The organism is Kocuria marina (assembly GCF_000786655.1).
GTDB classification, from domain to species: domain Bacteria; phylum Actinomycetota; class Actinomycetes; order Actinomycetales; family Micrococcaceae; genus Kocuria; species Kocuria marina_A.
In genome coordinates, this window is record NZ_JROM01000011.1 from 1 (window position 1) to 57,671 (window position 57,671).

General features: G+C 68.5%; 49 protein-coding genes, 1 tRNA gene, 1 other RNA gene, 3 pseudogenes and 3 riboswitches (1 of these 57 running past the window's edge). Of the genes and pseudogenes, 34 read left to right on the plus strand and 20 right to left on the minus strand.

Annotated elements, in window-relative coordinates:
- Together AS25_RS15470 and AS25_RS15140 are read left to right on the plus strand one after the other, a co-directional pair.
- Positions 1-245 (plus strand): annotated as a pseudogene (locus AS25_RS15470) (integrase core domain-containing protein); the annotation flags it as partial.
- Between the two features lie 87 nt (positions 246-332).
- A complete protein-coding gene (locus AS25_RS15140; RefSeq protein ID WP_052160954.1) occupies positions 333-539 on the plus strand; it encodes a hypothetical protein in 207 nt (68 codons plus the stop codon).
- A gap of 110 nt (positions 540-649) precedes the next feature.
- Here AS25_RS15140 and AS25_RS01710 read toward each other — a convergent pair.
- The 5 genes from AS25_RS01710 to AS25_RS01730 all read right to left on the minus strand — a co-directional run bounded on the left by AS25_RS01710 (position 650) and on the right by AS25_RS01730 (position 5,870).
- Positions 650-734, minus strand: a tRNA-Ser gene (locus AS25_RS01710).
- A 130-nt stretch (positions 735-864) separates the two neighbouring features.
- Positions 865-1,779 (minus strand): sugar ABC transporter permease, encoded by a 915-nt coding sequence (locus tag AS25_RS01715; protein WP_035960779.1) that lies wholly within the window; start codon positions 1,777-1,779, stop codon positions 865-867.
- 1 nt (position 1,780) lies between these two features.
- Positions 1,781-3,298, minus strand: coding sequence for an ABC transporter permease subunit (locus AS25_RS01720; RefSeq protein ID WP_253270433.1), 1,518 nt, complete (start codon positions 3,296-3,298; stop codon positions 1,781-1,783).
- 110 nt (positions 3,299-3,408) lie between these two features.
- Positions 3,409-4,641 (minus strand): sugar ABC transporter substrate-binding protein, encoded by a 1,233-nt coding sequence (locus AS25_RS01725; RefSeq protein WP_035960781.1) that lies wholly within the window; start codon positions 4,639-4,641, stop codon positions 3,409-3,411.
- 62 nt (positions 4,642-4,703) lie between these two features.
- The gene (locus tag AS25_RS01730; RefSeq protein ID WP_035960783.1) at positions 4,704-5,870 is read right to left on the minus strand and encodes an ABC transporter ATP-binding protein; all 1,167 of its coding nucleotides are present in this window, start codon (positions 5,868-5,870) and stop codon (positions 4,704-4,706) included.
- A 374-nt stretch (positions 5,871-6,244) separates the two neighbouring features.
- Between AS25_RS01730 and AS25_RS15145 the strand changes: the two genes are divergently transcribed.
- From AS25_RS15145 to AS25_RS01765, 10 genes and pseudogenes are all read left to right on the plus strand, one after another.
- A complete protein-coding gene (locus tag AS25_RS15145; RefSeq protein ID WP_052160621.1) occupies positions 6,245-6,661 on the plus strand; it encodes a LacI family DNA-binding transcriptional regulator in 417 nt (138 codons plus the stop codon).
- A gap of 90 nt (positions 6,662-6,751) precedes the next feature.
- A pseudogene (locus AS25_RS15150) lies at positions 6,752-6,868 on the plus strand (LacI family DNA-binding transcriptional regulator); the annotation flags it as partial.
- 89 nt (positions 6,869-6,957) lie between these two features.
- Entirely contained in the window at positions 6,958-7,314 is a 357-nt protein-coding gene (locus AS25_RS15155) for a substrate-binding domain-containing protein (protein WP_172644396.1), read from the plus strand.
- 12 nt (positions 7,315-7,326) lie between these two features.
- Positions 7,327-7,423: signal recognition particle sRNA small type (ffs, locus tag AS25_RS14050), an RNA gene on the plus strand.
- 64 nt (positions 7,424-7,487) lie between these two features.
- Positions 7,488-11,156, plus strand: coding sequence for a DNA polymerase III subunit gamma and tau (locus AS25_RS01740; protein ID WP_035960784.1), 3,669 nt, complete (start codon positions 7,488-7,490; stop codon positions 11,154-11,156).
- 48 nt (positions 11,157-11,204) lie between these two features.
- A complete protein-coding gene (gene recR, locus AS25_RS01745; RefSeq protein ID WP_035960785.1) occupies positions 11,205-11,810 on the plus strand; it encodes a recombination mediator RecR in 606 nt (201 codons plus the stop codon).
- Between the two features lie 143 nt (positions 11,811-11,953).
- Entirely contained in the window at positions 11,954-13,240 is a 1,287-nt protein-coding gene (locus tag AS25_RS01750) for an aspartate kinase (RefSeq protein WP_035960787.1), read from the plus strand.
- A gap of 14 nt (positions 13,241-13,254) precedes the next feature.
- On the plus strand, positions 13,255-13,776 hold the full coding sequence (locus AS25_RS01755; RefSeq protein WP_084117946.1) for a MarR family winged helix-turn-helix transcriptional regulator: 522 nt from the start codon (positions 13,255-13,257) through the stop codon (positions 13,774-13,776).
- Positions 13,769-14,665 (plus strand): annotated as a pseudogene (locus tag AS25_RS01760) (3-methyladenine DNA glycosylase); the annotation flags it as partial. The gene AS25_RS01755 and the pseudogene AS25_RS01760, both read left to right, overlap by 8 nt.
- Positions 14,666-14,898: 233 nt before the next feature.
- A complete protein-coding gene (locus tag AS25_RS01765) occupies positions 14,899-15,270 on the plus strand; it encodes a Rieske 2Fe-2S domain-containing protein (protein WP_035960789.1) in 372 nt (123 codons plus the stop codon).
- Positions 15,271-15,309: 39 nt separating this feature from the next.
- On the opposite strand, the gene AS25_RS01770 is transcribed toward AS25_RS01765, so the two are convergent.
- Both AS25_RS01770 and AS25_RS01775 read right to left on the minus strand, forming a co-directional pair.
- Entirely contained in the window at positions 15,310-17,127 is a 1,818-nt protein-coding gene (locus AS25_RS01770) for a glycoside hydrolase family 15 protein (protein WP_253270435.1), read from the minus strand.
- 104 nt (positions 17,128-17,231) lie between these two features.
- Positions 17,232-18,074: an SDR family oxidoreductase gene (locus AS25_RS01775; protein ID WP_035960790.1), complete on the minus strand. Its 843-nt coding sequence runs from the start codon at positions 18,072-18,074 to the stop codon at positions 17,232-17,234.
- 188 nt (positions 18,075-18,262) lie between these two features.
- Here AS25_RS01775 and purS point away from each other — a divergent pair, with 188 nt between their 5' ends.
- The 5 genes from purS (at position 18,263) to cls (ending at position 23,831) form a co-directional block, all read left to right on the plus strand.
- A complete protein-coding gene (gene purS, locus AS25_RS01780) occupies positions 18,263-18,520 on the plus strand; it encodes a phosphoribosylformylglycinamidine synthase subunit PurS (RefSeq protein ID WP_035960791.1) in 258 nt (85 codons plus the stop codon).
- 2 nt (positions 18,521-18,522) lie between these two features.
- Positions 18,523-19,314 carry a phosphoribosylformylglycinamidine synthase subunit PurQ gene (gene purQ / locus AS25_RS01785; RefSeq protein ID WP_035960793.1) on the plus strand — a complete coding sequence of 264 codons (792 nt, stop codon included), beginning with the start codon at positions 18,523-18,525 and terminating at the stop codon, positions 19,312-19,314.
- Between the two features lie 160 nt (positions 19,315-19,474).
- Positions 19,475-21,772: a phosphoribosylformylglycinamidine synthase subunit PurL gene (gene purL / locus AS25_RS01790; RefSeq protein WP_035960794.1), complete on the plus strand. Its 2,298-nt coding sequence runs from the start codon at positions 19,475-19,477 to the stop codon at positions 21,770-21,772.
- Positions 21,773-21,811: 39 nt separating this feature from the next.
- Positions 21,812-22,327 (plus strand): GNAT family N-acetyltransferase, encoded by a 516-nt coding sequence (locus AS25_RS01795; RefSeq protein WP_035960795.1) that lies wholly within the window; start codon positions 21,812-21,814, stop codon positions 22,325-22,327.
- A gap of 13 nt (positions 22,328-22,340) precedes the next feature.
- Complete coding sequence (gene cls, locus AS25_RS01800; protein ID WP_035960796.1) at positions 22,341-23,831, plus strand: cardiolipin synthase; 1,491 nt, start codon at positions 22,341-22,343, stop codon at positions 23,829-23,831.
- 181 nt (positions 23,832-24,012) lie between these two features.
- On the opposite strand, the gene AS25_RS01805 is transcribed toward cls, so the two are convergent.
- A complete protein-coding gene (locus tag AS25_RS01805) occupies positions 24,013-25,077 on the minus strand; it encodes an alcohol dehydrogenase (protein WP_035960797.1) in 1,065 nt (354 codons plus the stop codon).
- A gap of 200 nt (positions 25,078-25,277) precedes the next feature.
- Here AS25_RS01805 and AS25_RS01810 point away from each other — a divergent pair, with 200 nt between their 5' ends.
- A complete protein-coding gene (locus tag AS25_RS01810; RefSeq protein WP_367379146.1) occupies positions 25,278-25,523 on the plus strand; it encodes a DMT family transporter in 246 nt (81 codons plus the stop codon).
- Between the two features lie 123 nt (positions 25,524-25,646).
- Here AS25_RS01810 and AS25_RS01815 read toward each other — a convergent pair whose 3' ends face one another.
- Complete coding sequence (locus tag AS25_RS01815; RefSeq protein WP_035960800.1) at positions 25,647-26,039, minus strand: SdpI family protein; 393 nt, start codon at positions 26,037-26,039, stop codon at positions 25,647-25,649.
- Between the two features lie 77 nt (positions 26,040-26,116).
- Here AS25_RS01815 and AS25_RS01820 point away from each other — a divergent pair, with 77 nt between their 5' ends.
- Positions 26,117-26,689, plus strand: a complete 573-nt coding sequence (locus AS25_RS01820; protein ID WP_035960801.1) for a DinB family protein — start codon at positions 26,117-26,119, stop codon at positions 26,687-26,689.
- A gap of 12 nt (positions 26,690-26,701) precedes the next feature.
- Here AS25_RS01820 and AS25_RS01825 read toward each other — a convergent pair whose 3' ends face one another.
- Positions 26,702-27,325, minus strand: a complete 624-nt coding sequence (locus tag AS25_RS01825; protein ID WP_035960962.1) for a class I SAM-dependent methyltransferase — start codon at positions 27,323-27,325, stop codon at positions 26,702-26,704.
- A gap of 117 nt (positions 27,326-27,442) precedes the next feature.
- Entirely contained in the window at positions 27,443-28,870 is a 1,428-nt protein-coding gene (locus tag AS25_RS01830; protein WP_035960802.1) for an LLM class flavin-dependent oxidoreductase, read from the minus strand.
- Between the two features lie 77 nt (positions 28,871-28,947).
- Positions 28,948-29,062, minus strand: a riboswitch (SAM riboswitch).
- Positions 29,063-29,190: 128 nt separating this feature from the next.
- Positions 29,191-29,282, plus strand: a riboswitch (SAM riboswitch).
- A gap of 7 nt (positions 29,283-29,289) precedes the next feature.
- Here AS25_RS01830 and AS25_RS01835 point away from each other — a divergent pair.
- The 9 genes from AS25_RS01835 (at position 29,290) to AS25_RS01875 (ending at position 39,148) form a co-directional block, all read left to right on the plus strand.
- Positions 29,290-30,093 carry an ABC transporter ATP-binding protein gene (locus tag AS25_RS01835; protein WP_035960803.1) on the plus strand — a complete coding sequence of 268 codons (804 nt, stop codon included), beginning with the start codon at positions 29,290-29,292 and terminating at the stop codon, positions 30,091-30,093.
- A 4-nt stretch (positions 30,094-30,097) separates the two neighbouring features.
- Positions 30,098-31,147 (plus strand): aliphatic sulfonate ABC transporter substrate-binding protein, encoded by a 1,050-nt coding sequence (locus AS25_RS01840; protein WP_035960804.1) that lies wholly within the window; start codon positions 30,098-30,100, stop codon positions 31,145-31,147.
- Entirely contained in the window at positions 31,144-32,118 is a 975-nt protein-coding gene (locus AS25_RS01845) for an ABC transporter permease (RefSeq protein ID WP_084117949.1), read from the plus strand. The genes AS25_RS01840 and AS25_RS01845 overlap by 4 nt, the downstream gene beginning before the upstream one ends.
- 112 nt (positions 32,119-32,230) lie before the next feature.
- Entirely contained in the window at positions 32,231-34,363 is a 2,133-nt protein-coding gene (locus tag AS25_RS01850; protein ID WP_172644392.1) for an AMP-binding protein, read from the plus strand.
- Between the two features lie 9 nt (positions 34,364-34,372).
- The gene (locus tag AS25_RS01855; protein WP_052160622.1) at positions 34,373-34,891 is read left to right on the plus strand and encodes a DUF3995 domain-containing protein; all 519 of its coding nucleotides are present in this window, start codon (positions 34,373-34,375) and stop codon (positions 34,889-34,891) included.
- 145 nt (positions 34,892-35,036) lie between these two features.
- Positions 35,037-36,011 carry a succinate dehydrogenase cytochrome b subunit gene (locus AS25_RS01860; RefSeq protein WP_052160623.1) on the plus strand — a complete coding sequence of 325 codons (975 nt, stop codon included), beginning with the start codon at positions 35,037-35,039 and terminating at the stop codon, positions 36,009-36,011.
- Positions 36,011-36,706, plus strand: coding sequence for a succinate dehydrogenase/fumarate reductase iron-sulfur subunit (locus AS25_RS01865; RefSeq protein ID WP_035960806.1), 696 nt, complete (start codon positions 36,011-36,013; stop codon positions 36,704-36,706). Before AS25_RS01860 ends, AS25_RS01865 begins: the two co-directional genes overlap by 1 nt.
- Positions 36,707-37,076: 370 nt before the next feature.
- Positions 37,077-37,174, plus strand: a riboswitch (SAM riboswitch).
- Positions 37,175-37,235: 61 nt separating this feature from the next.
- Positions 37,236-38,660 carry an O-acetylhomoserine aminocarboxypropyltransferase/cysteine synthase family protein gene (locus AS25_RS01870; protein ID WP_035960808.1) on the plus strand — a complete coding sequence of 475 codons (1,425 nt, stop codon included), beginning with the start codon at positions 37,236-37,238 and terminating at the stop codon, positions 38,658-38,660.
- Positions 38,657-39,148, plus strand: coding sequence for a CoA-binding protein (locus tag AS25_RS01875; protein WP_035960809.1), 492 nt, complete (start codon positions 38,657-38,659; stop codon positions 39,146-39,148). Before AS25_RS01870 ends, AS25_RS01875 begins: the two co-directional genes overlap by 4 nt.
- Before the next feature lie 59 nt (positions 39,149-39,207).
- Here AS25_RS01875 and AS25_RS01880 read toward each other — a convergent pair whose 3' ends face one another.
- A complete protein-coding gene (locus AS25_RS01880; RefSeq protein ID WP_035960810.1) occupies positions 39,208-39,771 on the minus strand; it encodes a hypothetical protein in 564 nt (187 codons plus the stop codon).
- Between the two features lie 200 nt (positions 39,772-39,971).
- Here AS25_RS01880 and AS25_RS01885 point away from each other — a divergent pair, with 200 nt between their 5' ends.
- Positions 39,972-41,246 carry a YkvI family membrane protein gene (locus AS25_RS01885; RefSeq protein WP_035960811.1) on the plus strand — a complete coding sequence of 425 codons (1,275 nt, stop codon included), beginning with the start codon at positions 39,972-39,974 and terminating at the stop codon, positions 41,244-41,246.
- A gap of 138 nt (positions 41,247-41,384) precedes the next feature.
- Here AS25_RS01885 and AS25_RS01890 read toward each other — a convergent pair whose 3' ends face one another.
- The 3 genes from AS25_RS01890 to ilvD form a co-directional block, all read right to left on the minus strand.
- Positions 41,385-42,872 (minus strand): alanine/glycine:cation symporter family protein, encoded by a 1,488-nt coding sequence (locus AS25_RS01890; protein ID WP_035960813.1) that lies wholly within the window; start codon positions 42,870-42,872, stop codon positions 41,385-41,387.
- A 130-nt stretch (positions 42,873-43,002) separates the two neighbouring features.
- Positions 43,003-44,682, minus strand: a complete 1,680-nt coding sequence (locus AS25_RS01895; protein ID WP_084117950.1) for an amino acid permease — start codon at positions 44,680-44,682, stop codon at positions 43,003-43,005.
- A 40-nt stretch (positions 44,683-44,722) separates the two neighbouring features.
- Positions 44,723-46,561 (minus strand): dihydroxy-acid dehydratase, encoded by a 1,839-nt coding sequence (ilvD, locus tag AS25_RS01900; RefSeq protein ID WP_035960815.1) that lies wholly within the window; start codon positions 46,559-46,561, stop codon positions 44,723-44,725.
- Positions 46,562-46,825: 264 nt separating this feature from the next.
- Here ilvD and AS25_RS01905 point away from each other — a divergent pair, with 264 nt between their 5' ends.
- Positions 46,826-48,352 (plus strand): gluconokinase, encoded by a 1,527-nt coding sequence (locus AS25_RS01905; protein WP_035960816.1) that lies wholly within the window; start codon positions 46,826-46,828, stop codon positions 48,350-48,352.
- 123 nt (positions 48,353-48,475) lie between these two features.
- Here AS25_RS01905 and bioD read toward each other — a convergent pair whose 3' ends face one another.
- Genes bioD through bioB form a run of 4 tightly spaced genes read right to left on the minus strand, consistent with a single transcriptional unit; the run spans position 48,476 to position 53,097 of the window.
- Entirely contained in the window at positions 48,476-49,192 is a 717-nt protein-coding gene (gene bioD, locus AS25_RS01910) for a dethiobiotin synthase (protein WP_035960817.1), read from the minus strand.
- Positions 49,189-50,463 (minus strand): 8-amino-7-oxononanoate synthase, encoded by a 1,275-nt coding sequence (locus AS25_RS01915; protein WP_084117951.1) that lies wholly within the window; start codon positions 50,461-50,463, stop codon positions 49,189-49,191. The genes bioD and AS25_RS01915 overlap by 4 nt, the downstream gene beginning before the upstream one ends.
- Positions 50,460-51,821, minus strand: a complete 1,362-nt coding sequence (gene bioA / locus AS25_RS01920; RefSeq protein WP_035960818.1) for an adenosylmethionine--8-amino-7-oxononanoate transaminase — start codon at positions 51,819-51,821, stop codon at positions 50,460-50,462. The genes AS25_RS01915 and bioA overlap by 4 nt, the downstream gene beginning before the upstream one ends.
- Positions 51,814-53,097, minus strand: a complete 1,284-nt coding sequence (gene bioB / locus AS25_RS01925; protein WP_035960819.1) for a biotin synthase BioB — start codon at positions 53,095-53,097, stop codon at positions 51,814-51,816. The genes bioA and bioB overlap by 8 nt, the downstream gene beginning before the upstream one ends.
- A 117-nt stretch (positions 53,098-53,214) precedes the next feature.
- On the opposite strand from bioB, the gene AS25_RS01930 reads away from it, so the two are divergent.
- Both AS25_RS01930 and AS25_RS01935 read left to right on the plus strand, forming a co-directional pair.
- Positions 53,215-53,844 carry a TetR family transcriptional regulator gene (locus AS25_RS01930; protein WP_035960820.1) on the plus strand — a complete coding sequence of 210 codons (630 nt, stop codon included), beginning with the start codon at positions 53,215-53,217 and terminating at the stop codon, positions 53,842-53,844.
- On the plus strand, positions 53,841-54,335 hold the full coding sequence (locus AS25_RS01935) for a GNAT family N-acetyltransferase (protein WP_035960822.1): 495 nt from the start codon (positions 53,841-53,843) through the stop codon (positions 54,333-54,335). Before AS25_RS01930 ends, AS25_RS01935 begins: the two co-directional genes overlap by 4 nt.
- On the opposite strand, the gene AS25_RS01940 is transcribed toward AS25_RS01935, so the two are convergent.
- The gene (locus AS25_RS01940) at positions 54,332-55,294 is read right to left on the minus strand and encodes a LysR family transcriptional regulator (RefSeq protein WP_084117952.1); all 963 of its coding nucleotides are present in this window, start codon (positions 55,292-55,294) and stop codon (positions 54,332-54,334) included. The genes AS25_RS01935 and AS25_RS01940 overlap by 4 nt on opposite strands.
- A gap of 158 nt (positions 55,295-55,452) precedes the next feature.
- Between AS25_RS01940 and AS25_RS01945 the strand changes: the two genes are divergently transcribed.
- The gene (locus AS25_RS01945) at positions 55,453-56,853 is read left to right on the plus strand and encodes an MFS transporter (protein WP_035960823.1); all 1,401 of its coding nucleotides are present in this window, start codon (positions 55,453-55,455) and stop codon (positions 56,851-56,853) included.
- Between the two features lie 78 nt (positions 56,854-56,931).
- Positions 56,932-57,671, plus strand: partial view of a 3-hydroxyisobutyrate dehydrogenase gene (gene mmsB / locus AS25_RS01950; RefSeq protein WP_035960824.1) — the 5' portion only. The gene runs 181 nt beyond the window's last position; the window shows 740 of its 921 coding nt (coding positions 1-740); its start codon is at positions 56,932-56,934; its stop codon lies beyond the right edge, outside the window.

The window sequence follows — 57,671 nt, forward strand, 5'->3', positions numbered from 1 at the left end:
CCACGGGGTGGACGGGCTCACCCCACGCTCGAAAGCCCCACACACCACCCCGGGGGCCTTACGTCAAGCCCTGGTGGACCAGATCATCAACCTGCGCCGAGAACTTACCGCTGAGGGCACTTCACCAAACCCTCAAGCGCTGGCTCACCGCCCGACCCCTCCCGGCTACCACCACCGAACTCCAAGACCTGCTGGATCGTTTCCGCACCTGGTACAACACCGCCCGACCCCACCGGGCCCTCGCACGCGCCACCCCGGCTACCGCCTACACGGCCACCCCCAAAGCCACCCCGACCACGACCACCACCACCGAATGGCGTACCCGCACCGATGTGATCGACCCCTGGGGAAAAATCAGCCTGCGCTACGCCGGGAAACTACGCCACCTCGGGGTAGGACGCGCCCACATCGGTGAACCCGTGTTGATGCTCATCCACGACAACCACGTCATCACCAGCAACGCCACCACCGGACAGATCATCGCTGAACACACCATCAACCCCACCACCAACTATCAACGCCCCCACCCCCGCACCTGAACCCACACCCCCAGACACGACAAAAGGGCCCCGGAACCATGAAGTTCCAGGACCCTTCTGTCATCCATCTACCGACTCATCTGTCAACGATGACCCGACTCAGGACAGCGCGGAGGATGGGGGATTTGAACCCCCGAGGGCGTTAACCCAACACGCGTTCCAGGCGTGCGCCATAGGCCGCTAGGCGAATCCTCCAAGCAAGCACGAGCACCACATACGTGGGTAACGTGCGGCCATCAGCATAACGGAACTGGGCGGGCGGACGCGAATCGAGGAAGTAAGTGAGCCGCCCGCGGCGGGCACAGCGACGTCGTGAGCCCCCGAACTACCCCTTCACGGCCCCTCCGGTGAGACCGGAGACGATGTAGCGCTGCAGGAAAAGGAACAGCAGCACCACGGGGATCGCCGACAGGATGGCGCCGGCGGTGAACACTCCCCAATTCTCACCGAACTGTACGGAGACGAATTGGTACAAGCCCACGGCCAAGGTGTACTTCTGCGGGTCCTGCAACACGATTTGAGCCAACAGGAAGTCCGAGAAGGACGCGATGAACGACAGCATGCCCACGACCACGAGGATGGGTGTGACCAGGGGAAGGATGATCGTCCAGTAGATCTGGGAGTGTGACGCGCCGTCCAGTGTCGCAGCTTCGTCCAGGTCATGCGGAATGGTGTTGAAGAAGCCGTACATCAAGAAGGTGTTCGCCCCCAACGCGCCCCCCAGGTAGACCGCGACCAGACCCATGCGGGAATTGAGCCCCAGGAACGGATACACCTCGGAAATACTGAAGAGCAACAAGAAGATTGCCACGAAGGCCAGCAACTGCGGGAACATCTGAATGATCAACAGGGACATCAGACCGCCCCTGCGGAACCTAAACCTGAACCGGGAGAAGGCGTATGCAGCTGCCGCGCCCATGAGAACCGTGCCCACAGCCGTGATGGACGAGATCAACATGGAGTTTCCGAACCATGTCAAGAACGGGTTCTGTGGATCGTTAAGAAGGTTTCGGTAGTTGGCGCCGGTGATCTCCGCAAACAGGTCGTTGGATCCCAGCAAGGACCCCGTGGGCGACAACGAGGCCGAGAGCGCGTAGACCAGGGGGAACAGGGCGAAGATACACGCGAGGATTGCGGCTACATGCTTCCATCCCCCGCGGGCGAACCGCTGCCCGGCGCTGAGCCGTGACCGGGACCCTGTGCTCCCGCGTGTGACATTCGAGGCTCGTGATGTGGACATGTCAGTTGATCTCCTCGAGTGCCCTGCTGCGGCGGAAGGTCAGTGCGGAGACCACCGCCACCATGATGAAGATGAGGATCGACAGCGCGGAGGCCACTCCGTAGTCGTTGGTGCCACCAGCGAAGGCGATCTTGTAGACGAACGAGATAAGGATGTCCGTGGCCCCCACACCCGTGGTGGATTCCAGGTCTTGGGGTCCACCACCGGTGAGCAGATAGATGACGTTGAAGTTGTTGAAGTTCATGGCGAAAGAGGCGATCAGAAGGGGCCCCACGGCCACCATGAGCATCGGCAGCGTGATGGAACGGAACTTCTGGACGACTCCCGCGCCATCCATGTCCGCGGATTCATAGAGTTCTGACGGGATGGACTGGAGTGCGCCGGTGGTCACCAGGAACATGTAGGGGAACCCCAACCACAGGTTCACGAGCAACAGGGAGACCTTGGCCAGCCACGGGTTGTCCAACCACGGGATGTCCGCCCCGCCCAGCAGCACCTGGTTGATGTAACCGAAGTCAGCGTTGAGCAATCCCGCCCAGATCAGAATGGAGAGGAACGCCGGGAACGCATAGGGAAGGAAGATGATGGCCCGGTAGACGTTACGGAACTTGAGGTTCTTGTCGTTGAACAGCATGGCCAGGAGCAGACCGAGGAAGAACGTCAGGGCCACCGAGAGGATCGCGAAGGCGAAGGTCCAGAGGGTGACGGAGACGAACGGCCCACCGAGGATCCCTGGATCGAAAATGGCCGCGAAGTTGTCGAGCCCCACGAAAACCCGCCACCCGGGACGCAGCTCCTCTCCCGCCGGGCTGACGAAGGCCCCCTGCCCGTTGTCCGCGTACACGGTCCCGTCGTCCGAGACCATGGCATTGGCCTGCTCGTCGTAGACCAGCGTGGGAGTGTAGGGATAGGCGGTGCGGCCGTCATCGGTGCGCAGCGCGCCGTCGGCCGGATCATCGGAGACCGGGACCCGCAGGTCCATGACCGCTTCGTGCGCCGCGGTGACCTGCCCGTAATCGAGGATGTCGTAGCCGGGGACCGCTTCGATGGCACCGTTCGTCACACTCGCACCCTCGACCGGGCGGAGCGCCTGGTGTGCGGAGCCGACGAGAACCCGGCCGTCCTGCACGGTCGCCAAAGCCAGGTCACCGTCCGCATTGAGCACCGAGACCGGATATTCCTGACCACCCGCCACCCGCTGTTCGTACGTACGGGTCAGCTGATTGACGGCCGCTTGTTTCGTGGAATTGTGACCATCACCGTAATTGGTGAACGCGGTGGCCGCGGTATAGAGGACCACGAAGATCTGGAAGATCAGCAGGAAGATCAGCCCGGGATAGAGGTACTTAGCCGGGAGCATCCTGCGGGTCGGTAGGAAGTACACGAGGTCCGCCGCGATCAGGGCCAGGAGCAGGAACACCAGGATGCCCCAGCTCTCGGCCGCCCATGCGGACAGGATGCCGAACAGCCCGAAGGCGTTGATCAGGGCCATGAGCACGAGCTTGATCACGAACCCCATGCCGAAGCCGCGCGAGTGGGAATGCCGGATGCTCGGAGGTGACTCCGGCCGGCCGTCACCTGCTGAGTCCCTCTCCGTCGGAGAGATCACTGGACGGGCGGGGGTCGTGCTCATTGGATCTGTCCTTCGATATTGGCGATCATGCGATCCCACAGCTCGATCGGGTCCCCGTTGCCGTTGACGATTCCGTTCTCGGTGGTTCCCCAGAAGGACCACACTGCGCCCATCGCGGGGATGGCGGGCATGGGCAGTGCCTTGGTGGCGTTCTCTGCGTAGGCGGAACGCAGCGGGTCACCCTGCATACCGTCAATGGCCACTTTGCTGGCCGGTGGCCGCCCCGTGCTCTTGTAGAGCGCAGTCTGTGATTCCGAGCGTGTCAGGTAGTTGGTCGCGAAGTCCTGCGCGGCCACGGGATTCGCCGCGTTCGCATTGACGAAGAACGCCTGGACTCCGGCGAACGGGCGTGCTTCCTTCCCACCCGCGGACGGGACGGGAAGAACGGTCACGTCCATACCCGCGGCTTCGATGTCGCCGAGCTCCCACGGGCCCGCGATGTGGAAGGCGGATTGCCCGGAGATGAAGGATTCTTTTGCGATGTCCGGTGTCATGGACGTCCTGAGGTCACCGCTGCGCCCCAGCTCCGCCAGGTAGCGGGCGAACTCGTGACCATTTTGTCCACCCATGGCCAGCTCGTTCGAGTACTCACCGTCCGCGCCCCGCTGGAACACTTCCACACCGAACGAGGTCTGAAGGGGGTAGAGGTGATAGGGATCCCCGGCATCGGGTGACTGGCTCACCGTGAAGGGGTATTTGATGCCGCGTTCGTCCATGAGCCGATGGCCCTCGGCGCGCAGTTCGTCGAAGGTCGCGGGATCATCAGTGGTCAAGGCATTGTTGCGCACCAGGGCCACGCTTTCCACGGCGTAGGGCACCCCGTAGCTGACTCCGTTGTAGACGACGGCGTCCCGCGCGTTCTTCGTGAATTCCTCACCCCGGTCCCCCAGCTCCACGGGGGCGACCACCCCGTTGGCCGCCAACTGTCCGAGGTTGTCGTGCGGTGACACGATGATGTCCGGAGCTTGACCCGTGGGGCTCTGGGAGATGAAGTTCGAGATGGCCTGGGCGTTGATCTCGCGCTCGATGAACCGGACGTTCACACCCGTGTCGGCCGTGTATTCCTGCGCGATCTCACGCAGCGCGGGGATCTCGTCGTCACCGGCCTGGATGGTGACCTCCCCCGGCCCTCCGCCCAGCCCCGCCACCCCTGTTGTGGGTACGCTCGAACACCCGGCCAGTAGCAGAGCGCAACCAGCCAGAGCGGCTGCCCACCGCGTGCGTCTCATGGGCTTGTCCTCATCTCTCGTTCGGGTTCGTCTTCCCGCGTGCCCACCGGGTCGCACGGGGCTCACGAGGGCAACCGGTTTCCGGTCGCGGCATCGAAAAGGTGGATGCGCTCGGGATCGGGAGCGACCCACAGGGTGCTCCCGGCGCTCGGCGGCGTGCGGCCGTCCGTCCGAACCACGATGGGGCTGGCGCCCCCATCGGCCCCTTCCTCCTCGGAATCGATGGAGTGGTCCGCGGCGTGTGCGGACGGATCCACCCGTACCACCGACGTGGCGGCTGTCAGCGGGGCGAGTTGGCCGTACACGTATGCATCGGCGCCGAGTTCCTCAACGACCTCCACCGTGATCGGGACCCCCGTCCCTTCCGCTGCGGGTGACAGGTCCTCCGGGCGGATTCCGACGGTGACCTGATGATCGGTCACCGCCTCCTGCTGGGCGGAGGACAACTGCAGAGAAAGCGTGCCCAACTCCACATGATCGGCGGAAACCGGGGCTCGGAACAGGTTCATGGCCGGGGACCCGATGAAGCCCGCCACGAATTCGCTGTTCGGTCGGTCGTACAGGTTGCGAGGGGTGTCCACTTGCATGAGCACCCCGTCCTTGAGCACAGCCACCCGGTCACCCATGGTCATGGCCTCCACCTGATCGTGGGTCACGTACACCGTGGTCACACCCAGCCGACGGGTCAGGGACGCGATCTGGGTCCGCGTCTGGACACGCAGCTTGGCATCCAAGTTGGACAGTGGCTCGTCCATGAGAAACACCTGCGGTGAACGGACGATCGCGCGTCCCATGGCGACGCGCTGCCGCTGGCCACCGGAGAGCGCTTTCGGTTTGCGATCGAGATACTGCGTCAGGTCCAGGATCTTCGCGGCCTCTTCGACCCGACGATGCCGTTCCTCGGGACTCACCTTGGCGATCTTGAGCGCGAAGCCCATGTTCTCCGCCACCGTCATGTGCGGATAGAGGGCGTAGTTCTGGAAGACCATGGCGATGTCTCGATCACGGGACGGGACATCCGTAACATCACGGTCACCGATCAGGATCGTGCCGTCCGTGACCTCCTCGAGTCCGGCCAGCATGCGCAGAGTCGTCGATTTGCCGCATCCGGAGGGACCGACCAGGACCAGGAACTCCCCGTCCGCGACATCGAGGTTCAGATCGGTCACGGAGGGGCGCGCGGCGCCCGGGTACTGACACGTGATGTGGTCGAAGGTTACGGCGGCCATGGGCTGAGATTCCTTTCAGAGTCCCCGTCTCGGGGAGTTCCGACATGTCACGAGGAGACTGTCGGGCGTCACCACCAGTATGCGATAGTGACGGACCTCACCAATATAAGCGATTACATTCACAGGGGTGGTGATCAGCGTTTTGTTGCGATGACATGTCGGAAGGCAGGAGCAAGCGTTCCCAAAAAGACTGGCCAGGACCGCAGGTAGGGAGGGACCACACGTTGGTCCGAGACCCGTCCACCGTGGAGGGTTTTCGGGCCATAATTGGCGCATGCGGCGGTGGCGGCTCGCATCGCAGCTCATCCACCGCCCCACCACGTGCTCCATGAGGAACCACGCTGGTACTCGCCCCTCGATGCGGAGGCACGCCCATGATCGCCCGAGAACTGTCGGCACCGCGTCGGCAGCAGGGGCCACCCCGCTTGCAGGACGTGGCTCCCAAGGTGGGGATATCCACGGCGACCCTCTCGCGCGCACTCACGGGCCGGGGGCCCGTCTCCCCGGGGACGAAACGCCGCATTGAGGCCGCCGCCAAAGAACTCGGGTTCGTGGCGTCCTATCACGCATCGAGTCTCGCGAGCGGGCGCAGCCGGAATATCGGCGTCGTCCTGCCCTACGTGGATCGCTGGTTCTTCGCCACGGTCTTCGACGGCATCGCGAGCACACTGACAGCAGCCGGGTACGACGCCGCCCTGTACAACTTGCAGGGCGAGACCTCCCGCCAGAGCGTGCTCACCGACTTCCTGCTCCGCAAAAGCTTGGCCGCTGCCGCCGTGGTCTCGCTGTGATTGACGCCCGGGGAAACCGAACACTTGTTCTCCGCCGGTATTCCTTTGGTAGGGATCGGGGGTTCCCTCGAGGGTGCCCCCACGATCAGCGTGGACGATCTGGATGCGGGACTGCGCGCGACCAATCACTTGATCCAGTTGGGACACTGCCGTATCGCCTTTGTCGGGGGGCCTGCCGAGGCCGGCCGTTCGTTCCCCATGTCCAGTGATCGACGCCGCGGTTTCGAACGAGCGATGTCAACTGCGAGGCTGCCGATCCACGAGCGGAACCAACTCGTTTCGGACTTCACACGTTCCTGGGGGCCTATCAGCGGATCAAGAATTTGCTCGCCGAGCCGGAGCAACGACCCACTGCCGTTTTCGCCGCGAGCGACGAAATGGCGACCGGTGCCATTCTCGCGGCGAGGGACCTGGGTCTCGATGTCCCTCGGGACCTGTCAGCCATCGGCATCGACGCCCATCCCATTGGTGGGACTTTCGGGCTGACTACCATCGACCGGCGAGCCCGCCGCCGGGGCACCCACGCCGCGCAACTGCTCCTGCGCCAGTTAGTTAACCGGGGAACCGGTCACGGCGACCACGAACTGCATCGGGCCCACTTCATCGCACGATCCTGGACGGCACCGCTCGGTTCGAACTCCTCGCCGGCTTGAGCTAGAGTATGGGGCAGCCCCTCGTGTGGCGCCATCTCGTAAAACTCCCCCAGGACCGGAAGGTAGCAAGGGTATATGGGCTCTGGCGGGTGCACGGGGGGTCTTTTCGTACCCGGCTCCCCACCCCCGCGAGCGCGCTGTGCGCGTCCGGGTCCCCGGCTAAGGTTTCATACGTGACTACCGCCCTGTACCGCCGCTACCGCCCGGAGACCTTTCAGGATGTCATCGGTCAGGAACACGTGACCGAGCCCCTGATGACCGCGCTGCGCAAGAACAGGGTCAATCACGCCTATCTCTTCTCCGGTCCGCGCGGCTGCGGTAAGACCACGTCCGCGCGCATCCTGGCCCGCTGCCTCAACTGCGCGGAAGGGCCCACGGCCACACCGTGCGGTCACTGCGAGTCCTGCCAGGATCTGGCCCGGGACGGTGCCGGCTCACTGGACGTCATCGAGATGGACGCGGCCTCCCACGGCGGCGTGGATCATGCCCGTGACCTGCGGGAACGCGCCACGTTCGCCCCCGTCCGGGACCGCTACAAGATCTTCATCATCGACGAGGCCCACATGGTCACGCGGGAGGGCTTCAACGCCCTGCTGAAGATCGTGGAGGAACCGCCGGAGCACGTGAAGTTCATCTTCGCCACCACCGAGCCCTCCAAGGTGCTCACCACCATCCGCTCGCGCACGCACCACTACCCCTTCCGCCTCGTTCCCCCGGAACCGCTCATGCGCTACCTCGAGCAGCTGTGCCAGGAGGAGGGCGTCACCACCGAACCGGGCGTGCTGTCCCTCGTGGTGCGCGCCGGCGGCGGCTCGGTGCGTGATTCGCTCTCCGTCCTGGATCAGCTCATGGCCGGCTCCGAGGACGGCGGCATCACCTACGATCTCGCGGTCGCCCTGCTGGGCTACACGCACGCGGCCCTGCTCGACGACGTCGTGGACGCCTTCGCCGCCGGCGACGCCGCCACGGTCTTCGCGTCCGTGGACCGCGTCATCCAAACCGGGCAGGACCCCCGCCGTTTCGTGGAGGACCTGCTCGAACGCTTCCGCGACCTGGTGGTGGTCAACGCGGTCCCCGATTCCGCCGCGAACATCCTGCACGGGATGCCCACGGACCAGATCAACCGGTTGCGGAACCAGGCCACCCAGCTGGGCGCGGCCGAGCTCTCCCGCTCCGCGGACATCACCAACGAGGCCCTCAACGAGATGACCGGGGCCACCTCCCCGCAGTTGCACCTGGAACTGCTGTGCGCCCGCATCCTACTGCCCTCGGCGGATCACACAACGCGCGGCATCACGTCCCGGGTGGACCGTTTGGAACGCCGCCTGAGCATTCCTCGGGGCACCGGAATTCGTACGACGGCGCACGACGCCGCGTCGTCGTCCCCCGCGGTGGAACCGACCGCACGCGGAAGCCAGGAGCCCACATCTCCGGAGCAATCCGGCACCGCCGCGCCGGCACCCGCGTCGTACGACGCCCCCGCACCGGAATCCGCCGGGGTACCTTACCCGATACCCCCCGAGCTCGACGCCGCCGCAACGGACTCCGTTGCCCCGTCGCAGCCCGTGCGCCCGGACGGGTCCGCCGCGGACGGCGCGGACGGTTCCGCAACGGGTCGCCCCGCGGAGGAGACCCCGGACGTCCAGGAACCCACGGACCCGCAGGACGAGTCCGAACAGCCCGAGGGCAGCAGCCACCCCGCCGCTGCGGATCCCGTTCCGGAAGGCGAGCGCGGCCCCGACGCCCAGCACCCGCCCGCGGACGGCACGACCGACACCCGCTCCCCCGCGTCACAGGACGCGGGAGCCGATGTCTCGGCACGCATGCAGCAACGGGAGACGTCGAACCAGTACGGGTCCCAGCGGCCTGACGACGACGCATCCCGCCAGTACGCGCAGGGGGAGCCTCGCCGTGACGTCGCGCCACACGATGATCACCAGCCGCAAGCCCCGCAGGCGTCCGAGGAGCAGGCCGCCCCGAGCGACGTCACCAGCGGTGAACTGGAACTGCTGCGTTCCTCGTGGCCCGAGATCGTGTCCGCGCTCGCGGAGATCCGCCGCGTGGCCTGGGCCATCACCGTGCGAGGAACGCCCATCTCGTTCGAGAACCGCACTCTGCGGATCGCGTTCGAGAACGACGGCGACCTCCTGAACTTCCCCCGCTTCGAGGCGGACGTCCGTAATGCCATCCAGAGCGTGGTGGGGTTGGATTGTGCAGTGGAAGCAGTGCGCCCCGGTGACACACGCGGCCGGCAGGACACCCCGGGTGCGGGTGGTCCGCCGTCGAACGCGGGCCGTGGCACCGGGCCCGGTCCCGGGCGGGAGGGCGACGGTGGACAGGGTTACCGGGGAGATCGCCCCGCGCCCCGGGGCGGCGGGCCCCAGAACGCTCAAGGATCCCGGCAGGATCGCGGATCGCAGCAGGACCGCAGGTATCAACGCGACGATTCCGCCTCGGAGCACGGCCAACAGTACGGCCCCGGACCCCGTCAGGGCTCGGACTCGCATTACGGCGCTGATGCCGGGTACGGATCCGGCTCACGGCGAGACACCGGTGCATCTCGCGGCGACGGACCCACCGGGCGGGACACCAGGCTGAACGCCTCGGGCCAGGCCAGATCCTCCGATCAACCGGACTATTTCCGCGAGCCGGAGGGCTTCGGGGTCAATCGTCGTCGGGGCAATCCTCCCGCGCCCGACCGTGAACCGACACCGGAACGCGAGTCGCGGTCCATGCCCGATTCCGCCTCTCGTTCCACGTCCGGCACTGACCGGTCCTCCGTGCCCGCTTCCTCGTCGCACTCGGCGCCCGCATCCGCCCCGGACGACGACGAACCCGTCACCTCGTGGTCCGTGGCCTCCATTCCCCAACCGGGTTTCGCCGCACCGAGCGGCGGGGATTCCACGTCGAACACCGCCAATGCGGCGCCCACGCGTGATGATTCGGACCAGAATCCGGACACGTCCGATAGCTCCGTAGGCGACTCCTCCAGGGACGATGCCCACCGAGCGACGGATTCCCCGGCGGACGACCGCGCTGGCACCGGCGATTCCACCTCGGTTCCGTCTCGTGAGGGCTTGGGCAGTGCCAGTGACTCCGCGGACGTCGGCGCGACCTCGTGGACCCCTGGTGCCCCCGCGTCGGATGGCCCCGCGTCGGATGGCCCCGGGTCGGATGGCCCCGGGTCTGATGTTCCCGCTTCCGATGACTCCGCGGCGTTCGAGTCCCACGATTCCGGGGCCGCTTCCGGCGGACCCGATCTGTCCATGCGTGACGGTTCCATGCGGGATGGTTCCGTGCGCAATGGCTCCGTGCCCGAGGACCCCGCATCCGGTGCTCCTTCTTTCCGTGCCCCGCAGCCGCGGGATCGCGGCCCGGAGTACTGGAGCCCGGAGGAACCGCCGCCCCCACCGGAGGATGACCCCCCGGCGGACATGTACGACGAACCCGTGCCCCGAGCGCCGTCGCCCGCAAGGGATCGTAGGGCCCAGGGCGGGAACGGCCCCGGCGGCGACAACCCGGCGGGGCCCGGTCCCGACCACGACGGGCGCGGGAACACCCGCCCCGGCGGCGTCGTCCCTCACGAGAACGGCGACACCCGCCCCGGCGGGAACCGCCCGAGCTGGCGAGAGCGCCACGCAGAAGCGATTGCCGCGGCGGAACGGCGCTCCACCGACATCGCGCCCCCGACCTCGCGCAGCCCCGGCATGGAGGACGAGAACTTCGTCCCGGGCGCGGACGACGAATCCCTCGAGGACTCGTCCCTGTACGGGCGGGCGGCCATCGAGCGCATCCTGGGCGGCATGCTCATCGACGAGCACGCCCACGGAACGGATCAGTGACCGGGCCCATCGCCCGGCTGTTCACGAACACGACAATGAAGGAGCACGGTGTACGAAGGACCGGTCCAGGACCTCATCGATGAGCTGGGGAGGTTGCCGGGTATCGGCCCCAAGTCCGCGCAGCGCATCGCCTTCCACCTGTTGGACGCGGACAAGGACGAGGTCCAGCAGCTCGTGAAGGCCATCACCACGGTGAAGACCTCGGTGTCGTTCTGCGTGATCTGCGGCAACGTCACAGAGCAGGAGGAGTGTGCGATCTGCCGGGACGCCCGCCGGGACCGCAGCGTGATCTGCGTGGTGGAGGAGTCCAAGGACGTCATGGCCATCGAACGCACCCGCAGCTACCGGGGGTTGTACCACGTGCTGGGCGGCGCGATCTCGCCGCTGCAGGGTGTGGGACCGGATCAGCTGCGCATCCGCGAGCTGATGACCCGGTTGTCGGACGAGACAGTTCAGGAGATCGTGCTGGCCATGGACCCCAACCTGGAGGGCGAGGCCACCTCCACGTATCTCACCAGGATGTTGAAAACGCTGGGTATCCGGGTCACCCGGCTGGCCTCGGGGCTGCCCGTGGGCGGTGACCTCGAATACGCCGACGAAGTCACGCTGGGCAGGGCCTTCGAGGGACGCACGGTGGTCTCCGAGGCCCGCTGAGGCCCGTAACAATCGCGTCCCTCTTTGTGTCCACGAATGCCCGCTCGACTCCGTGCGGCTGCGGGTGAGCGGATAGCATGGATCACTGATCCCGCGAGACCGCCCGTGCGTTCGGGCCGGGTGCCTGCCTGTGAGAGGAATGTATGAGCCTCATTGTCCAGAAGTTCGGCGGTTCATCGGTCGCCGATGCCGACGGTGTCCGCCGGGTCGCCCGGCGAGTAGCCGAGACCAGGAACGCCGGCGACCAGGTGGTCGTGGTCGTCTCCGCGATGGGTGACACCACGGACGACCTCCTGGACCTCGCCGGCGAAGTAGCCAGGAAGCCACCGGCCCGCGAGTTGGACATGCTGCTGACTTCCGGGGAACGCATCTCCATGGCCCTGTTGGCCATGGCCATCTCCGACCTCGGCGTTCCCGCGCAGTCCTTCACCGGATCCCAGGCCGGGATGATCACCGACGGCGCCCACGGTGCGGCCAAGCTCGTGGAGGTCAGCCCCCTCCGGGTGCGCGAGGCGCTCGACCACGGCAACGTCGCGATCATTGCCGGGTTCCAGGGCGTCAACCGCTCCTCCAAGGACATCACCACGCTGGGCCGCGGCGGTTCGGACACCACCGCCGTGGCGCTCGCCGCCGCCCTGGACGCGGACGTGTGTGAGATCTACTCGGACGTGGACGGCGTCTACACCGCGGACCCCCGCATCGTCCCCACCGCCCAGAAACTGGACCGGGTCTCCTCCGAGGAGATGCTCGAACTCGCCGCCAACGGCGCCAAGATCCTGCACCTGCGCTGCGTGGAGTACGCCCGCCGCTTCAACGTGCCCCTGCACGTCCGTTCGTCTTTCAGTCACAACGAGGGCACCATGGTCATCCCCAGCCCGCACGAGAACCTCACGCCGCAGAAGGAGATCCCCTTGGAACAGCCGCTGATCGCCGGTATCGCTCATGATCGCAGCCAGGCCAAGATCACCATCGTGGGGGTCCCCGACCGCCCCGGGATCGCCGCGCGGATCTTCCGGTTGCTGGCCGACTCCAAGGTGGACGTGGACATGATCGTCCAGAACGTCTCCACCGGCGAGAACCCGCTCACCGATGTGTCCTTCACCCTGGCCGAGTCCCAGGGTGACCTGGCCATGAACCTGCTGCGTGCCGCCGAAGAGAAGATCGGCTATGCGAACCTGGACTACGACGACGAGGTGGGCAAGCTCTCCCTCGTGGGCGCCGGTATGAAGACCAACACCGGCGTGGCGTTCACGTTCTTCGAGGCGCTCGCGGAGAGCGACATCAACGTGGACATGATCTCCACGTCCGAGGTCCGGATCTCGATCATCACGTCCATCGCCAAGCTCGACGAGGCCGTCCGGGCCGTGCACACGGCGTTCGGTCTGGACTCGGACGAGACCGCCACGGTGTACGGGGGTACGGGACGCTGACCCCGGCTTCATCCATGAGTTCTGATTCGGACCCGTCCGACGATCCCCGGCTCGCCGAGATCATCGACTTCCTGGGTGGTTCGGACGAATCCGCCGTCGAGGATCCGCTGTCCCTGGCGGACCAGCTGTGCTTTTCGCTGTCGGTGGCCTCACGCAGGGTCGCGCACAGCTACCGCCCCGTGCTGGAGCCCCTGGGACTCACACTACCCCAGTACCTCGTGATGCTCGCGCTGTGGGATGCCAACCCGCGCACGGTGAAGGACCTGGGCGAGCAGCTCATGCAGGATTCGGCAACGCTCTCGCCCCTGCTCAAACGCTTGGAGGCCCGCGGGTACCTCACGCGGGAGCGCGATCCGCACAACGAACGGGCCCTGGCCGTGACCCTCACGGAGGAGGGCGCGCGTCTGCAGGACAAGGCGCAGGCGGTGCAACCGGAGATGATGCGCCGGTTGCAGTTGTCCCCTCAACAGGTCCGGTTGCTGAACCGCGGGATGCAGCGGCTGATCGACAACACCCAGGACGCCGAGAGTGCGTGAGGCGCTGACCCGGGAGGAGTGGTCACGCCGGGCGCACGCGCACGCGGAGCGGGTGACGCCCCACACCCGGCCGTTCCTGGACCGGCGGTCCCGCGGGGAGAAGCACCCCGTGGAGGACTTCCTCTTCACGTACTACACGCTGTCCCCGGCCCAGTTCACGCGCTGGCACCCGGGCCCCGGTGTCATCCTCCTGGATGCCCCGGAGCGCGAGGGCTGGAAGTACTACCGTCCCGCGACGCCCGCGGAACTCCAGGCGACGGGCGCGGGGGAGGGCGCGAGGGGCGTCGTCGTCGCGGTGGAAGAATTCGTGGCCGAGCGGGGCACCGCGGTGCGGTTCACGCGCGAGATCCTCACGAACACCCTGGCCAGGAGCGGGACGTTCGACTGCTTCGGGCTGCACGAGTGGGCCATGGCGTACCGCGCGCAGAGCAACGGTGTGCGCCACGAGGACGCGCCGTTGCGTTTGGGTGCGTCCGGCACGGACGACGTGGTGGAGGCCCACCGGATCCGCTGCTCGCACTTCGACGCGTTCCGTTTCTTCCAGCCCCAGGCCGTGGAACGCAACGAGCTGCAGCCCACGCGCGAGACGCAGCGCCGCATGGAGCAGCCGGGATGCCTGCACGCGAGCATGGACCTGTACAAGTGGGCCTACAAGTTGTTGCCCGCGGTGGATTCGGACCTGCTCGCGGACTGCTTCGACCTCGCGTGGGACGTGCGCGTGACCGACATGGAAGCCTCCCCCTACGACCTCACGGCCTGGGGGTACGAGCCCGTGCGGATCGAGACGCCCGAGGGCAAGGCCGAGTACGTCCGGCGTCAGCGCGCCTTTGCGCAGCGGGGCAATCGGCTGCGAGAGCGCTTGGCGGCGGCCGTCGAACGGCTCCTGGACGGGGTCGACGACGCCGCGTCCGCACCGCTCGATTCCACCCGCTCCTCGCCCGAGCCACGCCGTTCGGACGACGCCGCGGTGCCCGTCCGCGCGGCCGGGCATGATGGCGCGACGAGGCAGTCCGGAGCGGGCGGGCACATCGGCGCTATGGCGCAGACCGGAGCAGTCGGACGGGACGGCGCGAGCGGCGTCGTCATGCAGGGCCGAACCGCTCGGACCCGCGGAGACCGTTCATGAGGCCCGGGGAAACCGCCCACGGATGGGAACGGATCACCGTGGTCTCCGCGGTGGCGGAACCCCTCGACTTCGCGACGGCCCGCTCGAGCGCGGGCCCGGTGCTCGTGACCCGGGATGCCGACGGGGCGCTGCACGTGCTGTCCAACACGTGCCCACACCAGCAGGCCACGGTGTGCCGGGAGGCCGCGGGGCGCGCCGAGAGCTTCGAGTGTCCCAACCACTACTGGGTGTTCGGCCCGGACGGCCGGTTCCTGGGCTCGCGACTGGCCATGGCCGCCGGTCGGCAGCTGCCGCACGACCCGGCCAAGGACCTCCCCGCGGCCGCCGTGGATGTAGTGGACGGCTGGGTGGTGGCGCGCTTCGACTGAGCGGACCTCGGTGTTCGTCGTCCCCTGCTGCAGCGCGTCCTACTCGAGCGCCGCCTGCTCGAGTGCCACGGCGGCGTTGAGCAGGGCCAGGTGGCTGAGGGCCTGCGGGAAGTTGCCCAGAAACGAGTTGTCCTCGGGGTCGATCATCTCGGTGAACAACCCCACGTCATTGGCGAGAGGGAGCATCTCGTCCATGAGGTCCACGGCCTCCTCGCGGCGGCCCACCGTGGCCAGCGCCGCCACGGTCCAGAACGAGCACGCCACGAACGCTCCCTCCTCCTTCTCCATGCCGCTGTAGCGGTACATGAGCGCACCGCGGCCCAGCTCCTCCCGAACGGCGTCGATGGTCGAGGACATGCGGGGACCACGATCGAACCCGGTCATCGCGTGCAGCAACACGGACACGTCCAGCTCGTCGGTTCCCGGGTACCAGACGTACGCGCCCCGTTCCTCGCTCCAGCCCTCGGTCTCGATCCACTCCCGGATCCGTTCCCGTTCCGAGCGCCACCGGTCCACGCACCCGGGGATGTGACCGGCCTCGGCCAGTTTCACGGCCCGGTCCAGGCCGTGCCAGCACCCCAGCTTGGAGCTCGTGTAGTGCCGGTGCTCAGGCAGTTCCCACATCCCGGAGTCGGGGCGGCGCCACAGGTCGCACACCGCGTCCGCGAGGTCGGCGAACATCCGGGCGGTGGCGGTGTCCAACACGTTGCCGCCGCCCACGTAGAGGTGCGCGATGTCGAAGACGTCCCCGTACACGCCCAACTGCAACTGGTCCGCGGCGTCGTTGCCCGAGACCACGGGGCCGATCCCCCGCCACCCGGGGGCGTCGTACTCGGTCATCTCGGAGGCGGGGACCTCGCCGTCGAAGCGGTTGAGGACGTGCAGGTCGGGGGTCTGTGCCCGGGCTCGGCGCAGGATCGTGGACACCTGCGCGTGCACGTCCTCCTGCTCCCCCAGTCGCAAGAGCGAGTGCAGGGTGTAGGTGGCGTCACGGATCCACGCGAAGCGATAATCGAAGTTCTTGGTGCCCTCCCTGTTCTCGGGAAGGGACGTGGTCGCCGCGGCCGCCACGGAGCCCGACGGGCTGTGGCTGAGCAGTTTGAGCGCGAGGGCGCTACGTTCGACCTCCGCGCGGTAGGGGCCGTCATAGTCGAGCAGATCACGCCATCGGCGCCACATGTCCCGGGTCATGGCCACGTTCTTGCGGATCTCACGGGGCGAGGGCAGGCGCAAGGGCTCACCGTGCGTGGCGACCACCGCGAGCAGGTGCTCGGAATCGGGGCGCGTGGTGAACCGCCCGGAGATCTGCTGGGTCCCCACCTGCGCTTCCCCCGCGTCGTCGGTGCGGACCCCCATGCCCACCCGGTTCGTGCGCAGCACGGGCTCCCCCGCGATCATCTCGACCCACGGGGAGACGGTGTTGAACATGGTGCCCGGGGCCACCCGCCACACCATGGCCACGTTCCCGGTCACACCGTCCACCGAGCGGGCCAGTTCGTTCCACGGCAATTGCCCCGTGGACCCCATGTTGAGGGAATCGGTGACCCGCACAGTCCCCGAGGCCGTGGAGAACGTGGTGGTCAGGATGTTGGTCCCGGGGACGTACTCCCGGGTGACCTCGAACTCCTCCTCCGGGCGCAGCTCGATGCACCCGCCGTGCTCGGCGTCGAGCAGCTTGGCGAACGGCGGCGCGGAGTCCAGGTCCGGAACGGGGTACCAGTCCACGGATCCGTCCTGGGCCACCAGCGCCACGGTGCGCCCGTTACCCAGGGCTGCGTAGGAACGCAGGTCCACGTAGCCGTCCCGGCGCCGGGACACCTTGTTCAGGGGCTCGGCGGGGTCGGGGGTTGCGTTCACGGGGCTCGTTTCTCTCGTGGGGCGGGACGGGAGGACGGCGGATCGCGCCGCGGGAACGGCACGACCCGCCATCCGGAGGACTCGCTGACGTCAGCGCGGCCGGGTCACAGGATCGGACTGCCGCCGGTGACGGCGATCCTCGCCCCGGAGATGTAACTACCGTCGTCGGACGCAAGCAACACGTACACCGGGGCCAGTTCTGCGGGCTGGCCGGCGCGCCCGAGGGGCTCCGCGTCCCCGAAACTCTCGAGCTGCTCCGCGGGAATGGTCGAAGGGATCAACGGTGTCCAGACGGGCCCGGGGGCCACGCTATTGACGCGGATCCCGCGCTCCCCGAGCAACTGCGCGAGACTGGCCGAGAAGTTGGCGATCGCCGCCTTGGTCGCCGCGTACGGCGCCAGGGTGGGGACCGGCATGTCCGAATTGACCGACGAACTGCCGATGATCGCCGATCCCGGCGCCATGTGCGGCACGGCGGCCTTGGCCAGGTAGAAGTACGCCCCCACGTTGAGCTTGAAGGTGTGCTCCCACTCCTCGTCGGGGATCTCCTCAAGGCTCTCGCGCGTCATCTGGTAGGCGGCGTTGCTCACGAGCACGTCCACCTTGCCGAACTCCTCCACGGCCTTCGCAATCACGGCACGGCAGTGCGCCGCTTCGGACAGGTCCCCGGGGACCAGGACGGCCTTGCGTCCCGCCTCCTCGATGTAGCGGGCGACGTCGCGGGCGTCCCGTTCCTCCTCGGGCAGGTAGGTGATCAGCACGTCCGCGCCCTCGCGGGCGTAGGCGATAGCCACCGCTCGGCCGATCCCGGAGTCACCACCGGTGACGACCGCGGCCTTGCCCTCGAGCTTGCCCGATCCGCGGTAACTGTCCTCACCGCAATCGGGGACAGGGTTCATCTCGGCCTGCAGTCCGGGGGCCTCTTGCTGTTGTTCAGGGAATCCCATGACAGTGTCCTCTCTGGTGGAGCGGGTCCGGGCGGGCCGACGCTCAGCACACTTTCCATCGTAGGGGACGCCCGTGTCCGGAAACATCCCCTGCGGGCCGCGCACGGCAGCTCCGCCGTCGGCCCGCGGCCCACCCGCGGGCCGATAGGATGGGCGAGGATTGGCCCGTAAGCGCAGGAGTAGTGGAAATGGCCCGTATCGTCGTTGACGTCATGCCCAAACCGGAAATCCTTGACCCGCAGGGCAAGGCGATTGCGAATGAGTTGCCCCGGATCGGGCTCAGCGGTTTCACGGAGGTGCGCCAGGGCCGCCGGTTCGAACTCACGGTCGAGGGCGAAGCGGACGAGCAGGTGCTCGCCCAGGCCCGCGAAGCCGCGGAGAAGCTACTGTCCAACCCGGTGATCGAGGACGTCGTGAACGTCTCCGTGGCCCCCGAGGAGGACTGAGCGTGGCCCAGAACCTCACGGCCGAGCAGACGCCCCTCGTGGCGGACCTCTCCGAACCCGCCACCGATTCTCGACTCGCGGACGTGCGGGTGGGTGTCGTGACCTTCCCGGGCACGCTCGACGACCGCGACGCCGCTCGCGCCGTCGAGATCGCCGGCGGCACCGCGGTGCCGCTGTGGTACGCAGACAAGGAACTCAACGGTGTGGACGCCGTGATCCTGCCCGGTGGCTTCTCCTACGGGGACTACCTGCGCGCCGGTGCGATCGCCCGCTTCGCCCCCCTCATGGACAGGATCGTGGACGCCGCCAATGCCCGGGAGGGCATGCCGGTGCTGGGGATCTGCAACGGTTTCCAGGTGCTCACCGAGGCCCACCTGCTGCCGGGGTCCATGATCAAGAACGAACAGCTCAAGTTCATCTGCCGGGACCAGGCGCTGCGCGTGGAGAACACGGACACCGCTTGGACCGGTCGCTTCGAGCAGGGCCAGACCATCGTGGTGCCGCTGAAGAACCAGGACGGACAGTACGTCGCGGATCAGCGCACCCTGGACGAGTTGGAGGCCGAACACCGGGTGGTCTTCCGCTACGCGGACGGCAACCCCAACGGTTCCCGCAACGACATCGCGGGGATCACCAACGCGCAGGGCAACGTGGTGGGACTCATGCCCCACCCCGAGCACGCCGTGGAACCGGGTTTCGGTGCCGACCTCTCCGGCTCCGGTCGCGTCCAGATGCGCCAGGGCACGGACGGGCTGGACGTCTTCGTCTCCGCCCTGGAACACCTGTTGCGCTGACCCGTCCACGCCGCGCTCGCCCGCAGCGGGGACCGCGGCGTCCCGTCCGTTCGTCATCGGGCCCGTTCGGGGAACCGCACCCGGCCCACACCATGCCTCCGCGTGAGCGCCCGCCCGGCACCGCACGCCCCATCGTTCGCAAAGGGATCTAGTAGTCGTCATGAGCGAAACCCACTTCAACCTGGACACCGTGGAGCACGCCGCCTCCACCCCGGACACCGAGCTGCCCTGGGCGGAACTGGGGCTGAACGAGACCGAGTTCGAGCGCATCAAGGAGATCCTGGGCCGCCGCCCCACCGCGGCGGAACTGGCCATGTACTCCGTGATGTGGTCCGAGCACTGCTCGTACAAGTCCTCCAAGGTGCACCTGCGCCAGTTCGGTGAGAAGGTCACCGACGAGATGCGCAAGAACCTCATGGTGGGCATCGGTGAGAACGCCGGCGTCACGGACATCGGGGACGGCTGGGCCGTGACCTTCAAGATCGAGTCCCACAACCACCCGTCCTACGTGGAGCCCTACCAGGGTGCGGCCACGGGCGTGGGCGGGATCGTGCGGGACATCATCTCCATGGGTGCCCGCCCGGTGGCCGTAATGGACCCGCTGCGTTTCGGCGCGATCGACCACCCGGACACCCAGCGCGTGGTGCACGGCATCGTGGCCGGCGTGGGCGGCTACGGCAACTCCCTGGGGCTGCCGAACATCGGCGGAGAGGTGGAGTTCGACCCGTGCTACCAGGGCAACCCCCTGGTCAACGCGCTCGCCGTGGGCGTGATGCGCCACGAGGACATCCGCTTGGCGAACGCGTCCGGGACGGGCAACAAGGTCGTGCTCTTCGGCGCGCGCACCGGCGGTGACGGGATCGGAGGCGCCTCCGTGCTCGCGTCCGAGTCCTTCGACGACTCCAAGCCCTCCAAACGCCCCGCGGTGCAGGTGGGTGACCCCTTCGCGGAGAAGGTGCTCATCGAGTGCTGCCTCGAGCTGTTCAAGGGCTCGCTCGTGGAGGGCACCCAGGACCTCGGTGCGGCGGGCATCTCGTGTGCCACGTCCGAGCTCGCGTCCAACGGTGACGGCGGCATGCGCGTGGACCTCACCGAGGTCCTGCTGCGCGATCCGTCCCTGACCCCGGGCGAGATCCTGATGTCCGAGTCGCAGGAACGCATGATGGCCGTGGTCACCCCCGAGAAGGTCGCGGGCTTCGAGGCCGTGATGGCCAAGTGGGACGTGGAGTACTCGTGGATCGGCGAGGTCACGGACACCGGCCGCCTGGTCATCGACTACCAGGGTGAGGTCATCGTGGACGTGGACCCCCGCACCGTGGCCCACGACGGTCCCGTGTACGAACGCCCCTACGCGCGCCCCGAATCCCAGGACGCCCTGCAGGCAGCCCACTTCACGGGCTCCCCGGAGGACGCCGCCCGCCCGTCCGGCGCGGAGCTCGGCCCTGCGCTCGTGGAACTGATGGCCTCCCCGAACCTGTGCTCCAAGGACTGGGTCACCGACCAATACGACCGCTACGTTCAGGGCAACACCGCCATGGCCATGCCGGATGACGCCGGCGTGATCCGCGTGGACGAACGCACCAACCTGGGCGTGGCCCTTTCCACGGACTCGAACGGCCGCTACACCCGCCTGGACCCGTACCAGGGCGCCCAGTTGGCGCTCGCCCAGGCGTACCGCAACGTGGCCACCGCGGGCGCGCGCCCCGTGGCCGTGTCCGACTGCCTGAACTTCGGTTCCCCCGAGGACCCGGACATCATGTGGCAGTTCGCGGAGGCCGTGCGCGGCCTCTCGGACGGGTGCCAGACCGTGGGTGTGCCCGTGACCGGCGGTAACGTCTCCCTCTACAACCAGACCGGCGGCGTGGCCATCAACCCCACCCCGGTGATTGCCATGATGGGCGTGTTCGACGACGTCACGCGCCGCACGCCCTCGGGCTGGAGTGAGGATGGCCAGGCGATCTACCTGCTCGGCGAGACCGCGGACGAGCTGGACGGCTCCGAGTGGGCGCGCGTGCGCGGCCACCTGGGTGGGTTGCCCCCGCGCGTGGACCTGGCCCGCGAGCGCGTCCTGGGTGACATGCTCATCAACATGTCCCGGGACGGGATGATCGACGCCGCGCACGACGTCGCGGAGGGCGGCCTCGGGGCCACGCTCGCCGAGATGGCGTTGCGCTTCGGCGTGGGCGCCCGGATCGGCCTCGGTGAGGTCGCCGAGCGGGACGGCGTGGACCTGTTCACGCTGTTGTTCTCCGAGACGCAGGGCCGCGCCGTCGTGGCCGTGCCGCGCTCGGAGGAGGTGCGCTTCCAGGACATGTGCACCGTGCGCCGCTACCCGTTCGCGCGGATCGGCGTGGTGGACACCGAGGCCGGGGCCCTGGACTTCCAGGGCGAGTTCACGGTGGCGCTGGACGAGCTGAAGACCGCCCACGCATCAACCCTGCCCCGTCACTTCGGCTGACGGGCCGGGGCCAGAGCACGAGAACCCTCGGAGGGAGCCATGTTGGACGATATGCCGCGGCCGGTTCCGCCGCAGCCGTTGCGCACGCAGCGGTTGGAGCTGCGCGCGTTCACACCGGACGAACTCGAGGCCGTGGCCGGGGGCTCACGACTGCCCGAGTTCGCGCCGGGTTTCCCCACCCCCGAGAACGAGGACTGGGCCCGGGAGGCGATCGAGGCCGGTGAGCACTTCTTCACGGAGAGCGACTGCGCCCTGCTCGTCGTGATCCGGCTCAGCTCGGGGCAGGTCATTGGCGCCGCGGGGTTCGCGGGACCCGCCATGGACCACGAACTGGAGGTCAAGGGGTCCATCGTCCCGGAGCACCAGAACCAGGGGCTGGCCACCGAGGCCTTGCGCGCGCTCGTGGACCGCGCATTCGAGGACCCCGGGATCCGTGCGGTGCACGGCTCCGTCCCGGCCGACCACGAACCGGCACGCCGGGTGCTCGTGCGCTGCGGGTTCGTGAAACGACCCTCCGAGGGCTCGGAGGACACCTACTACCTGCGACGCCCCTGACGAACGGTCACGGATGTACCCCTGGATACCCTTCGACCTGCTCCCCGCGGACACCCTGCCGGAGTGGATCCTCATCATCCTGGCGGTCCTGGACCTGCTCCTGAAGATCCTGGCCCTGGGCTGGATCCCCCATCAGCGCCGTCCGTCCGTGGCGCTCGCGTGGTTGCTCGCCATCTTCCTGATGCCGTACGCGGGGCTCCTGTTGTTCGTGGTGATCGGTTCCACCCGGTTACCACGTAAACGCATGGCCAAGCAGGCCCGGATGAACCACGTGATCCAGGAGAACACCCCCGAGCGCCTCCCGCTGGGGCCCGAGCTCGCCGAGTACCCGGAATGGGTGCGCACCACCGCGGAGCTGAACCAGAACCTGGGTGCCCTGCCCATGGTGGGCGGTAACGACTTCGAGATCCTCACCGACAATCACGATTCCATGGCCCGGATGGCCCGGGACGTGGACCGCGCCACGGACTACGTGCACTTCGAGTTCTACATCGTGGCCGTGGACCAGGTCTCCCGAGAGCTGCTCGATGCCCTGATCCGCGCCCACGAACGAGGTGTGCGCGTGCGGATCCTGATCGACCACGTGGGGTCCCTGGGTTACCCGGGGTATGCGGAACTGGTCCGCCAGTTCAACCGTTCCGGGGTGCCGTGGCGGCGCATGCTTCCCATCCGCCCGTGGCGCGGTGAGTGGCAGCGCCCGGACCTGCGCAACCACCGCAAGATCCTGGTGGTGGACGGCCAGGTGGCCTACACGGGCTCACAGAACATCATCCACCGCTCCTACAACAAGAAGAAGAACCTGCGGAAGGGCCTCGAGTGGAAGGACCTCATGGTCCGGGGCACGGGATCCGTAGTCACCGAGTTGAACGCGGTGTTCGTCTCGGACTGGTACTCGGAAACCGACGACCTCTTGCTGGACGAGACCCCCGCCGCACTCGAGCACACGGCCGGGCCCATGTACGCCCAGGTGGTGCCGTCCGGGCCCGGGTTCGAGACCGAGAACAACCTGCGCCTGTTCAACCACTTGATCTACAACGCCAATCACCGCGTGGTGATCTCCAGCCCGTACTTCGTCCCGGACGAGTCCTTGCTCCACGCCATCACCACGGAGGCCCAGGCGGGCGCACGGGTGCAGTTGTTCGTGGGTGAGACCTCGGACCAGTTCCTCGCGCAGCACGCCCAGAACTCGTACTACTCCGAACTCGCGCGCGCCGGGGTGGAGATCTACCGCTACAGTTCCCCCACCGTGCTGCACGCCAAGTTCGTGCTCGTGGACGACATCGTCTCCGTGATCGGTTCCTCCAACATGGACGAGCGTTCCTTCGCGCTGGACCTGGAGGTCTCCGTCCTGATCGTGGACGAGTCGTTCCGCACCCGGATGGAGGACGTCGTAGAGCAGTTCCGCGCCAACTCCACCCTCTTGGACCTGGATGCCTGGGAGAAGCGCTCGCTGGGGCGCAAGTTCGTGGAGAACGTCTGCCGCCTTACTTCCGGCCTGCTCTGACGCGCCCCGGACGACGACGCCGCGGGGCCGGGCGCGGCGTCGTCCGTCCCCTCGGTGCCGCCCACCCGGGGCGGGCACGAGTGTCCGTTCCTCGCCCGGGTGCGCGAACGCCGTCGCCGCCCGCAGAGATCGGGGTGGCGACGGCGTCGTCGTGCACGGTGGGCACGGGGCCCGGTGCGGATCAGCCCGCTACGAGCACCGCGCGGCCGTTGAACGTGCGGTTGCGCAGGCCGTCCAGCGCGGAGTTGACCTCCTGTGCGGTGAGCGGGAGCTCCGTGATGGGCGGCTTGGGCAGATCCGTGTCCTGGGCGAGCGCCACGAGCTCCTTGAGTTCGGGGAGACTGCCCACGAAATTGCCGCGGATGTTCAGCAGGTTGAACGCAGTGAGCGCGGTGGGGAACTGGTACTGGCCCCCGAACAGGCCCACGCTGACCAGGGTCCCGCCGTTGGCCATGGCGAAGAGCGCGGCGTTGGAGGTGTCCCCGTTGTTGACGAGGTCGATGGCCGCGGCAATCTTCTCCCCGCCGGCCCGGACGATGTCGCCCACGAGGTCCTCGCCGCCCACGGCCACCGTGGCGGACGCGCCCACCGCCTGGGCGTTCTTCAGCGCGGCCTCGCTCATGTCCACGGCCACGATGTTCTCGTGACCCAGGGCCTTGAGCACCGCAATGGTCATCAGCCCTACACCGCCCGCGCCGATCACGGCCACGGGCTTATCCGCGGGCAGCGGCATGATCTTCTTGACCGCTGAGTAGGAGGTCAGGCCGGAGCAGGCGAGCGTGGCGCCGAAGGACGGGTCGATGTCGCCCAGCGGCACCAGGTAGCGCTCGTCCGGCACGTGGACCTCATCCGCGTAGCCGCCGCGGCGCTGCACCGAGAGGTTGCGCTTCTTCCCGCTGCAGTAGTTCTCGCGGTCCTCCGAACAGGCCTGGCACTCGCCGCAACCGATCCACGGGAACACGATGTACTTGGTGTCCCCGGACGTCACCGTGGCGTCCGGTCCCGCGGCCACGACCTCCCCCACGATCTCGTGCCCGAGCACCACGGGGTACTGCGCGCCCGCCGCGGTCAGTTCGTAGCGCCCGGCGTTGCCGAGGTCGAAGTACCCGTCCTGGCAGTGCACGTCCGAGTGGCAGACCCCCGAGTTGGTCACGCGGATCATGACCGCGGAGCCTTCCAGTTCGGGCCGTTCCACCTCGAGTTCCTGGGCTGCTCCACCCGGCTCCGTGTGCGCGAAAACCTTCATGTTTACTCCTTCGTAGCGTGTGTGGAAGTCGCCTTACCATGTAAGCTGTGTCACCACTCTAGGCCGCCGGGGTGAATTGTCCACGGGCTCGCTCCCGTCGGTTCGAGGGACGACGACGCTCGCGCGCACCCGCGCGGTCAACGGCAACCGCCGCCCGACCGTGCCGTCGCCGGTGTTCGCAACCGCCGAGACCGGGTGTCATGAGGCAGGGCAACGTCATGGCCTGGTTCTTCCTGGCCGGGGCCATCCTCCTGGAGGTCACCGCGACGCTCAGCATCAAGGCGGCCCTGGGACAACCCGCCCTGTACGCCGTGGTGGTGCTGGGGTACGCCGGGGCCTTCATGTGTCTCACGCTGGTGCTGCGCCGCGGGATGCCCCTGGGGGTCACCTACGGGATCTGGGCCGCCGCCGGTGTCCTGCTCGTGGAGCTCGAAGCGAGTCACTGACCCGCAGCCTGGCCGCCCGCACCGGCCGCTCTCCGTTCCGGCGAAGGCCTCCCGCGAGCGCCACGTCGTGACCCCTCCTTACGCCTGCCGCGCCGTCGACGACGCCGCTGACGCGCCCCGGTCTCAGGCGCGGGGTTCTGGAGCCGACTCTTGCGCGGCCCGCCGAGCGGCGCGGTTGGCCGGCCCCACGGCGGACACCAGCACCGCGACCTGCAGCAGCACGCCCACCAGCCCGGCGACGATGCCCCATTCGGGCCGCCCCAGAACGAGCAATACGATCGTCGCCACCACGGCACACACGGCCAGGGGAACGGACCACCGCACCCTCGGAAGGGCCGCGGCGTGACCCGCGGACCACGCGGCGTCGGACGCGCGCGTGTACCGGGTCCGGATGCCCACCGCCCCGTTGCGATCGAGCGAGCCGGCGGCCGCCGCCCTGACGGTCACCACGGTCACGACGCACACCAGGACCGTGCTGAACGACAGCATGATCACTCCGAGCAGGTCCTCGTCCACGGTTCCCTCCGAGTCACGGACATTTCCTCCACCCTATGACGGGCAGGTGCACCCCCGGGCCCACTAGTGTTCTGGCCATGAGCTCACTCACGCCCGAAGAAGACGCCAGGCCCGAGCCGCCCCAGCATGCTGATGAGGTCACGACCCTCATGGGCTTCCTGGATTTCTTGCGCGCCACGGTCGCGTGGAAGACGGACGGCTTGACGAGTGCTGAGCTGCAGCGTCGACCTCTGCCCTCGACCATGACCCTGGGCGGGTTGCTGAAGCACTTGGCGTTCGTCGAGGACTACTGGTTCTGCTACGTCCTCCTGGGCCAGGAGCCGTGCGCCCCGTGGAATGACATCGACTGGGCCGACGACCCCGACTGGGATTGGAACTCGGCCGCTGCGAACAGCCCCGAGGAACTGCGGTCCATGTGGGCCTCCGCCGTGGAGACGTCCCGTGAGCAGTGGGACAGGTTCGCCGCCCGCACGGATCATCCGCTGGACGGGATGGTCGCTCGTTCCACGGCCGAGGACCCGGATGCCCGCTGGACCCGAGGGGACATGAACGCCCGCTGGGTCCTGACGCACATGATCGAGGAATATGCGCGGCACTGCGGCCACGCCGACCTGTTGCGCGAGAGCATCGACGGTTCCGTGGGGGAATGACCGCCCATCAGGTCACCGTGTCGCCAAGAGGTGGCACTCGGGGAAGCGATGTTCTGCGTCCGGGCGACTGACGGTGCGCCAGGCCTCCGTGAACCCGGCGTGCTTCATGTGATCCGCCATCACGTCCGGGTGCCAACGCCACGCCGGGGCCACGGCGTGATCGAACGAGACCACGGCTCGCCCTCCGTCGAGTGCTTGGAACGCCACCATGACCACCCCTCCGGGTGCCATCATGTCCGCCCAGGAGTCCAGGATGCTGGGAACCTGCGCGGGTGGGACGTGGATGAGACTGAACCGTGCAAGAACGCCGGCCACGCGGCGGTCGGGCCCCACCGCACCACCCCACGACGTGGGATTCGCATCGCCGGCTTCGAAGGTGACCTCCGGGTGAGATCCGCGCGCGATGCCCAGCATGGATTCGGACGGGTCCACCCCCACCACGTGCAGACCCCGCTCGGACAGCGCGGCCGTGACTTGCCCCGTGCCGCACCCCACATCCACCACGGGGCCGGGCGCCCCTGCCGCGATGACGTGATCCGCGAAGGCCTCCACCGCGCGCCGTTCGAGCGCCGTCTGGAAGGGAGCGGGAAAAGCCTTGTCGTAGTCGTTCGCCAAGTGGTCGTAGCCGGGTTGCACGCGTTCCACTCTCACACGGGGGTCCCGCCCTGGCAACGGGCGGGGAAGCCGACGACGACGCCGCCCTGCCGGACCTGCGGGACCGAGCGCGAGCGGCGTCGTCGTCGGAGGGAGGTGTCAGCCCACCAACTCGCGGGACGGCGTGTCCGCGACGGAGGGCTCGCCCACGAACGCGCCGCGGTACTTCGCGGCGGGGTGGGTGTCCTTGACCCGCGGCTGGCCCTCGCCGTAGAGGGACTCTCGCAGGGTGTTGCCCTCGTACTCGGTGCGGTAGCGACCGCGCGCCTGCAGCTCGGGGACCACGTACTCCACGAAGTCCTCGAAGGAACCGGGACTCACGTGGTAGGCCAGGTTGATGCCGTCCAGGCCGCCCTCGTCCACCCAGGTCTCGAGCTGATCCGCGACGGTCTGCGCGGAGCCCACGAGGACCGCACCCATCCCACCCAGGGCGCAGTGCTTGGCGATCTCCTCGCGCGTCCACTGCTTGTCCTTGGACTGCAGCGTGAACGGGGTCAGGAAGGACTGGATGGAGTCGGTCTTGATGTAGTTCAGGGCCTCGTCCTCGTCGAACTGGGACAGGTCCACGCCGGACCACCCGCCGATGATCGCCTGGGAGGCCTCCAGGTCCACGTACTGCAGGTAGTCGCGGTACTTCTCCTGGGCCTCCTCGTCCGTGTCCGCGACGACCACGGAGAGCATCGCGTAGATCTTGACGTCGTCACGGCTGCGGCCCTCGGCCTGAGCCCGGTCGCGGATCTTGTCAGTCACGAAACGCGTGAGGTCCGGGCGCAACCCGCCGATGAACACGGCTTCCGCGTGCTTACCCGCGAACGCCTGCCCGCGCGAGGACGCGCCAGCCTGGAAGATTAGCGGTGTGCGCTGCGGGGACGGTGCCGTGAGCCCCGCTCCGGGAACCGTGAAGTGCTCCCCGCTGTGCCGGATGGGATGGACCTTGGTGGGATCCGCGTAGACACCCGTCTCACGGTTCTGAACCACAGCGTCCTCCTCCCACGAGCCCTCCCAAAGCTTGTAGCACACGTCCAGGAACTCCTCCGCGATCTCGTAGCGCGTATCGTGCTCAATCTGGCGCGGCAGGCCCTGGTTCTCCGCAGCGGACGGAAGGTAGGAGGTCACCACGTTGAATCCCACGCGGCCCTTGGTGAGGTGATCCAGTGTGGCGTACTTGCGGGCCAGGGTGTAGGGCTGCTCGTAGGTCACCGCGCTCGTCACGCCGAAGCCCAGGTGCTCGGTCACGGCGGCCATGGCCGAGACCTGCATGAACGGGTCGTTGACCGGGACCTGGGCCCCGTCACGCACGGCCGGAGCCGCGGAGTTCTTGTAGATGTCGTAGATGCCCACCACGTCCGCAAGAAACAGGGCGTCGACCTTGCCCCGCTCCAGCAGCTTGGCCAGCTCCGTCCAGTACTCGATGGTGTTGTACTCGGTGGCCCGGGACCGCGGGTGGCGCCACAACCCGAAGCTCTGGTGATCCACGCAGGTCATGTCGAACGCGTTGACGGAAATCCGTTTGCTCATCTCGGTCAGCCCCTCAGCAGGAACACGACCCGCGCCCCGTGCACCACCTACGGCGGCCTACCTTGCGGGTCCAGCGCGCTTGTGTGGCGCCGTACTTGCCGCATGCGGTGTGTCATGCGGCCCGATCCTCACCTGGGGCACCCCGCTACGGGAGAGGGTTGCCGTCCGACAAGCCAGGGCTAAACGTCGGCACTCGTGATCGTTGTGGCATCGATCCTAACGGGGATCCCCGGTCCTCGGAAACACCTCGGGTTACGGCACGTCACGACGGCGCCCCGGCGCGTCACACGATTTGCACCCGCGGGCTCCCGGCCCGTTCAATGGTGGGGTTCCCATCCGGAGCGGCTGAGAGACCTGGCTCGTTGACGTCGCAGCAACCAGCCCCACGCGGGCAAGGTGCTAATGCCAGGAACGATGGAGTTGATGAATTGAGCCATATCCTCACGCGCCCGGAATCTGCCGTCGACGCCGCGGCGGTCACTTTCGACCGGGTCGGCAAGTCCTTCCCCGCACACCACGGAGCGCATGTCCACGAGGTCCTGAGGGACGTGACCTTCACGGTGCGTCCGGGCGAGATCGTCTCCGTCCTGGGCCCCTCGGGGTGCGGCAAGTCCACCCTGCTACGCGCCGTGGCCGGGCTCGGCACGGCGAGCGAGGGCGAAGTCCGGATTGACGACTCGGTGGTGCGCGAGATCGACCCGCGCTGCGCCGTCGGCTTCCAGGAACCGCGGTTGCTGCCGTGGCGCAGCGTGGCGCGCAACGTGGCACTGGGTCTGCCCCACGGGACTCCCGCCCGGGAGGGGAAGCAGCGGGTGGCGCAGCTGTTGGAGCTCGTGGGCCTGTCCCACCACGCGAATCACCGTCCCGCGGAGATCTCCGGGGGCATGGCACAGCGCGCATCCCTGGCCCGGGCCCTGGCACGGAACCCGCGGGTCCTGTTGTTGGACGAGCCCTTCGGGGCCCTGGACGCCCTGACCCGGATCAGAATGCAGGATCTGCTGCTGGACGTGCACCGCGCCGATCCCACGACCGTTCTCATGGTCACCCACGACGTCGAGGAAGCCCTGGTGCTCTCCGATCACGTGGTGGTGCTCGCGCGGGAAACGGCCACGGGCCCCGCGACCATCGCCGAGATCATCTCCCCCGAGCTGGCCCGCCCGCGCTCCCGCGAGGACAGTGAGATCACCGCGCTGCGCGCCCACCTGCTGGCCCTGCTCGGCGTGGAGCGCTGAGCGCATGGCGCAGTTGTCCCGACGCCGCGCACTGCAGGCACTCGGCCTGTCCGCGCTGGCGCTGCCCCTGAGCGGATGCGTCATGGAGGGCGAAGGTCCGGGCCGCGGTGTGGCCGGCGGTTCCGCGCACGAGATCTACCTGGATTACGCGACCTACAACCCGCTGTCCCTGATCATCAAGGCCAAGGGCTGGCTCGAGAAGGTCGCCGAGTCCCACGGCCAGACCGTCACGTGGGTCTACTCGGCGGGCTCCAACAAGGCCAACGAGTCGCTACGCGCCGGGGTCGTGGACGTGGGCTCCACGGCGGGTTCCGCCGCACTGCTCGCGCGTGCCAACCGCTCGCCGATCAGGACGATCGACCTGTTCTCACAGCCCGAGTGGTCCGCGCTCGTGCGCACCCCGGACTCCCCCGTGCGCACCGTGGCGGATCTCGCGGGCACGTCCGTGGCCGCGACGAAGGGCACGGATCCGTACTTCTTCCTCCTGCAGTCCCTCGGCGCGGCGGGCATGAGCGCACAGGACGTCACCGTGGTGAACCTGCAGCACGCGGACGGGCGCACCGCGCTGGACACCGGTCAGGTGACCGCATGGTCCGGACTGGACCCCGTGATGGCCGCCGCGGAGAAGGCCGGGGACGTGCTGTTCCACCGGCAGTTGGAGTTCAACACGTACGGGTTCCTCAACGCGCGGGAGGTGTTCCTGCAGCTGAACCCCACGGGTGCGCAGGACGTGGTGAACACGTACGCCTACGCGCGGCAGTGGGCGCTGCAGCACCCGGAGGAGGGGATCGCGATCCTCGCGGAAGGCGCGAGCATCGATCGCGACACCGCCCGGCGGGTCTGGCAGCGCACCCACCTGGACATCGACCCCGTTCCGGGCCCCGAACAGCTCGCGGTGCTCGAGCGGGTCGGGCCCATCCTGGTGGAATCCGGGGACGTCTCCTCACAGCAGGACGTGGACGACGCGCTCGCGAACATCGTGGAGCAGCACTACGCACAACACGCCGATGCGGCCGCCGTGGCCCAGGTGATCGAAGGGAAGCAGTCCTCATGAGCACTCACGACACCTCCTCCGCCGCACCGCGGTCCTCGGACGGCGCGTCCCGCGAAGCAGCTGGCGTCACTGCGGTGGCCACACTGTCCGACGACGCCGTCAAACGTTCCGGGGCGAGCCCGGCTGCCGCGGCGCCGGACGACGCCGCCCGCGAACCGGGATCCCCCGCCCCGGCAAATTCCCGCACACGCCCCGGCGCGCTGCGCAAGTCATGGGCCGTGGGATTGATCGGGCTCATCCTGCCCGTGCTGCTGGTGCTCGTGTGGCACACCTTCTCCACGAACGGGACCTTCTCCCCCGTGCAGTTGCCGCGCCCGTCCGCGGTGCTCGCCGCGGGATGGGAGCTGCTGCAGAGCGGTGACCTGTGGTTGCACGTGGGGATCTCCACGCAGCGCGTGATCGTGGGCTTCCTGATCGGCAGTGGGCTCGGACTGTTGCTCGGCGCGTTGCTGGGGCTCTCCCCGTGGGCGCGGGCCATCGGCTCGCCCACGATCGGCGCGCTGCGCGCCGTGCCGTCCCTGGCGTGGGTGCCGCTGCTGTTGCTGTGGGTCGGGATCGGGGAGAACTCCAAGGTGACCCTGGTGGCGATCGGCGCCTTCTTCCCGGTGTACACCACGGTGTCCGCCGCGCTGCGCCACGTGGACCGGCACCTGATCGAAGCCGCACGGTCCTTCGGGCTGCGCGGGGTCAAGCTCTTCACCACCGTGCAGTTGCCCGCGGTGCTGCCCTCCGTGATCTCCGGGCTGCGCCTGGCCCTGGCCCAGGCGTGGTTGTTCTTGGTTGCCGCGGAACTGCTGGGTTCCTCCATGGGCCTGGGGTTCCTGCTCACCGATTCGCAGAACAACGGCCGCACGGACCGCTTGCTGCTCGCGATCGTGTTGCTGGCCGTGCTGGGCAAGCTCACCGACGCACTGCTGGGCGTCTTCGAGCGCTGGACGCAGCGGCGCTGGAGCGTGGCCGGAACCAGGTGACAACCCGCCCGGTTCCCGCCGGCGCCCGCCGTTCCACCGCGGCCCGGTCGTTCCACCGGGGGCCCGGCCGTTGCAGACACCGACCGTTCGGATCGACATCACAGGAGGACTCGTGACCGGTACGCACTTGTACTCAGACCCCGCTCACCCCACACCGAACCCGGCGTTGATCTCCGACGACGCCCGGGTGCAGTTCTGGGTCGAGCAGGCCGGGCGGCTGGACTGGGCGCAGCCATGGCACACGGCTCACCGGTTCGAGAAGCCGCAGCGCACGGGTGAGGACCACGACGGCAACCCCACTTACACCGTGCCCGAGATCGCGTGGTTCGAAGGCGGGAAACTCAACGTCTCGTACAACTGCGTGGACCGCCATGTGGCAGCCGGGCGTGGTCAGCACGTGGCCCTGTACTTCGAGGGTGAACCCGGGGACCGCCTGGTCTATACCTACGCGGACCTGCAGCGTGAGGTATCCAGGGCCGCCAACGCCCTGCTCCAACTGGGCGTGGAGAAGGGCGACCGCGTGGTCGTCTACCTCCCGGTCATCCCGGAGACCGTGATCATCACGCTCGCGTGCGCGCGCATCGGGGCGATCCATTCGCTCGTGTTCGGCGGGTTCTCCGCAGAAGCCCTCAAGTTCCGGGTCGAGGACACCGGAGCCAAGGTCCTGGTGACCACGGACGGGCAGAACCGGCGCGGCGCCGTCGTCCCCGTGAAGACCAATGCGGACGAGGCCTGCAGCGGCGAGAACAGCATCGAGCACGTGATCGTGGTGCGCCGCACGTCCCGGCCCGGGCGCACCGATCTGCCGCGCGGCACCCGGGGCCTGCATTCCAAGGACGAGGAACTCGTGCCGTGGACCCCCGGGCGTGACGTGTGGTGGCACGAGCTCACCGCGGGCGTCTCGGACGTCCACGAGCCCGAGGCGTTCGACGCGGAGACGCCCCTGTTCATCATCTACACGTCCGGCACCACGGGGAGGCCCAAGGGCCTGGTCCACACGATGGGCGGATACATGGTGCAGACGGCATATACCCACGCCCTGCTGTTCGACCTGCTCCCGGACGTGCCCGACGCGTCCGGTGTGCTGCGCCCGGACGAGCTCTCCGCCGTGAACGACCCCGCCAAGGTGGAGTCCACCGTGCACTGGTGCACCGCGGACCTCGCGTGGGTCACCGCGCACACCTACGAGATCTACGGCCCGCTGGTCAACGGCGTGTCCCAGGTGATCTACGAGGGCACGCCCAACACCCCGGACTACGGCCGGCACTTCGAGATCATCGAACGCTACGGCGTGACCAACTACTACACGGCGCCCACCCTGATCCGCTCGCTCATGGGCGCGTTCCCCAAGGGGCTGCCCCCGGTCTACAACCTCTCCTCGATCCGGTTGCTCGGCTCCGTGGGCGAGTCCATCAACCCGGAGGCGTGGCGCTGGCTGCGTGCCCAGGTCGGCCGCGACGAGGTGCCCTTCGTGGACACGTGGTGGCAGTCCGAGACGGGCTCCTGCGTCGCGTCCCCGCGCCCGCACGATCCGCAGTTCGCCCCTCCCGGTACGTTCGACGACGCCGCTGCGCACACCTCCCTCAAGCCCGGTTGCGCTACCCGCGCGGTCCCGGGCGTCTCGGTGCGAGTGCTGGACGAGGCCGGTGAAGAAGTGGCCCCGGGGTTGCAGGGCTTCGCGGTGGTCGACAAGATCGGCCCGTCCATGGCCCGCACGGTATGGGGCGATCCGCAGCGCTACCTGTCCTCCTACTGGGCGGCCTACGGCGAGCGCGGTTGGTTCCTGGCCGGGGACGGCGCTCGCACGGATGACGAGGGTGATCTCTACATCCTGGGGCGGGTGGACGACGTGATCAACGTGTCCGGGCACCGGTTGTCGACCATCGAGATCGAATCCGCCCTGGTGACGCACCCCCACGTGGTGGAGGCCGGAGCCACCCCGATCCGCGACGCGGTGACGGGCCACGCCATTTTGGCGTGCGTGGTGCTCACAGCGGCGGCACAAGGGCTGTCCGCTGAAGAGGTCCGAGATGAACTGCGCGCGCACGTGGCCCGGGAGATCGGCCCGATCGCCAAACCGCGCGAGGTCATCGTGGTTCCGGATCTGCCCAAGACGCGTTCGGGCAAGATCACCCGCCGCCTGTTGACCCAGCTCTATGAGGGCGAACAACTGGGCGACCGTTCCTCGCTCCAGAACGAGGAAGCGCTGGACGCGATCGCGGAGGTCTTGGCAGAACGTGCTTAGCTTGACCACATGAGCTTGTTGTCCCACTCCCGCGGCGGTCGCGGCTGGGTCTGGTTGGCGTGTGCGGCCGGGGTCGTGCATGCCGGATTCAGCCTCTACTGGGCATTGGGCGGGCACTGGTTGCTGGACACCGTGGGGCAGTGGGCGGTACGGCTGTCCTACGAGGCACCCCTGGCCGCCGGGCTGGCGCTGGGCACGATCTCACTTTTCAAGCTCATGGCGGCCGTCATCCCAGTGGCGGAGGCCTACGACAGGGTGCCCTGGCGGCGGTTCTGGCGGGCCGTGAGTTGGGTGGGTGCCGTGGTCCTGGTGGTCTACGGCGGGGCCAACACGGTGATCAGCAATGCCGTGCTCATCGGGCTCATCCGCCCGGCCACCGGATACGAGCGACAAGCCATGATCGGTCACGCATGGTTGTGGGATCCACTGTTCCTGGTCTGGGGTGCCGCGCTGCTGATTCATCTGTGGCGGTCCCGGCCGGCGCGGACGCGCACGCACGCCACACGTGAGTCACTTATCGGAAGGTGAACGTCCGCACGAAGAGGACGACCGTGGAACCCACGCCGCCATCTGCAGGTGACCACCACCCAGGCTTCTTCCCGATCTGCGGGCATGACCGCGTGTGACCCCGCGAACTGATATGCCCCGAAGGAACTTCTAAGATGGCTCAGTGATGAATCCCGCCGCCCAGCCTTCGACCGAGCGACCCGTCACCGGCACCACCCGCCCGGCCGCCGACCCCGCGGATGTGCCCACCTCTACCGGGATTGCTGCCGTGGCCGGCGATGCCTGGCAACGCATGTTCGGAGACACCCACAGCTCCGACCTCAAGCTCGCCATGGCCGCCTCCGGCACCGTGTTGAGCGTGTTCACGGTGGGGCACATGGCCGGGAACATGCAGGTCTACCTGGGCCGGGAGCACTACAACGAGTACGCCGAGTTCATTCGCACGGTGGGCGCGCCGGTGCTGCCCCGCAACTCGGCACTGTGGGTCGTGCGCATCGGGCTGCTCGGAAGTGCTGCGACCCACGTGCTGGCCGGAACCGAGCTCACGCTGCGTTCCCTGCGCGCCGAGGGCCGCACGGTGACAGATGCGCTCCGACCCATGGCGTGGCGAGTGGGTGCCGCCGCTCAGAAGATTCGGGACCTTTTCCCCACCGCGCCTGCCCCGAGCGGGACGCAACGGTACCGGAAAGCGGCGTTCAACGGAGCCTTCCTGGCCAGCCATTTCGACCGCCACGCGCCGCGCAAGCGTCCCCGGGGACGACGCCGCTCGGTCCCCCAGATCATCGCCCGCTCGATGCGCTCCACGGGCGCGGTGCTCGGACTGTTCACGGTGTACCACGTGCTGGACCTGACCGCGGGCGCCCGGCCTGCCGCTTCTTCGGAGCACACCCACGGTGACGCGTATGGCAACCTGGTGGCGAGCCTGTCCCGGCCGGCCGTGGCGGTGTTCTACACGGCCTCGATGGCCGCGCTCGCCGGACACATGATCCACGGCCTGCGCACCGCCGCGATGGACACCGGGCTGACCGGAACAGCGCGACGGGTGCGACAGGTGGACACGATCGCGAAGGCCGTGGGCGGCGTCGTCGCCCTGGGGAATGTGAGCATTCCCGTGGCCGTACTGACCAAGGTGGTGCGCTGATGCTGTTGACCGTTCACGTGTGGCGCCAGGCGGGCGAGGACGAGCCCGGTGGCTTCGAGACCGCCCACCCCGTGCAGGCCCGCGAGGAGATGAGCGTGCTCGAATTGCTCGATGCCGTCAACGAGACGCTCGAGCGCCAGGGTGCAGAGCCGGTGAGCTTCGACGACGGCTGTCGCGAGGGCATCTGCGGCAAGTGCGGCGTGACCGTGGACGGCGTGGCCCACGGGCCGGAGAAGAACCGGGCCTCGTGCACGCAGTCGCTCAGGGCCTACCGGGACGGGGACGAGATCTTCATCGAGCCCCTGCGCGCGGGAGCATTCCCGGTCAAGAAGGACCTGTCCGTGGACAAGAAGGCCCTGCGGCGCGTGGCCAAGGAGGCCAAGTTCCCGGTCGCGATGAAGGCATTGAATACCGCTGGGTGCATCAGCTGCGGCGCGTGCGTGGCCGCGTGCCCCAACGGCTCGGGCCAGCTCTACGTGGGCACGCTGCTCAAGGAACTGCCGCCGCTCGCCAAGACGCCCGAGGAACGCGACGAGCGCTCGAGCAAGGTGCTCGACGCCGCCGAGCACGAGTTCGGCCCGTGCTCCCTGCTGGGCGATTGCACGGAGGTCTGCCCGGCGGGGCTGCCACTCGAGAACCTCACCGCGGTGGCGCGGGAGAACCTGCGCCGGAAGGACCCCGAGAAGTACGGCTGAGTTCCGCCCCGAAGCCAGCGAGCTCACCAGCAGTCGGCGACCCCACGGGCGGGAAGTTCACCGCTTTCACCGCGGGCCCCACCGACCGGGGGCCTAACCGCGGACGGGCGGGTCAGCCCTTGCGCCACCGGGGAAAGGGCAGCCGCAACGGCCCGGCGGGACGCGCGGTGGTGCGGGCCGCCGAGCGTGAGTCCTCGACCACCGTGGCATCCGGGATCCTGCGGGCCAGAGAACGCTGGAACCTGTTCTGTAGCGTGACCTTCGCGGCGGGGCACCCGTGGCGCGCGCCCTCTGAATCAATCGCACCCGCTTTCGGGTGGCTGCGATCCGCACGGTTTGGTCCGTCACCCACGCGCGCGACACAATGGACGCACCATCCCGAGCGGCCGAGAGACCTGGATCCATGACGCCGCAGCAACCCGCAGTGCTCGGCCAACTGCACGGTGCTACCGCCAGGACCGATGGAGTGCTGCGCGGCCCCGGGCAGCTGTCGGACGGGAGCCGTACCCGGCCGACGAGGAGGACATCCATGGCCGAGCACCAGTTCGGTTTCCGCACCCGCGCCCTGCACGCCGGCGGCACCCCGGACGCCGAGCACGGCGCCCGCTCCGTGCCCATCTACCAGACCAGCTCGTTCGTCTTCAAGGACGCCGACGACGCCGCCAACCTGTTCGCGCTGCAGAAGTACGGCAACATTTACTCGCGCATCGGCAACCCCACCGTGGCGGCCCTGGAAGAGCGCATCGCCTCCCTCGAGGGCGGGATCGGGGCGGTCGCCACGTCCTCCGGGATGGCCGCCGAGTTCATCACGTTCGCCGCGCTGTGTGGCCAGGGTGACCACGTGGTGGCCTCGTCCCAGCTCTACGGCGGAACGGTCACCCAGCTGGACGTGACCCTGCGTCGCTTCGGTGTGGAAACCACCTTCGTCCCCGGGACCGACCCGGCGGACTACAAGGCTGCGATCACCGAGCACACCAAGGCCGTGTACACCGAACTCGTGGCCAACCCGTCCGGCGAGATCGCCGATCTGGAGGGGCTCGCCGCGGTGGCCCGCGAGGCGGGTGTCCCGCTGATCGTGGACGCGACCCTCAACACCCCGTACCTGTGCCGCCCGTTCGAGCACGGCGCGGACATCGTGATCCACTCGATCACCAAGTTCCTGGGCGGGCACGGCAACACCCTGGGTGGCGTGGTGGTCGAATCCGGCCGCTTCGACTGGGGCAACGGGAAGTTCCCGGCCATGACCGAACCGGTTCCCTCGTACAACAACGTGACGTGGTGGGGGAACTTCGGTGAGTACGGATTCCTGACCAAGCTCCGTTCCGAGCAGCTGCGCGACATCGGGGCGTCCCTGACCCCGCAGGCCGCGTGGAACCTGCTGCAGGGTGTGGAGACCCTCCCCCAGCGCATGGACGCCCACGTGGCCAACGCGCAGGAGGTCGTGCAGTGGCTCGCCACGGATCCACGCATCTCCTACGTCAATTACGCGGGACTCGAGGACCACCCCCACCACGAACGCGCGCAGAAGTACCTGCCCCACGGCATCGGATCCGTCTTCGCCTTCGGTGTGGCTGGCACGGACGAGTTGAGCGGCCGTGAGGTGGGCGCCCGATTCATCGGGAGCCTGCAACTGGCCTCACACCTGGCCAACATCGGGGACGCCCGCACCCTCGTGCTGCACCCCGCGTCCACGACCCACCAGCAGTTGAGCTCCGAACAGCTCGCCGCGGGCGGGGTCAAAGAGGACCTGATCCGGATCTCCGTGGGTCTCGAGGACACCGCGGACATCCTGTGGGACCTGGACCAGGCACTGAGCGCAGCCAGCGGCAGGGACCGGGAGGGCGGCGTCGTCGCCCCCTCCGCCGCGCTCACGGGCGCGGCGCGCACCACCCTGGACCAGGACAACAGTGCGGCGGCCTGCGCGCTGCCCGGAGCCGAAGGAGAACAGGCATGAGCACGCAACGCACCTGGGTGGGCCCCAGCGCCCCCGAACGGCTCGGCATCCTGCGGGGCACGCGCTCGATCGCGATCGTGGGCATGTCCAACAAGCCGTCCCGCGCGAGCTACTTCGTGGCCACGTACCTGCAGTCGTCGAGCCCGTACCGCGTGTACTTCGTGAACCCCGTGCTGGACGAGGTGCTGGGCCAGAAGGTCTACCCGTCGCTCGCGGAGCTGCCCGAGGTCCCGGACCTCGTGGACGTGTTCCGCAAGGACGCGGACCTGCCCGGCGTGGCCCGGGAGGCCGTGGCCGTGGGCGCCAAGACCCTGTGGCTGCAGCTGGGCTCGTGGAACGAGGAAGCGGCGGCCATCGCGGAGGACGCGGGGCTGGACGTGGTGATGGACCAGTGCGTGAAGATCGAGCACGCGCGCTTCCACGGCGGTCTCCACCTGGCCGGCTTCAACACGGGAGTGATCTCCTCGAGGCGCCAGGTCCTGGCATGAGGGCGGGGCGCGACGGCGCCGACGAACCCCGGTGACACGGCGTCGGTGCTGCGCCTCGCTCACGCCAGGCGCAGCACCGCCGCCACCCGCTGCCAGCCCTGCGACTCGCGCTGACCCACCTGGTCCTCCGGGACCACGGTGTAGAGACGCTGCGCATCCGCCAGGAACGCCTCGTTGGCCATGGCCGACACGAGCGGGTCCAACACCTCGGACGAATCACGTTCTTTACTGGGATCCGCGACCAGCGGCCCCATGAACGCCACCTCGTCCTGCACGCTCAGGGTGGAGTGCGCCACGGGGTGACCCCATTCGTCCACCTCGAAGCGCGAGTAGTCACCCATGGGGGCGTCGAACAATCCCGCCTCCCCGGGGAATCCCAGTCCCCGGTCCAGCTCCTGGACGTCGCCCATCAGCAGCACCTCGGTGGCGGCCACCTCCCGGCCCGCCGCCTGCAGTGCGGAGCGCACGGTGTCCGCCTCGTCCGGCGCGCACACCACCACATGGTTCTCCCCGGACGGAACCTCCCTGGACCACACCAGGACCTCCTGCTGCGGGGCGTCGTCGCGGACGGCGTCCCAACCGGCCACCCAGCTCTCGAGATCTGTCTGCCACTGCTGCGTCACGGGGTGCTCCCTTCGTCGAATGCGCCACCTCCGAGTATTCCACCGGCCCGTGAGTCGGGAGGTGTCGGCATCATCACGTCACTGGCAGGCCGCTGCCACGTGGCGCGGACGAGCCCACTCTCTATGCTTGACCGGTGGAGAAGGCCCAGGATGTGATCCGAGCCACATGAGAACCGTCCGACCCCCGAGGAGTTGCTCCCGTGTCCGCCAAGAAAACCCTGCAAGTCACCCTGGCCTTCGTGGGCCTGCTGGTGGGTGCCGGTTTCGCCACCGGTCAAGAAGTCATCCAGTACTTCATCTCGTTCGGTGTCTGGGGGCTGGCCGGCGCGGTGGTCTCGGGGATCCTGATGATCGCCGCGGGTGCCGTGATCATCCACATCGGCAGCTACTTCCTGGCGGACGAGCACCGCCGGGTCTTCCGGTCCGTTTCCTCGCCCGTGGTGTCCCGGTTCCTGGACATCGCGGTGAGCCTGACCCTGCTGGCCATGGGCATCGTGATGCTCGCCGGCGCGGGTTCCACACTGGAACAACAGTTCGGGCTGCCCGCGTGGATCGGTTCGGCCATCATGGTGATGCTCGTGATGGTCACGGGGCTGCTCAACGTCAACAAGGTCACCAACATCATCTCGGCGGTCACCCCGGCGATCTTCGTGGCCGTGATCGTGGCGTTCGGCTACACCCTGACCAAGCTCCCCGTGGATCTCGGATCGCTGCACGAGCTCGCGGTGCAGGCGGACTCCCCCGTGAGCCCGTGGTGGCTGTCCGCGATCAACTACACGTGCATGGCCCTGATGCTGGGCGTGTCCATGTCCCTGGTAATCGGCGGCAACGCCCTCAACCCGCGCGATGCCGGCTGGGGCGGGCTGCTGGGCGGCGTGGTCTACACCGTTCTGCTGGCCATGAACGCCTTCGCCCTACTCGTGAACTTCGATACCGTGGGCGGCTCCGAGGTGCCCATGCTCCAGCTCTTCCAGACCATGCACCCGTGGGCCGCACTCGGGATGGTTGTGGTGACGTTCGTGATGATCTACAACACGACCATCAGCATGTTCTACGCCCTGGGTCGCCGGGTGACCGTCAACCACCGCCACCGTTACGTCCCGATCTTCCTGGGCCTGTGCGCGGTGGGTTACATGGTGAGCCTCGTGGGCTTCGGCACCCTGATGAGCGTGGTCTACCCGATCATCGGGTACGTGGGCATGGTCCTGGTGGTCGTCATGCTGTGGTGGTGGTTCCGCCACCGCGAGGACATCAGCGTGGAGGCCGGGCGCCGCAACCGGATCCGCGCCCTGCTGACCAAGCGTCGCGCGCAGGACAAGGAGTTCTCCGAGTTCAACGAGCACCAGCTCCGGGACGCGGCCCACGATTCCCCCGCGGACGACGACGCCCTCACCGGCGCGATCGACACCCAGGTCCAGCAGGATCTCGCGGACGGCTCGGACGATTCCGCGACCCCCTCGCCCGGGCGCGGCTGAGCGGCCACGCCGCGCGGTCCCAGGGGGCGGCGTCGTCCGCGCGGCCGCCGCGCACCGACGGCGACCTGCGCGCGGGAACGACAGCGGCGTCGTCGCCCCTGCAATAAGCCGGGGACGACGACGCCGCGTACGGGTCGATCAGCGCCGCGCCCCGTTCTTCTGGTTGGCGCGCTGCTCCCAGAACACGGGGAGCGTGACGGTGTCCGTGCCGTCCCAGGCGGAGAGACCGGTGATCCCCGGGACGTCCCCGGCCTTGAACACGGGCTCCACCCCGGCCTTGCGCTGCTCCATGTAGTTGGCCAGCACCTTGGCGGCGACGCCCGCGAGCATGCACAACGCGATCAGGTTCAGCGTGGCCATGAAGGCCATGAACAGGTCCGCGAGGGACCATACGAGGTCCAGCGCGAGCATGGCACCCAGGAACACGCACACGAGCACGGCGAAGCCGTAGATGTTCATGGCCGCACGGGACTTGGTCATGAAGCGGATGTTGGACTCGCCGTAGTAGTAGTTGCCGATCACGGAGGACCACGCGAACAGGAAGATCGCCACGGTCAGGAAGTGCACGGCCCAGTCACCCAGCTGCATGCCCAGCGCGCTCTGCGTGAGGGAGGCGCCCTGGCGTTCGTCGCCGAACGTGGGGTTGGAGAGCAGCACGATGAACGCGGTGATCGAGCACACGAGCATGGTGTCGAAGAACACGCCCAGGGACTGCACGAAGCCCTGCTTGGCCGGGTGGGAGATGGACGCGGTGGCGCCGGCGTTCGGGGCGGAGCCCATGCCGGCCTCGTTGGAGAACAGGCCGCGCTTCATGCCCTGGATGATCACACCGATCAGACCACCCGTGATGAACTCGCGGATGCCGAAGGCCCCCTGAATGATCATGCCGAACATGGCGGGGATCTCGGTGATGTTCAGGACAACCACGAGCAGCCCCAGCACCAGGTACAGCACGGCCATCACGGGCACGAGGATCTGGGTCACCGCGGAGATGGAGCGGATGCCGCCGAAGATCACCAGGGCGGTGATGACCACCAGCGCCAGACCCAACACCACGCGCAGCCACATGTTCTGGCCCTCGGTGACGTCCACGTTGAAGGAGCCGGCCACGGCGTCCACGATCGAGTTGGACTGCACGGAGTTGAACACGAAGCCGTAGGTCACGGTGATGATGACCGCGAAGAGCACGCCCATCCAGCGCTTGTTGAGCCCGCGCTCCATGTAGTACGCCGGGCCGCCCACGTAGCCGTCCGACGTCTTGACCTTGTAGAGCTGGCCCAGCAGGGACTCCACGAACGCGCTGGCCGCGCCGATCGCGGCGATGATCCACATCCAGAACACGGCACCGGGTCCGCCCAGGGTGATGGCAATGGCCACACCTGCGATGTTGCCCGTGCCCACGCGGGCCGCGGCGGAGACCGTGAACGCGCGGAACGAGGAGATGCCTTTGCGCCCGTCCTCCTCACCGGCCGGATCGGTGAGCACCCGGAACATCTCGGGGATGCCGCGCAGCTGGATGGCCTTGGTGCGGACGGTCAGGTACAACCCCACACCGATCAGGATCGCGAAGACGACGTACCAGATGTAGCCGCCCAGCGTTCCCACGAGTTCTGTCAACGCCTCCATGTGATTCCCCGGAATTCTGCCTCGAGACGGTTCCGGCCGCTGCGCAGTGGTCAACGGGGAACCAAGTGTCTGATGTGTGCTGTTGCACCGATCTAGGTCACAGTAACGGAAACCGGGCCCTCAGTGGGTGTCAGCGGGACGTGTCAGGGCCCTGGTGTCCCGGGCCTTGGTGTCCCGGGTCTTGGTGTCCCGGGGGCGGCGTCGTGGCACCGGCGGTGGAACCCGGTCCGGGGACCCGGTGCAGGGATGCCGTGGAGGTCGTGGACCCGGAACCCGTGGAGTTCTCCCGGCCCACCGGGCGGAACGCCCCCACCACGGGCCGCTCCGCGAGCACCGGGAACGCCCCCGTGAAGCCCTCGCGTTCGGCGGCGATCTCGCGCACCCTGCCCCGCACCACGAACCACCCGATCACCAGGATCGGGATCAGCACCAGGGAGGACGCCAGGGTGAAGGTGCCCACGGGATAGTCCACGGCCATCAATACGAGCACGCCCGCGAGGAAGAACATGGTCAGCCAGTTGGTGAACGGCGCCAGCGGTGCCCGGTAGGTCGGGCGGTTGTAGAAGCCCTTCCGCGCCAGGGAGACGTACCGCTGGTGGGACAGCGAGATCGCGGCCCAGCCCGCCATGGTGCCCAGTGCCGCGAGGTTCAGCACGATCTCGAATGCCTGCTCCGGCACCACGAAGTTCAGCCCCACACCGAGCACGGCCACCCCGGCGGTCAACAGGATGCCACCATACGGAACACCCGACGAGGACAGCTTGCCCGTGAACCTCGGGGCGGAACCGGCCTGTGCCATGGAATGGACGATGCGCCCGGTGGAGTAGAGGCCCGCGTTGAGCGAGGACAGTGCCGCGGTGATCACCACGAGCTGCATGATGGGCCCCGCCGCGTCCACGCCGATGGACGAGAAGAACGTGACGAACGGGCTCTCGGTGGCGCTGTAGGCGGTGTAGGGCAGCAGCAGGCACAACAGCAGGACGGAGCCCACGTAGAACACCGCGATCCGCAGGATCACCGTGTTGATGGCCCGGGGGATGACCTTCTCCGCGTTGCGGGTCTCCCCGGACGTGGTGCCCACGAGCTCGATGCCGGCGTACGCGAACACCACACCCTGCACCACGATGAGCGCCGGCAGCACGCCGGCCGGGAAGAGCCCCCCGTTGTCCCGGATGAGGGAGAACCCCACCTCGGAACCGGTGGGCGTGCCGAAGAGCACGAAGAACGTGCCGATGACCAGGAAGACCACCAGGGCCAGGACCTTAATCAGAGAGAACCAGAACTCCAGCTCGCCGAACACCTTGACCGAGACCAGATTCAGCGACACCACCAGGACCACCACGATCAATGCGAGGATCCACTGCGGGATCCCCGCCACGAACGCGCTGTACTGACCGAACCACTTGATGTAGATCGCGATGGCCGTGGCATCCGCGACCGCTGTCATGGCCCAGTTCAGCCAGTACAACCACCCGGAGACGTACGCGGCCTTCTCGCCGTAGAACTCACGGGCGTAGGAGACGAACGAACCGGAGGACGGCCGGTGCACCACGAGTTCGCCCAGTGAGCGCAGGATCAGGTAGCCGAAGAAACCGCACACCGCGTACAGCAGGAACAGGGACGGACCGGCCTGCTCCAAACGGCCACCGGCTCCCAGGAACAGCCCGGTCCCGATCGCGCTGCCGATCGCGATCATCTGCAACTGGCGGGCGCCCAGCCCCTTGTGGAACCCCGCCGTCTCGTCCTCGAAGCGCCGCCGCAGGATGTGCTTCTCCTGGGCCTCGGTCAGCCGCGGGCCATTCTGGGACATGCCTGTTCCCTTCGTCCTGACCGCCCGGGTCGGACCGTCCTCAGTCCTCCACGACGCGCACTGCGCCCTTGTCCGCGGAGGTCACCATGGAAGCGTACGCCCGCAGCGCCTTGGACACGCGACGTTCACGCGGCTTGGTGGGCTTCCAGGGGGCGTCACCCTTCTCCTGGCGACGGCGCGCGAGCTCGGCGTCGTCCACGTTGACCCGCAGCACGCGGTTCTCCACGTCGATCTCGATCTCGTCACCGTGCTCGATGAGACCCACGGCACCGCCGGCCGCGGCCTCCGGGGAGATGTGACCGATCGAGATCCCGGAGGTGCCCCCGGAGAAGCGGCCGTCCGTGATGAGCGCGCACTTCTTGCCGAGCCCCAGGCCCTTGAGGTAGCTCGTGGGGTACAGCATCTCCTGCATGCCCGGTCCGCCCTTGGGTCCCTCGTAGGCGATGACGACGATGTCCCCCTCCTTCACGTTCTTGGAGAGGATCTCGTGCACGGCCTCGTCCTGGGACTCCACCACGAAGGCCCGGCCGGTGAAGTGGAACAGGTCGGGGTCGATCCCGGCGGTCTTGATCACCGCGCCGTCCTCGGCGATGTTGCCGAACAGCACGCAGAGCCCACCCTCCTTGGTGTAGGCGTTCACCACGGAGCGGATGCAGCCCTCGGCGTCGTCGGTGTCGTGGGACTCGTACTCGTTGGCCTGGGAGAACGCCTGGGTGGTGCGCACCCCGCCGGGCGCGGCCAGGAAGAACTCGCGGGCGGCGTCCGAGGCCTTGCCGGAGCGGATGTCCCACTCGTCCAGCCACTCACCCATGGTCTGGGAGTGCACGGTGTGCACGTCCTCGTCCAGTAGCCCGCCGCGGCGCAGTTCACCCAGGATCGCGGGGATACCGCCGGCGCGGTGGACGTGTTCGATGTGGTACTTGGTGGAGTTCGGTGCCACCTTGGCCAGGCACGGGACCTTCCGGGACAGCGCGTCGATGTCCGAGAGGTTGAAGTCCACCTCGGCCTCCTGCGCGGCGGCCAGGATGTGCAACACCGTGTTGGTGGAACCGCCCATGGCGATGTCCAGGGCCATGGCGTTGCGGAACGCCGCCTTGGTCGCGATGTTGCGGGGCAGCACGGAGTCGTCGTCCTGCTCGTAGTAGCGCTTGGCGGATTCCACGATCCGCCGCCCGGCCTCCAGGAACAACCGCTTGCGGTTCACGTGCGTGGCCAGCGTGGTGCCGTTGCCGGGCAGGGACAGACCCAGGGCCTCGGTCAGGCAGTTCATGGAGTTGGCGGTGAACATCCCGGAGCACGAACCGCACGTGGGGCACGCGTTCTCCTCGATCTGGGCCAGCTGCGCGTCCGTGATGGACTCGTCCACGGCCAGGGCCATGGCGTCCACGAGGTCCACGCGGTGCTCCACCACGCCCTCCACGCCCTCACCGGATTCCATGGGGCCGCCGGAGACGAAGACCACGGGAATGTTCAGACGCAGCGCGGCCATGAGCATGCCGGGGGTGATCTTGTCGCAGTTGGAGATGCACACCAGGGCGTCCGCGCAGTGCGCGTTGACCATGTACTCCACGGAGTCGGCGATGATGTCACGCGACGGCAGGGAGTAGAGCATGCCGTCGTGACCCATGGCGATGCCGTCGTCCACGGCGATCGTGTTGAACTCCTTGGCCACACCGCCGGCCTCGCGCACCGCGGAGGCCACGAGCTCCCCCATGTTCTTCAGGTGCACGTGACCGGGGACGAACTGCGTGAAGGAGTTCGCGATCGCGATGATCGGCTTGCCGAAGTCCTCGCTGCCCATGCCGGTGGCGCGCCAGAGGGCGCGGGCACCCGCCATGTTCCGACCGGTGGTGGACGTTGCTGAACGTAGCTGCGGCACTGTGACCCCTTCCCGAAGGCTGGACCGGGACGTGGACGGCGCGAAATGCGCCGCCTCCCGGCAAAAAGTGTTCCCCCCAGGATACGCGCGGCCCCGACACAGTTTTCACATAGCAGACAGTCGTCTCACCATGCGGGACGAGATGACGACGACGCCGCCGTCCGTCCCGCGCGTCCCGGGCCCCGGCGCCGTCGTCCGGCGAGCGCACACCGGGCCCGTCCCTAGACTGGGAGGACGGTACGACCGCGAAGGAGCAGGACGCAGATGGGCAAGCACAAGAACACACCGCGCCCGGACGACGGCGTGGACTTCGCCGTGGAACTGGACCGGGCGCAGGACCCCCTGGTGATGACCCTGGACATCGGCTCCACCGCCACGCGCGGCTCCGTGCACGACGCCACCGGGACCCCCGTGCGCGGGTACCGCCACAAGATCCCCCACGAATTCACTACCGCTGCGGACGGCACCTCCGTGATCGACCCGGACCAGGTGGTGGACGAGATCCGCGAGATCCTGGACGTGGTGTGCGACCGGAAGGAGCTCGCGGGGCGGGTGCGCGGCGTCGGCCTGGATTCCTTTGCGTCTTCCCTGGTGGGTGTGGACGCGAACGGCGACCCCGTGACCGAGTGCTTCACCTACGCCGACTCACGGTGCGCGCCGCAGCTGAAACAACTGCGCGAGGAACTCGAGGAACGCCAGGTCCAGCAGACCGTGGGCGCGCGCCTGCACACGAGCTACCTGGCCCCGCGATTCCGGTGGCTCGCCGAGACGCGCCCCGAGGACTTCGAGGCCGCAGAGCGCTGGCTGAGCATCGGCGAGTACGTGTGGCTGCGTCTGCTCGGCACCACCGCCACGGGCACCGCGACCGCCGCGTGGACGGGGCTGCTCAACCGCCGTTCGGGCAACTGGGACCGGCGGATGCTCAAGGCCGCCGGCATCTCCGCCGACGTGCTCTCCCCGATCCTCGAACCCCACGAGCCGCTGTCGGACGTGGACCCGGAGCGCACCGCGCGCTGGCAGGGGCTCGCGGACGCGCAGTGGTTCGCGCCCGTGGCGGACGGGCTGTGCGCCAACCTGGGGGTGGGCGGTTCGGACGAGCACACGATCGTCGCGTCCGCGGCGACCTCCGGCGCCATGCGGGTCCTGCTGCACCACCGCCCCCAGGACATCCCGCCGGGGCTGTGGTGCTACCGCATCGACTCCTCCCGGTGCCTGCTGGGCGGCGCCCTCAACGACGTGGGCCGCGCCGTGAGCTGGTTGCTCGACACCCTCGCACTCGACGACGCCGTGCTCGACGAGATCGCCGCCGCGGACCCCTCCCCCGACACCCCCGGGGTGCTCCCCTTCCTGACCGGGGAACGCTCCACGGGGTGGGCGGGCAGTGCACGGGCGGTGTTCGCGGATGTCTCCGCTTCCACGGACGCCTCCGCGATGGCCCGCGGGATGCTCGAGGGGATCGCCGGTTCCTACCGGAGGGTCTCGGACGAGCTGGAACGGGCCGCCACGGACGTGGAGCGGATCGTGGCGGCGGGCCGGGTCACCCAGGAGCTGCCGTCCTGGTTACAGATCCTGGGCGACTACCTGGGCACACCCGTGATCCACCAGACCATCAAGCGGTCCACGTGCCGCGGCAACGCCCTGCTCATGCTGGAGTCACTCGCCCCGGACGTGGAGCGCTCCTCCCCGGAACCCGCGGGGACGTACACGCCTCGCGACTCCGCGGAGGAGTACTACCGGGGTGTCCACGACCGTTTCGAGCGGCTGTATGGGGCGGTGGTGGAGGGCTCGTGAGGCCCGCCCACGTGCGCCACCGACCCGGCCCACCCCTGTTCCGGTGATGTTCTAGTGGAGCAAAAACATCCCGGACCACCGAAAACCTGCTTTAGCTGAGTAAAAGCAAGGGGTGGGCCGCCTTCAGCTCGGGTCGTCGTTCCACCCGGCGGGGACCGCACCTAGTAACGGGATCCACCGACCGCCCACATCCGGCAGGGCCGCCAGGTAGTCCCGGTTGGATTCCTGCACCGGATCGGGGTGAGCCGGCCAGGATCCCAGCACGACCCCCGACACCCGCACGCCCCGGTGGTGCAGGGCCTCCAACGTCAGCAGGGTGTGGTTCAGGGTTCCCAGGTCCGGGCGGGTCACCACGACCGTCCCGACCTCGTCCCCCGCGCGACCCTGCAGCTCCCGCGCCAGATCCGCGATCGTGTGCCGCTGCCCATCCAGCTCCACGAGCACCCCACCGCTGCCCTCCACGAGCACGAGGTCGTGGGATTCCTGTAATTCCATGACCCGCTCCACGTGCGCGGTGATCGGTAGGAGATCCACCCCGTCGATCGCCGCCGCGGGAGGCGGGGCCATGGGTTCGGTGAGCCGCTGTCCCTCCACCACGGTGAGCGCAGCAGTCGGCACACCTGCGGTGCCAGCCAGCCGAGCGACGTCGTCAACATCCCCCGGATCGTCCCCGCGCATGCCGGTCTGTTGGGGCTTGTAGACCGCGATCCGTTGGACTCCGGAGGACCACGCGGCCACCGCGAGCGCCGCGGTCGTGTAGGTCTTGCCCACGTCCGTGTCCGTCCCCGTGACGATCGTGAGGCGGGGAAGGACCGCGCGGGCGAGGGGATTGCGATTCATGCGGTGACCTCCTGGACGGATGGCGTACCTCCATCGGCACCGGAACCCGGGGCCGGAACGAGTTGCGACGGTGCGATCCGACCGAGGCCGGCGTCCACCCCCGACATCGCCGGTTCCAGTGCGCTCAGAACCTCCCGCACCCGCTCCACCGCCTCCGACAATTCTTGTAATTCCATGTTCGCGCGCGCCGTGAGACGCAGCCTGCTGATGCCGTCCGGCACCGACGGCGGGCGGAAGCATCCCACCGCCACCCCACGCTCACGCAGGGTCCGGGCGGCGTCCACGGCGAGTTCCGCCGATCCCACGGGCACCGACTGCACCGCAGCGCGCGCGAGAGGCACGTCCAGCGCGCGGGCCACGAAGGCCGCGCGCTCGTGCAACCGGTCCGCAAGCTTGGGCCGCCCGAGGACGATCCGGGCGGCCTCCGCGGCGGCCGCGGCACTCGCCGGTGCGAGGGCGGTGTCGTACACGAACGGGCGCGCACGGTTGAGCAGGTGCTCGCGCAGCAGCTCGGACCCGATCACCGCCCCGCCCTGCGCGCCGAGCGCCTTGGACAGCGTCACGGTCAGGACAACGTGCGGTGCGCCCGCGAGACCGAGTTCGTGCACGAGCCCGCGGCCCCGACCGGCGACACCGATACCGTGGGCCTCGTCCACGAGCAACAACGCGTCGTGCGCGCGGCACACCCGCGCGAGCGCCTCGAGCGGTGCGTGGTCCCCCCAAACGGAGTACACGGATTCGACGACGACGATCGCCCGCGACTGCGACCGCTCCGCCAGCAGCTGCTCCACGTGGGCCACGTCCGAGTGTCGCGCGATCCGCACGGGCGAGCGGGACAACCGCGCACCGTCCACGAGGGAGGCCTGCACGTGGGCGTCCGAGACGATGAGGGTATCCGCGTCCCCCAGTGCCGTGAGCACACCCGTGTTCGCCGCGTACCCGCTCGAGAAGACCAGGGCCGCGGGCTGACCCGTGAGTTCGCACAGGGCATGTTCGAGCTCCTCGTGCACGGGCAATGTGCCCGTGACGAGGCGCGATGCCCGTGAACCGGTCCCGTACTCGTCCAGTGCGCGGTGCGCCGCGGCCGTGACGCGGGGGTCCCGTGACAGGCCCAGGTAGTCGTTGGACGCGAGGTCCACACACGGCCCTCGCATGGGCCGCAGTTCGCGCCGCAGCCCCTGCTCCTCGCGTTCCCGCGCCCGGTCACGGAGCCAGGTATCGAGGGGTCCCGCGGTGTTTCCCGCCGAAGCCGTGCCCGTTTCCGTGTTCATGCTCCGGCCTCCCCGGTGACGTCCCGGGCAGCGTGCAGGACGGCGCGGGCGATGCGTCGAGCGTCGTCGTCCGAACAGATATAGGGCGGCATCGCGTAGAGCAACCGACCGAAGGGCCGCAGCCACACCCCGTGCTCGAGGGCTGCGCGCGTCAACCGTGCGCTGTCCGGTGCGCGGTAGAACTCCACGACGCCCACCCCGCCGATCACCCGCACGTCCTCGACCGCGTCGAGTTCGGCGGCCGCGGGGAGGATCTCCCGGAAGGCGGTCTCCAGACGGGTGACGTCCCGGCGCCACGTGTCCCGAAGCATCCGTACGGATTGCAGGGCCACCGCGCACGCGAGCGGGTTGGCCATGAACGTGGGCCCGTGCATGAGGGCACGTTGCGGTGACGCCGTGATGACCGCCCCCACGGATCCGGACACCAGCACCGCGGCGAGGGTCATGTATCCGCCGGTCAGGGCCTTGCCCACGCACATCACGTCCGGGACCACCCCGGCCCACTCGCACGCGAACCACCGCCCGGTGCGTCCGAACCCGGTGGCAATCTCGTCCGCGATGAGCACGAGGTCCAGCTCGTCCGCGAGCTCCCGCAGGGCCCGCAGACAGCGCGGGTCGTACGTACGCATCCCGCCGGCTCCCTGCAGGACGGGTTCCACGATGACGCCCGCGAGCTCGTCCCGATGCGCCCGGGCCGTGGCGCGCACGTCCGCGATCCACCGCGCGACGTCCGCGTCCGACCCCACCCACTCGTGATCCTCCCCCGACGACGACGCCGCGGGTGGCGGTGCCACGAAGAGCTGCTCCGCCACGAGACCCGAGAACTCCGCGTGCATCCCACCCCCGGGATCGCACACGCTCATGGCCCCGGTGGTGTCACCGTGGTAGCCGCCGCGCACCGTGAGGATGCGCCGGCGCTGCGATCGACCGCGCGCCGCCTGGTACTGCACCGCGAGCTTCAGCGCGACCTCCACGCTCACCGACCCGGAGTCCGCGAAGAACACGTGCTGCAGTTCGGGAGGGGTGACCTCCACCAACAGTTCGGCCAACTCCACGGCCGGCCGGTGGGTGAGCCCGCCGAACATCACGTGCGCGAAGTCCCCGATCTGTTCCACGGCCGCGCGGTCCAACTCCGGGTTGCGGTACCCGTGCACCGCGCACCACCACGAGGCCATCCCGTCGATCGCCTCCACGCGCTCGCCGTCGGGCGTGACCAGCGTGAGCGTGACCCCCTGCGCGGCCGCCACGGTGTAGGGCGCGGGCCCGTCGAGCGCTTCGTAGGGGTGCCACAGCAGCCCCCGGTCCCGCGCCGCGAGGCTCGCGCAGGTCATACGCTCCCGGGTCGCGGTGTCAGGCATTGGGCGCCACCTCGGTCCCCGCACCACGACGCCGCACGGTCGGGTTCAGCGTCACCCGCACCCGGGTGCCCGGTTCCCGCTCCGGGAGGGGCTCACCCGAGGACAGCTGCGCGGCGACGGCCGGCGGGAGACCCGAACCCTTCGAGGCGGATCCGGGAGCGGGGGGAACGGGCCCCGCGGATGAGGTGACCTGGGCCGGGGAACCGGACGCAGCGGCGTCGTCGGCGGAACCGCATGGTGCGCAGGACCCTGCGGCCACGGACGGGTCCGCACCGGTGTGATCGGGTGCGGAGGGGCCGGCGCCCAGGACCGTGAACCCGGCGTCGGCGATCATGTCCAGGTCCGCCTGGGCCGCCTGACCCTCGGAGGTGAGGTAGTCGCCCAGGAACAGGGAGTTGACCACGTGCAACGCCAGGGGCTGCAGCGAGCGCAGGTGCATCTCCCGACCGCCGGCCATCCGGATCTCCTTGTCGGGGCACACGAAACGCACCACGGCCAGGATCGCCAGGCACTTGCGGGGATCGAGCTGCCACGTGCCCGCCAGGGGTGTGCCCTCGAACGGCATGAGGAAGTTGACCGGCACGGAGTCCGAGTCCAGCTCCCGCAGGGCGAACAGGGCTTCCACGAGCTGCTCGTCCGTCTCCCGCATGCCCACGATCAGACCCGAGCACGGGGAGAGACCGGCCTGCTTGGCGCGCTCCACGGTGGCCACGCGGTCCTGGTAGGTGTGGGTGGAACAGATGGAGGCGTAGTTGGACTCGGCGGTGTTGAGGTTGTGGTTGTAGGCGTCCACGCCCGCCTCACCCAGGGCTTCCGCCTGCCCGTCCTTGAGGATCCCGAGGCACGCGCAGACCTCCACGTCCGGGTGCTGATCCTTGAGCGCCGCCACGGTGCGCGTGACCGTGTCCACCTCACGGTTGGACGGGCCGCGACCGCTCGCCACGAGACACACCCGGCTGGCCCCGCCCTTGATCCCGTACTCGGCCTGCTCCACGGCCTGATCGGGACTCAACCACGAGTACTTGAGGATGTCGGTACCGGCGTTGAGGCGCTGCGAGCAGTAGCCGCAGTCCTCCGCGCACAGCCCGGACTTCAGGTTGACCAGGTAGTTCACCTTCACGGTCATGCCGAAGTGTTCGCGGCGCAGCCGTGCGGCGGCGGCCACGAGATCCAGCAGCTCGGAGTCGGGGGTGTGCAGGAGTTCGAGGGCTTCGCCCGGGGTCACCGGGTCACCGGCCAGGACGCGATCGGCCAGCTCAGCGGGGTTCTTGAACATTGTTCAATTATTGAACGCCGTTCAAGAAAGTCAATTCCCCGACGCCCGCTCCGCGCCGCACCGGCCGATCGGTAGAGTCACACGCAGCACCCGACCGAGCACCCCGAGAGGAGCGCCGTGGCCCTGAACCGCGATGACGTGGTGGATGCCGCGTGGCACATCCTGCAGAGCTACGGCCTGGGCGATCTCTCCATGCGCCGTCTGGCCAAGGAGCTCGGGGTCCAGCCCGGCGCCCTCTACTGGCACGTGGCCAACAAGCAGGAGCTCTTGGCGGTGCTCGCCCAGCGCATGGTCGCGCCGCTCGCCGCCGACCGCGCGGTTCACGACGACGCCGCTCCCCGCGCCGCCCGCCCGGCCGGTCACGACGGGGCGGCTCCAGGGCTCCCCGATGGTCGCCGCGCCGCGCCCGGCCACTTCGACCCCGCTCGGGTGGCCGCGGAATTCCGCCGACTGGTCCTCGCGGTGCGCGACGGCGCGGAGGTCGTCGGCGTGGCCCACGCCCTCGATCCGCTCGACCTGCCGCCGGTCCCGCTACTCGTTTCGACCCTGTCCGCCACGGGCCTCACGCAGCGGGTCGCCGAGGACACGGCCCTGACCCTGGTCCGGTTCGCACTGGGCTCCGTCACCGCTCAGCAGACCCGCGAGGCCATGGGGCTGCCCACCACTGACAGCGCTGCGCGGTTCGAGGCCGGACTGGCCCTGATCCTCGGTCGTGAGGCAGCACCCCACGAGAGGTCCGACCCATGACACGGCCCGCATTCACCATCCGCCTCCCCGAACCCGACGACGCTCCCGCCCTCGCCGCCGTCCACGTGCGTTCTTGGCGTGAGACGTACGCGGGCATGGTTCCGGAACGTTTCTACGACGAGGCGGCGCAGCGGCGTCGTCGCACCATGTGGGACGGACTCCTGCGCGATGAAGCCGGCCGGAGCGCGGTGCGCGTCGCGGAGGTGGCCGGACGGATCGTGGGCTTCGCCGCGGTCGGTGCACCGGAGGAGGCGCAACCGGCGCGGGAGACCGCGCTGCTCATGGTGTACGTCCTGCGCGAGCACCACGGCAGCGGAGCGGGACAGGCGTTGCTGGACGCCGTGCTGAGGACAGAGCCCGCGCAGCTGTGGGTCGCCGCGGCCAATGCGCGCGCCATCCGGTTCTACGAGCGCAATGGCTTCCGCGCGGACGGGACCGAGACGGTGGACCCGCGGTTGTCGGACCTGCGCGAGCTCAGGATGGTGCGCTAGCGCGCGAGTGCGTTGGCGCGCGAACCCCGGCGCTCGCCGCGGGGCCGCGCGCGACCGGTGCCGGCTGACGCGGCCAGCTCGTCCTTCATGTCCTCGACCGTCGCGCGGAGCGCATCCATCACGGCCTTCACCGCGGGGCGCTTCAACAGGTCCGGGCGGGAGACGGCCCAGTAGGACGCACGGAACGCGAACTCCTCCGGGAAGAGCCGCACGAGGTCCCCGGCGCGATCGGCCAGGTAGCACGGCAGCAGGCCGATCCCCGCCCCCGAGCGGGTCAGCTCCACGTGCACCATGGAGGACGTGGCCCCGATCGACTGGTGCATCCGCGGCAGGTGCCGCACGGGATCGATCAGCTCCGGGACGTCCTGCATCGACTCGATGAAGTAGAGCAGGGGGTGCTCCTGCAGCTGGGCGGGGGTCTCGATGGCCGGGTGGCGTTCCACGTACGCCGCGGACGCGTAGAGCCCCAGGAAGTAGTCCGCCAGGTGGAACGACTCGTTCCGGGAGACCTCCGGGCGCCCCACGACCACCTCCACGTCGATCCCCACGAGGTTGGCGCTCGGGCGGCGCGCCGCGTTGATCATCTCGAGTCGCACACCTGGGTGGGTCTCGGACAACCTGCGCATGGCCTCCCCCACGGCGATCCCGCCCAGACCGTCCGGGGCCAGGACCCGCACGAGCCCCCTCACCCCGCCGCCGGCACCGCCCGATTCCAGGGCGAGGGAATCGAGGGCCGTCTCGATGCCCTCGGCGGCGCTCACGAACTGCCGGCCGAGATCCGTGGGCTCCCACGCCCCGTCCGCGCGCACCAGCAGGCGGGCGCCCGCGGACTTCTCGAGCGCCGCGATCCTGCGGGACACCGTGGTGTGACTGATCCCCTGAGTGGCCGCGGCGCCCGAATAGGAACCGTGCCGCACCACGGACAGCAACAGGAGCAGGTTGTCCACTTCGCGCGTCATCAAACCCTCCGTGCGGCGTCGTGTATTGGCCGGCCGTCTGTGCATTTTTGCACGTACCCGGCCACGTTTTGGCCATTGAGCGCACGATCACCGCCCAGTAAGTTGGTGGCACCGCGCTGTGACCACCATCACATCGGGCGAAGCAGAAGGAGACCCCCATGAGCACCACGGACCAGACCACCCCATCGCCGGGTACCGGACCCGCCGCGAACGAGCAGACCCGCGGGGGCCTCAAGAAGGTGGTCGCGGCGTCGATGGCCGGCACGGTGGTCGAGTGGTACGAGTTCTTCCTGTTCGCGACCGCCTCGACCCTGGTCTTCGGTCCCCTGTTCTTCGTGGACACCGGCAACCCGCTGGACGGCATCATCAAGGCGTTCCTGGTCTACGCCGTGGGCTTCATCGCCCGCCCGCTCGGCGGCATCGTCTTCGGTCACTACGGTGACAAGTACGGCCGCAAGCACCTGCTGCAGGTCGCCATCGTCCTGGTGGGCGCCACGACCTTCCTCATGGGCTGCCTGCCCACGTTCCACCAGGTGGGCTACCTGGCCCCGGCACTGCTCGTCTTCCTGCGGTTCGCGCAGGGATTCGCCGTGGGTGGCGAATGGGGCGGCGCCGTCCTGCTCGTGGCCGAGCACTCGCCCAATAAGGAACGCGGGTTCTGGGCCAGCTGGCCCCAGGCCGCGGTCCCCCTGGGCAACCTCCTGGCCACCGTCGTGCTGCTGGTGCTGTCCCGCACGCTCTCGGACGAGCAGTTCCTGTCGTGGGGCTGGCGCGTGGGCTTCTGGCTCTCCGTGGTGATCGTGGCCGTGGGCTACTACATCCGCACCCACGTCACGGACGCCGCGATCTTCAAGGAGACCCAGCAGGAGATCATCGAGGCCAAGGGCGCGGCGTACGGCGTGGCGGAAGTGTTCCGCCGCTACCCCCGCGGCGTGTTCGGTGCCATGGGCCTGCGTTTCGCGGAGAACATCCTCTACTACATCGTCGTCACGTTCTCCATTACCTACCTGTCCACGCAGTTGAAGATGAACACCTCGAACATCCTGTTGCTCCTGCTGGTGGGGCACGTCGTCCACGCGATCGTGGTCCCGCTCGTGGGCCGGCTCTCCGACAAGGCCGGGCGGCGTCCCGTGTACGCCACCGGGGCCGCGCTGGGCATCGTCTGGGCGTTCGCGGCCTTCCCGCTGTTCAACACCCGTAACGAGTGGATCATCCTGGGCACGATCGTGGTGGGTCTCGTGATCCACGCGTTCATGTACGCCGGTCAGCCCGCGATCATGGCCGAGATGTTCCCCACCCGCATGCGCTATTCCGGCGTCTCCCTGGGCTACCAGGTCACCTCGATCATCGCGGGTTCCCTCGCGCCCATCATCGCGACGACGCTGCTGCGCCAGTTCGACTCGTGGGTCCCCATCTCCATCTACATCTCCATCGCGTGCCTGATCACGCTCTTCGCCGTGATCACGCTGCGCGAGACCCGTGGGATCTCCCTGCAGTCGGTCGACGACGCCGATCGCCGCCGCCTGGACGAAGAACGCGCCGCGCACCACGGCGCCTGAACCCCGCGACGCACGACCTCCGCAACCCTCGGGGCACGACCGACGACGCCCTCGGGGCACGACGAAAGGATCGACATCATGACCGTCATCAGCTGGATCGGACTGGGCCACATGGGATCCCCGATGTCCGCGAACTTGGTCGAAGCGGGTCACACCGTGCGCGGCTTCGACCTCGACGAGCGGGCCATGGCCACCGCGCGGGACGGCGGCGTGGAAACGTTCTCCTTCATGGCCGAAGCCCTCGAGGGTGCGGAGGTGGTGTTCACCATGCTGCCCAAGGGTGAGCACTCCCGCGCCGTCTACCTCGGGGACCAGGGGGTCCTGGCGCTCGCCCCGAAAGACGCACTGCTCATCGACAGTTCCACGATCGACGTGGAAACCGCACTGGAGCTGCACAAGGCCGCGGCGGAGAAGGGATTCGCGTTCGTGGACGCCCCGGTCTCGGGCGGGATCAGCGGTGCCGCGGCGGGAACGCTCACGTTCATGATCGGGGGCGACAAGGACACCGTGGCCCGGGCCGAGCAGGTCATCACCCCCATGGCGGGCAGGATCGTGCACACCGGCGGGCCGGGCATGGGGCAATCGGCCAAGATCGTGAACAACATGATGCTGTTCATCAATCTCGAAGCGTGTGCGGAAGGTTCCGTCCTGGCCGAACGGCTGGGTCTGGACCCGCGGGTGTTCTGGGACATCGCGTCGGTGTCCTCCGGCGATTCCTGGGCCCTGCGGACGTGGTACCCCGTCCCGGACATCGTCCCCTCGGCCGCCGCGAACAACAATTTCGAGTCCACGTTCTCCGCGGTCCTGGCCGCCAAGGA

Excerpts from the sequence above, each read along its gene's own strand:
- AS25_RS01715 (WP_035960779.1), bottom strand. The coding sequence starts at position 1,779 with ATGTCCACATCACGAGCCTCGAATGTCACACGCGGGAGCACAGGGTCC.
- AS25_RS01720 (WP_253270433.1), bottom strand. The coding sequence starts at position 3,298 with ATGGGGTTCGTGATCAAGCTCGTGCTCATGGCCCTGATCAACGCCTTC.
- AS25_RS01725 (WP_035960781.1), bottom strand. The coding sequence starts at position 4,641 with ATGAGACGCACGCGGTGGGCAGCCGCTCTGGCTGGTTGCGCTCTGCTA.
- AS25_RS01730 (WP_035960783.1), bottom strand. The coding sequence starts at position 5,870 with ATGGCCGCCGTAACCTTCGACCACATCACGTGTCAGTACCCGGGCGCC.
- AS25_RS15145 (WP_052160621.1), top strand. The coding sequence starts at position 6,245 with ATGATCGCCCGAGAACTGTCGGCACCGCGTCGGCAGCAGGGGCCACCC.
- AS25_RS01750 (WP_035960787.1), top strand. The coding sequence starts at position 11,954 with ATGAGCCTCATTGTCCAGAAGTTCGGCGGTTCATCGGTCGCCGATGCC.
- AS25_RS01755 (WP_084117946.1), top strand. The coding sequence starts at position 13,255 with ATGAGTTCTGATTCGGACCCGTCCGACGATCCCCGGCTCGCCGAGATC.
- AS25_RS01765 (WP_035960789.1), top strand. The coding sequence starts at position 14,899 with ATGAGGCCCGGGGAAACCGCCCACGGATGGGAACGGATCACCGTGGTC.
- AS25_RS01775 (WP_035960790.1), bottom strand. The coding sequence starts at position 18,074 with ATGGGATTCCCTGAACAACAGCAAGAGGCCCCCGGACTGCAGGCCGAG.
- purS (WP_035960791.1), top strand. The coding sequence starts at position 18,263 with ATGGCCCGTATCGTCGTTGACGTCATGCCCAAACCGGAAATCCTTGAC.
- purL (WP_035960794.1), top strand. The coding sequence starts at position 19,475 with ATGAGCGAAACCCACTTCAACCTGGACACCGTGGAGCACGCCGCCTCC.
- AS25_RS01795 (WP_035960795.1), top strand. The coding sequence starts at position 21,812 with ATGTTGGACGATATGCCGCGGCCGGTTCCGCCGCAGCCGTTGCGCACG.
- cls (WP_035960796.1), top strand. The coding sequence starts at position 22,341 with ATGTACCCCTGGATACCCTTCGACCTGCTCCCCGCGGACACCCTGCCG.
- AS25_RS01805 (WP_035960797.1), bottom strand. The coding sequence starts at position 25,077 with ATGAAGGTTTTCGCGCACACGGAGCCGGGTGGAGCAGCCCAGGAACTC.
- AS25_RS01810 (WP_367379146.1), top strand. The coding sequence starts at position 25,278 with ATGAGGCAGGGCAACGTCATGGCCTGGTTCTTCCTGGCCGGGGCCATC.
- AS25_RS01820 (WP_035960801.1), top strand. The coding sequence starts at position 26,117 with ATGAGCTCACTCACGCCCGAAGAAGACGCCAGGCCCGAGCCGCCCCAG.
- AS25_RS01840 (WP_035960804.1), top strand. The coding sequence starts at position 30,098 with ATGGCGCAGTTGTCCCGACGCCGCGCACTGCAGGCACTCGGCCTGTCC.
- AS25_RS01845 (WP_084117949.1), top strand. The coding sequence starts at position 31,144 with ATGAGCACTCACGACACCTCCTCCGCCGCACCGCGGTCCTCGGACGGC.
- AS25_RS01855 (WP_052160622.1), top strand. The coding sequence starts at position 34,373 with ATGAGCTTGTTGTCCCACTCCCGCGGCGGTCGCGGCTGGGTCTGGTTG.
- AS25_RS01860 (WP_052160623.1), top strand. The coding sequence starts at position 35,037 with ATGAATCCCGCCGCCCAGCCTTCGACCGAGCGACCCGTCACCGGCACC.
- AS25_RS01865 (WP_035960806.1), top strand. The coding sequence starts at position 36,011 with ATGCTGTTGACCGTTCACGTGTGGCGCCAGGCGGGCGAGGACGAGCCC.
- AS25_RS01870 (WP_035960808.1), top strand. The coding sequence starts at position 37,236 with ATGGCCGAGCACCAGTTCGGTTTCCGCACCCGCGCCCTGCACGCCGGC.
- AS25_RS01875 (WP_035960809.1), top strand. The coding sequence starts at position 38,657 with ATGAGCACGCAACGCACCTGGGTGGGCCCCAGCGCCCCCGAACGGCTC.
- AS25_RS01890 (WP_035960813.1), bottom strand. The coding sequence starts at position 42,872 with ATGGAGGCGTTGACAGAACTCGTGGGAACGCTGGGCGGCTACATCTGG.
- AS25_RS01895 (WP_084117950.1), bottom strand. The coding sequence starts at position 44,682 with ATGTCCCAGAATGGCCCGCGGCTGACCGAGGCCCAGGAGAAGCACATC.
- AS25_RS01905 (WP_035960816.1), top strand. The coding sequence starts at position 46,826 with ATGGGCAAGCACAAGAACACACCGCGCCCGGACGACGGCGTGGACTTC.
- bioD (WP_035960817.1), bottom strand. The coding sequence starts at position 49,192 with ATGAATCGCAATCCCCTCGCCCGCGCGGTCCTTCCCCGCCTCACGATC.
- AS25_RS01915 (WP_084117951.1), bottom strand. The coding sequence starts at position 50,463 with ATGAACACGGAAACGGGCACGGCTTCGGCGGGAAACACCGCGGGACCC.
- bioA (WP_035960818.1), bottom strand. The coding sequence starts at position 51,821 with ATGCCTGACACCGCGACCCGGGAGCGTATGACCTGCGCGAGCCTCGCG.
- bioB (WP_035960819.1), bottom strand. The coding sequence starts at position 53,097 with ATGTTCAAGAACCCCGCTGAGCTGGCCGATCGCGTCCTGGCCGGTGAC.
- AS25_RS01935 (WP_035960822.1), top strand. The coding sequence starts at position 53,841 with ATGACACGGCCCGCATTCACCATCCGCCTCCCCGAACCCGACGACGCT.
- AS25_RS01940 (WP_084117952.1), bottom strand. The coding sequence starts at position 55,294 with ATGACGCGCGAAGTGGACAACCTGCTCCTGTTGCTGTCCGTGGTGCGG.
- AS25_RS01945 (WP_035960823.1), top strand. The coding sequence starts at position 55,453 with ATGAGCACCACGGACCAGACCACCCCATCGCCGGGTACCGGACCCGCC.